Annotated in this window: 48 protein-coding genes and 2 tRNA genes (1 of these 50 cut by a window edge); 31 read left to right on the top strand and 19 right to left on the bottom strand. The window is 65.0% G+C overall.

The features are described 5' to 3' along the window. The first annotated feature begins 173 nt into the window (after positions 1 to 173). The gene (locus tag ASE88_RS12210) at positions 174 to 863 is read left to right on the top strand and encodes an ATP-dependent Clp protease proteolytic subunit (protein ID WP_056411324.1); all 690 of its coding nucleotides are present in this window, start codon (positions 174 to 176) and stop codon (positions 861 to 863) included. Positions 864 to 997: 134 nt separating this feature from the next. After that, a complete protein-coding gene (clpX, locus tag ASE88_RS12215; RefSeq protein ID WP_056048170.1) occupies positions 998 to 2,263 on the top strand; it encodes an ATP-dependent Clp protease ATP-binding subunit ClpX in 1,266 nt (421 codons plus the stop codon). 235 nt (positions 2,264 to 2,498) lie between these two features. Here clpX and ASE88_RS12220 read toward each other — a convergent pair whose 3' ends face one another. Beyond that, the gene (locus ASE88_RS12220) at positions 2,499 to 2,909 is read right to left on the bottom strand and encodes a hypothetical protein (protein WP_056479460.1); all 411 of its coding nucleotides are present in this window, start codon (positions 2,907 to 2,909) and stop codon (positions 2,499 to 2,501) included. A gap of 148 nt (positions 2,910 to 3,057) precedes the next feature. On the opposite strand from ASE88_RS12220, the gene ASE88_RS12225 reads away from it, so the two are divergent. Then, the gene (locus ASE88_RS12225; protein WP_156357013.1) at positions 3,058 to 4,182 is read left to right on the top strand and encodes a calcium:proton antiporter; all 1,125 of its coding nucleotides are present in this window, start codon (positions 3,058 to 3,060) and stop codon (positions 4,180 to 4,182) included. A gap of 4 nt (positions 4,183 to 4,186) precedes the next feature. On the opposite strand, the gene ASE88_RS12230 is transcribed toward ASE88_RS12225, so the two are convergent. The 3 genes from ASE88_RS12230 to ASE88_RS12240 are packed head-to-tail and all read right to left on the bottom strand — an operon-like array spanning position 4,187 to position 6,605. Beyond that, positions 4,187 to 4,555, bottom strand: coding sequence for a c-type cytochrome (locus tag ASE88_RS12230; RefSeq protein ID WP_235527925.1), 369 nt, complete (start codon positions 4,553 to 4,555; stop codon positions 4,187 to 4,189). 17 nt (positions 4,556 to 4,572) lie between these two features. Continuing rightward, a complete protein-coding gene (locus tag ASE88_RS19540) occupies positions 4,573 to 4,887 on the bottom strand; it encodes a hypothetical protein (protein WP_235525507.1) in 315 nt (104 codons plus the stop codon). Next, positions 4,884 to 6,605 (bottom strand): M1 family metallopeptidase, encoded by a 1,722-nt coding sequence (locus tag ASE88_RS12240; protein WP_056478303.1) that lies wholly within the window; start codon positions 6,603 to 6,605, stop codon positions 4,884 to 4,886. Before ASE88_RS12240 ends, ASE88_RS19540 begins: the two co-directional genes overlap by 4 nt. A gap of 253 nt (positions 6,606 to 6,858) precedes the next feature. On the opposite strand from ASE88_RS12240, the gene lon reads away from it, so the two are divergent. The 7 genes from lon (at position 6,859) to ASE88_RS12275 (ending at position 15,067) form a co-directional block, all read left to right on the top strand. Beyond that, the gene (gene lon / locus ASE88_RS12245; protein WP_056479468.1) at positions 6,859 to 9,252 is read left to right on the top strand and encodes an endopeptidase La; all 2,394 of its coding nucleotides are present in this window, start codon (positions 6,859 to 6,861) and stop codon (positions 9,250 to 9,252) included. 129 nt (positions 9,253 to 9,381) lie between these two features. Further along, entirely contained in the window at positions 9,382 to 9,654 is a 273-nt protein-coding gene (locus tag ASE88_RS12250) for an HU family DNA-binding protein (protein ID WP_055872709.1), read from the top strand. Positions 9,655 to 9,835: 181 nt separating this feature from the next. Next, a tRNA-Val gene (locus ASE88_RS12255) sits at positions 9,836 to 9,910 on the top strand. Positions 9,911 to 10,181: 271 nt separating this feature from the next. Continuing rightward, a complete protein-coding gene (locus tag ASE88_RS12260) occupies positions 10,182 to 10,820 on the top strand; it encodes a CerR family C-terminal domain-containing protein (protein ID WP_055872707.1) in 639 nt (212 codons plus the stop codon). After that, positions 10,817 to 11,989: an HlyD family secretion protein gene (locus ASE88_RS12265; RefSeq protein WP_056478304.1), complete on the top strand. Its 1,173-nt coding sequence runs from the start codon at positions 10,817 to 10,819 to the stop codon at positions 11,987 to 11,989. The genes ASE88_RS12260 and ASE88_RS12265 overlap by 4 nt, the downstream gene beginning before the upstream one ends. 1 nt (position 11,990) lies before the next feature. Further along, the gene (locus ASE88_RS12270; protein WP_056478305.1) at positions 11,991 to 13,604 is read left to right on the top strand and encodes a DHA2 family efflux MFS transporter permease subunit; all 1,614 of its coding nucleotides are present in this window, start codon (positions 11,991 to 11,993) and stop codon (positions 13,602 to 13,604) included. Next, a complete protein-coding gene (locus ASE88_RS12275; protein ID WP_056478306.1) occupies positions 13,604 to 15,067 on the top strand; it encodes an efflux transporter outer membrane subunit in 1,464 nt (487 codons plus the stop codon). Before ASE88_RS12270 ends, ASE88_RS12275 begins: the two co-directional genes overlap by 1 nt. 556 nt (positions 15,068 to 15,623) lie before the next feature. On the opposite strand, the gene acnA is transcribed toward ASE88_RS12275, so the two are convergent. After that, positions 15,624 to 18,308: an aconitate hydratase AcnA gene (gene acnA, locus ASE88_RS12280; RefSeq protein ID WP_056478307.1), complete on the bottom strand. Its 2,685-nt coding sequence runs from the start codon at positions 18,306 to 18,308 to the stop codon at positions 15,624 to 15,626. 395 nt (positions 18,309 to 18,703) lie between these two features. On the opposite strand from acnA, the gene ASE88_RS12285 reads away from it, so the two are divergent. The 6 genes from ASE88_RS12285 to ASE88_RS12310 all read left to right on the top strand — a co-directional run bounded on the left by ASE88_RS12285 (position 18,704) and on the right by ASE88_RS12310 (position 28,119). Then, the gene (locus tag ASE88_RS12285) at positions 18,704 to 22,195 is read left to right on the top strand and encodes an autotransporter outer membrane beta-barrel domain-containing protein (protein WP_235527926.1); all 3,492 of its coding nucleotides are present in this window, start codon (positions 18,704 to 18,706) and stop codon (positions 22,193 to 22,195) included. A 143-nt stretch (positions 22,196 to 22,338) separates the two neighbouring features. Beyond that, positions 22,339 to 23,421 (top strand): lactonase family protein, encoded by a 1,083-nt coding sequence (locus tag ASE88_RS12290; RefSeq protein WP_056479472.1) that lies wholly within the window; start codon positions 22,339 to 22,341, stop codon positions 23,419 to 23,421. Between the two features lie 690 nt (positions 23,422 to 24,111). Continuing rightward, a complete protein-coding gene (locus ASE88_RS12295) occupies positions 24,112 to 25,122 on the top strand; it encodes a KpsF/GutQ family sugar-phosphate isomerase (RefSeq protein WP_235525506.1) in 1,011 nt (336 codons plus the stop codon). Next, positions 25,119 to 25,940 carry a 3-deoxy-manno-octulosonate cytidylyltransferase gene (kdsB, locus tag ASE88_RS12300; protein WP_082463138.1) on the top strand — a complete coding sequence of 274 codons (822 nt, stop codon included), beginning with the start codon at positions 25,119 to 25,121 and terminating at the stop codon, positions 25,938 to 25,940. The genes ASE88_RS12295 and kdsB overlap by 4 nt, the downstream gene beginning before the upstream one ends. Before the next feature lie 23 nt (positions 25,941 to 25,963). Further along, positions 25,964 to 26,536, top strand: coding sequence for a histidine phosphatase family protein (locus tag ASE88_RS12305; protein ID WP_055875108.1), 573 nt, complete (start codon positions 25,964 to 25,966; stop codon positions 26,534 to 26,536). Positions 26,537 to 27,045: 509 nt separating this feature from the next. Next, positions 27,046 to 28,119 (top strand): MFS transporter, encoded by a 1,074-nt coding sequence (locus tag ASE88_RS12310; RefSeq protein WP_235527927.1) that lies wholly within the window; start codon positions 27,046 to 27,048, stop codon positions 28,117 to 28,119. A gap of 92 nt (positions 28,120 to 28,211) precedes the next feature. On the opposite strand, the gene kdsA is transcribed toward ASE88_RS12310, so the two are convergent. Beyond that, positions 28,212 to 29,060 carry a 3-deoxy-8-phosphooctulonate synthase gene (kdsA, locus tag ASE88_RS12315; RefSeq protein WP_056478310.1) on the bottom strand — a complete coding sequence of 283 codons (849 nt, stop codon included), beginning with the start codon at positions 29,058 to 29,060 and terminating at the stop codon, positions 28,212 to 28,214. Continuing rightward, positions 29,057 to 29,362, bottom strand: coding sequence for a hypothetical protein (locus ASE88_RS12320; protein WP_056478311.1), 306 nt, complete (start codon positions 29,360 to 29,362; stop codon positions 29,057 to 29,059). Before ASE88_RS12320 ends, kdsA begins: the two co-directional genes overlap by 4 nt. Positions 29,363 to 29,382: 20 nt before the next feature. Between ASE88_RS12320 and ASE88_RS12325 the strand changes: the two genes are divergently transcribed. After that, a complete protein-coding gene (locus ASE88_RS12325; protein ID WP_056478312.1) occupies positions 29,383 to 30,507 on the top strand; it encodes a histidine phosphatase family protein in 1,125 nt (374 codons plus the stop codon). Continuing rightward, on the top strand, positions 30,504 to 31,859 hold the full coding sequence (locus ASE88_RS12330; RefSeq protein ID WP_056478313.1) for a cytochrome P450: 1,356 nt from the start codon (positions 30,504 to 30,506) through the stop codon (positions 31,857 to 31,859). The genes ASE88_RS12325 and ASE88_RS12330 overlap by 4 nt, the downstream gene beginning before the upstream one ends. A 47-nt stretch (positions 31,860 to 31,906) precedes the next feature. Here ASE88_RS12330 and ASE88_RS12335 read toward each other — a convergent pair whose 3' ends face one another. From ASE88_RS12335 to ASE88_RS12350, 4 genes are all read right to left on the bottom strand, one after another. Continuing rightward, the gene (locus ASE88_RS12335; protein WP_056478314.1) at positions 31,907 to 33,457 is read right to left on the bottom strand and encodes a DHA2 family efflux MFS transporter permease subunit; all 1,551 of its coding nucleotides are present in this window, start codon (positions 33,455 to 33,457) and stop codon (positions 31,907 to 31,909) included. Positions 33,458 to 33,638: 181 nt separating this feature from the next. Further along, on the bottom strand, positions 33,639 to 34,811 hold the full coding sequence (locus ASE88_RS12340; protein WP_055872679.1) for an efflux RND transporter periplasmic adaptor subunit: 1,173 nt from the start codon (positions 34,809 to 34,811) through the stop codon (positions 33,639 to 33,641). After that, positions 34,808 to 36,214 carry an efflux transporter outer membrane subunit gene (locus ASE88_RS12345; protein ID WP_056478315.1) on the bottom strand — a complete coding sequence of 469 codons (1,407 nt, stop codon included), beginning with the start codon at positions 36,212 to 36,214 and terminating at the stop codon, positions 34,808 to 34,810. Before ASE88_RS12345 ends, ASE88_RS12340 begins: the two co-directional genes overlap by 4 nt. Next, positions 36,211 to 36,768 carry a MarR family winged helix-turn-helix transcriptional regulator gene (locus tag ASE88_RS12350; protein WP_235527928.1) on the bottom strand — a complete coding sequence of 186 codons (558 nt, stop codon included), beginning with the start codon at positions 36,766 to 36,768 and terminating at the stop codon, positions 36,211 to 36,213. Before ASE88_RS12350 ends, ASE88_RS12345 begins: the two co-directional genes overlap by 4 nt. Positions 36,769 to 36,874: 106 nt before the next feature. Between ASE88_RS12350 and ASE88_RS12355 the strand changes: the two genes are divergently transcribed. Further along, positions 36,875 to 38,602, top strand: a complete 1,728-nt coding sequence (locus tag ASE88_RS12355) for a glycosyltransferase family 2 protein (RefSeq protein ID WP_056478317.1) — start codon at positions 36,875 to 36,877, stop codon at positions 38,600 to 38,602. Between the two features lie 2 nt (positions 38,603 to 38,604). Beyond that, positions 38,605 to 39,867 carry a glycosyltransferase family 4 protein gene (locus tag ASE88_RS12360; protein WP_056478318.1) on the top strand — a complete coding sequence of 421 codons (1,263 nt, stop codon included), beginning with the start codon at positions 38,605 to 38,607 and terminating at the stop codon, positions 39,865 to 39,867. 308 nt (positions 39,868 to 40,175) lie between these two features. On the opposite strand, the gene rplA is transcribed toward ASE88_RS12360, so the two are convergent. Further along, positions 40,176 to 40,868, bottom strand: coding sequence for a 50S ribosomal protein L1 (gene rplA, locus ASE88_RS12365; RefSeq protein ID WP_055872669.1), 693 nt, complete (start codon positions 40,866 to 40,868; stop codon positions 40,176 to 40,178). Between the two features lie 4 nt (positions 40,869 to 40,872). Then, the gene (gene rplK / locus ASE88_RS12370) at positions 40,873 to 41,304 is read right to left on the bottom strand and encodes a 50S ribosomal protein L11 (protein WP_031392847.1); all 432 of its coding nucleotides are present in this window, start codon (positions 41,302 to 41,304) and stop codon (positions 40,873 to 40,875) included. Positions 41,305 to 41,580: 276 nt separating this feature from the next. Between rplK and ASE88_RS12375 the strand changes: the two genes are divergently transcribed. After that, positions 41,581 to 43,986, top strand: coding sequence for a TonB-dependent receptor (locus ASE88_RS12375; RefSeq protein WP_235527929.1), 2,406 nt, complete (start codon positions 41,581 to 41,583; stop codon positions 43,984 to 43,986). Between the two features lie 60 nt (positions 43,987 to 44,046). On the opposite strand, the gene ASE88_RS12380 is transcribed toward ASE88_RS12375, so the two are convergent. The 4 genes from ASE88_RS12380 to ASE88_RS12395 all read right to left on the bottom strand — a co-directional run bounded on the left by ASE88_RS12380 (position 44,047) and on the right by ASE88_RS12395 (position 47,019). After that, entirely contained in the window at positions 44,047 to 45,171 is a 1,125-nt protein-coding gene (locus tag ASE88_RS12380; RefSeq protein ID WP_082466525.1) for a sialidase family protein, read from the bottom strand. 472 nt (positions 45,172 to 45,643) lie between these two features. Beyond that, positions 45,644 to 46,180, bottom strand: a complete 537-nt coding sequence (gene nusG / locus ASE88_RS12385; RefSeq protein ID WP_055872668.1) for a transcription termination/antitermination protein NusG — start codon at positions 46,178 to 46,180, stop codon at positions 45,644 to 45,646. A gap of 13 nt (positions 46,181 to 46,193) precedes the next feature. Further along, positions 46,194 to 46,391 (bottom strand): preprotein translocase subunit SecE, encoded by a 198-nt coding sequence (gene secE, locus ASE88_RS12390; RefSeq protein WP_056047594.1) that lies wholly within the window; start codon positions 46,389 to 46,391, stop codon positions 46,194 to 46,196. A 551-nt stretch (positions 46,392 to 46,942) separates the two neighbouring features. After that, positions 46,943 to 47,019: transfer RNA gene (locus tag ASE88_RS12395), tRNA-Trp, on the bottom strand. A gap of 145 nt (positions 47,020 to 47,164) precedes the next feature. Here ASE88_RS12395 and ASE88_RS12400 point away from each other — a divergent pair. Next, positions 47,165 to 48,178 carry an alpha/beta fold hydrolase gene (locus tag ASE88_RS12400; RefSeq protein WP_055872663.1) on the top strand — a complete coding sequence of 338 codons (1,014 nt, stop codon included), beginning with the start codon at positions 47,165 to 47,167 and terminating at the stop codon, positions 48,176 to 48,178. Between the two features lie 103 nt (positions 48,179 to 48,281). On the opposite strand, the gene ASE88_RS12405 is transcribed toward ASE88_RS12400, so the two are convergent. Then, positions 48,282 to 48,899, bottom strand: a complete 618-nt coding sequence (locus ASE88_RS12405) for a hypothetical protein (RefSeq protein WP_156348120.1) — start codon at positions 48,897 to 48,899, stop codon at positions 48,282 to 48,284. Positions 48,900 to 49,307: 408 nt separating this feature from the next. Between ASE88_RS12405 and rpsL the strand changes: the two genes are divergently transcribed. The 4 genes from rpsL to tuf all read left to right on the top strand — a co-directional run bounded on the left by rpsL (position 49,308) and on the right by tuf (position 53,747). Then, positions 49,308 to 49,679 carry a 30S ribosomal protein S12 gene (rpsL, locus tag ASE88_RS12410; protein ID WP_010164594.1) on the top strand — a complete coding sequence of 124 codons (372 nt, stop codon included), beginning with the start codon at positions 49,308 to 49,310 and terminating at the stop codon, positions 49,677 to 49,679. Positions 49,680 to 49,756: 77 nt separating this feature from the next. Then, the gene (gene rpsG, locus ASE88_RS12415) at positions 49,757 to 50,227 is read left to right on the top strand and encodes a 30S ribosomal protein S7 (RefSeq protein ID WP_055872660.1); all 471 of its coding nucleotides are present in this window, start codon (positions 49,757 to 49,759) and stop codon (positions 50,225 to 50,227) included. Positions 50,228 to 50,350: 123 nt separating this feature from the next. Continuing rightward, the gene (fusA, locus tag ASE88_RS12420) at positions 50,351 to 52,447 is read left to right on the top strand and encodes an elongation factor G (RefSeq protein WP_055872657.1); all 2,097 of its coding nucleotides are present in this window, start codon (positions 50,351 to 50,353) and stop codon (positions 52,445 to 52,447) included. Positions 52,448 to 52,553: 106 nt separating this feature from the next. Beyond that, entirely contained in the window at positions 52,554 to 53,747 is a 1,194-nt protein-coding gene (gene tuf / locus ASE88_RS12425) for an elongation factor Tu (RefSeq protein WP_031393767.1), read from the top strand. 1,005 nt (positions 53,748 to 54,752) lie between these two features. Here tuf and ASE88_RS19890 read toward each other — a convergent pair. After that, positions 54,753 to 54,968, bottom strand: coding sequence for a DUF559 domain-containing protein (locus tag ASE88_RS19890; RefSeq protein WP_156357016.1), 216 nt, complete (start codon positions 54,966 to 54,968; stop codon positions 54,753 to 54,755). 140 nt (positions 54,969 to 55,108) lie between these two features. Between ASE88_RS19890 and rpsJ the strand changes: the two genes are divergently transcribed. The 5 genes from rpsJ to rplB form a co-directional block, all read left to right on the top strand. Beyond that, entirely contained in the window at positions 55,109 to 55,417 is a 309-nt protein-coding gene (gene rpsJ, locus ASE88_RS12430) for a 30S ribosomal protein S10 (protein ID WP_007406109.1), read from the top strand. 288 nt (positions 55,418 to 55,705) lie between these two features. Beyond that, positions 55,706 to 56,452 (top strand): 50S ribosomal protein L3, encoded by a 747-nt coding sequence (rplC, locus tag ASE88_RS12435; RefSeq protein WP_056478319.1) that lies wholly within the window; start codon positions 55,706 to 55,708, stop codon positions 56,450 to 56,452. Positions 56,453 to 56,454: 2 nt separating this feature from the next. After that, positions 56,455 to 57,081, top strand: a complete 627-nt coding sequence (gene rplD, locus ASE88_RS12440; protein ID WP_055872651.1) for a 50S ribosomal protein L4 — start codon at positions 56,455 to 56,457, stop codon at positions 57,079 to 57,081. Then, entirely contained in the window at positions 57,074 to 57,388 is a 315-nt protein-coding gene (locus tag ASE88_RS12445; RefSeq protein WP_031393763.1) for a 50S ribosomal protein L23, read from the top strand. The genes rplD and ASE88_RS12445 overlap by 8 nt, the downstream gene beginning before the upstream one ends. A gap of 4 nt (positions 57,389 to 57,392) precedes the next feature. Continuing rightward, positions 57,393 to 57,671 carry the 5' end (the start) of a 50S ribosomal protein L2 gene (gene rplB, locus ASE88_RS12450; RefSeq protein WP_055872649.1) on the top strand. It continues 561 nt past the right edge of the window, so only the first 279 of its 840 coding nucleotides appear in the window; it begins with the start codon at positions 57,393 to 57,395; the stop codon falls past the right edge of the window.

Consider the following 57,671-nt stretch of genomic DNA (forward strand, 5'->3'; position numbering starts at 1 on the left):
GTTGCGTGTCCTCCGCCTCCGACGCCTTTGGCGCCACCTCCCCCTGGCGGGGGAGGATCGTTTGGCCTCTGCCTGGGACAGCCGATCCGCGCAGGGGCGAGGGCGGGCAGGGCTTGAACTCCCCGTTGCGAGCGCCGATGTTGGCGGTTCACTGGGGCATAAGAGAGATTTCCATGCACAATCCGTTCGAGACCGGCGACTTTGCTAGCCCATTGGCCAGCGCCGGGCTCGGCCTGCAGCAGACGCAAGCAGGCCTGGTTCCCATCGTTATCGAGCAGTCGAACCGCGGCGAGCGCTCGTTCGACATCTTCTCGCGCCTGCTCCGCGAGCGCATCATCTTCGTGACCGGTGGCGTCGAGGACGGCATGGCCTCGCTGATCACCGCACAGCTGCTCTTCCTCGAGTCCGAGAACCCGAAGAAGGACATCTTCATGTACATCAACTCGCCGGGCGGTGTCGTCACGGCGGGCATGGCGATCCACGACACGATGCGGTACATCCGCCCGCGCGTCGGCACGGTGTGCATCGGCCAGGCCGCCTCGATGGGCAGCTTCCTGCTCGCAAGCGGTGAGCCGGGCATGCGAGTCGCGATGACCAACGCGCGCATCATGATCCATCAGCCATCGGGTGGTGCACAGGGCATGGCCAGCGACATCGAGATCCAGGCGCGCGAGATCCTGCGGATCCGCAAGCGCATGAACGAACTGTACGCGCAATATACCGGCCAGCCGATCGAAGAGATCGAGCGCCGGATGGACCGCGATACGTTCCTCGAAGCGAACGAAGCGAAGGATTTTGGCCTGGTCGACGAGGTGTTCGACAAGCGTCCCGCCCCTGCGGACGACACGGCTAAACCTGCGTAAAGCCCGCTCAAGCGGGGCCGGCACGGGGCGAATCGTAAATCCCGCCGGTTTATTTGATTGTAGGAACTCCGGGGTACGTTACGGTAGCGGCCCCGGAAACGGCACGTGCACCGACATGCGCGAGAGGTGATTGAATGACGAAGCTGAGCGGTGGCGACTCGAAGAGCACCCTCTATTGCTCGTTCTGCGGCAAGTCGCAGCACGAGGTCCGCAAGTTGATCGCCGGGCCGACGGTCTTCATCTGCGACGAGTGCGTCGAGCTATGCAACGACATCATCCGTGAGGAGACGAAGTCGGCGCTGGTGTCCAAGAAGGACGGCGGCGTGCCGACTCCGCAGGAGATCTGCGACGTTCTCGACGATTACGTGATCGGCCAGAAGCGCGCCAAGCGCGTCCTGTCGGTGGCGGTGCACAATCACTACAAGCGGCTCAACCACGGCGCGAAGGGTGCCGATGTCGAGTTGTCCAAGTCGAACATCCTGCTCGTCGGGCCGACCGGTTGCGGCAAGACTCTGCTCGCGCAGACGCTCGCCCGCATCCTCGACGTGCCGTTTACGATGGCCGATGCGACGACGCTGACCGAAGCCGGCTATGTCGGCGAGGATGTCGAGAACATCATCCTCAAGCTGCTCCAGGCCTCCGACTACAACGTCGAGCGGGCGCAGCGCGGGATCGTGTATATCGACGAGATCGACAAGATCAGCCGCAAGGCCGAGAACCCGTCCATCACGCGCGACGTGTCGGGCGAGGGCGTGCAGCAGGCACTGCTCAAGCTGATGGAAGGGACGACCGCGAGCGTTCCTCCGCAGGGTGGTCGCAAGCATCCGCAGCAGGAGTTCCTGCAGGTGGACACGACGAACATCCTGTTCATCTGTGGCGGTGCGTTCTCGGGTCTCGAGAAGATCATCGGCGATCGTCTGCAGGGCAAGTCGATCGGCTTCGGCGCCTATGTCGCCGGGCCGGACGAGCGCAAGACGGGCGAGACGTTGAAGTCCGTCGAGCCTGAGGATCTGCTCAAGTTCGGGCTCATCCCCGAGTTCGTCGGTCGTCTGCCGGTCATCGCGACGCTCGAGGATCTCGATGTCGACGCGCTGGTGAAGATCCTGAAGGAGCCGAAGAACGCGCTGGTCAAGCAGTACCAGAAGCTGTTCGAGATGGAGGACGTCGCGCTCGGCTTTACCGACGACGCGCTGGTCTCGGTCGCCAAGAAGGGCATCGAACGCAAGACCGGTGCGCGCGGGCTTCGTTCGATCCTCGAGAGCATCCTGCTCGACACGATGTTCGACCTGCCCGGCATGGACGGCGTCGACGAGGTGATGATCGACAAGGACGTGATCGAGGGCCGCAAGGAACCGATCCGCGTCTATGCCGAGAAGAAGAAGACCGGCGACGCGGCATAAGGCTCGGCTGGTTTGCGATTGGGGAAGGGCGTCGAGCGATCGGCGCCCTTTTTCGTTTGGGGTGTGATCTCGTCCGCAAACTCGCCCTCCGTCATCCTGACGAAAGTCAGGACCCAGGATACCGAACGGGGGTCTTTGTGGCTCTGGATCCTGACTTTCGTCAGGATGACGGACGGGGGGTGTGGCAGAGCGTTGGACCTCCATCGCTTCGGGGAGGGCGGGGTTGGGGTTGCCGCTAGGATTGCGCGGTCAGCAGCCGAACCCGCTCCAGATCCTTCGGACGCCCGAACAGCCTGAGCATCTCGGCCAGTTCGTCACGACGCGGCACATAGACGATGGCCTCTTCCACCCGGATCGGCACGCGGGTCCTCGGAAGCACCTTTGTCCATCCCGACGCGGTCGCGACATGAAACCCCGCCATGATCTCGACCACCAGCGGCGGCGCCGTCCACTGGCCGAACACCGCCGACCGGAACACCGGGCTTGCCGCCGCCTTCGCCGGCGCGACCCTCAGTTGCGCCAGCACACGCAAGGCATCCTCGACGCTCATCAGAACATCGACGTCGGCGACTGTGATCGCCGCCACCCCGTGAAGCGCCACCGCCGCGCTGGAAATCACCCACCAAGGATCGCGCGCGTCGCGCATCGTCTGCGCCACCATGACGAGCGTTTGGCGAAGATCGGGGGGCAGCATCCGGCCAATCTACCCGAACCCGACTCGCACACAATCGGCTCCAATCGGACCCTTATTGGTCGTCACGCATTCGTTGGGTACGTGAAACGAAGGAGCGTGCATGACGATCGAAGCGGCCGACCGACCGAAGGAACACGTAGCGGAAACCATGCCCGACCGTCTGGCGCTCCCGATCTGGACGCTCGTGGCGCCAGGGCTGGGCCTCGTTGCCATCCTCATCGGGCTGGCCAAGATGGGCGTGCTCGGCACGGCGGCGGCGGTGATCGTGCTGATCGGCAGCGTGCTGGCGGCGGTGCATCATGCCGAGGTGATCGCGCACAAGGTGGGCGAACCGTTCGGCACGCTCGTCCTCGCGATCGCGGTCACGGTGATCGAGGTGTCGCTGATCGTCTCGCTGATGCTGTCGAACGCGGGCGATGCCACCACGCTGGCGCGCGACACGGTGTTCGCGGCGATCATGATCATCCTAAACTTCATTATCGGCCTCTGCCTGCTGGCGGGCGCGGTGCGGCATCACGAGCAGCGCTTCACGTTGAAGGGCATGACCGCCGCGCTTGGCGTGCTCGCCGCGATGGCGGTGCTGTCGCTGATCCTGCCGAACTACACCTCGTCGACCGCGGGTCCGACCTATGCGGCGTCTCAGCTGCTGTTCGTCGCGGTCGTCTCGCTGATCCTCTACGGCACGTTCGTGCTGGTGCAGACGGTGCGCCACCGCGACTATTTCCTGCCCTTGACCGACGACAAGGACGATCATGCCGCACCGCCGTCGCGTCGTGCGACGGGAGTCGCGTTCGTCGCGTTACTCGTGGCGCTCGTCTCGGTGGTGCTGCTCGCCAAGACATTGTCGCCGACGATCGAGGCGGCGGTGCTCGGGGCCGGCTTGCCGCTGACCGTGGTCGGCGTAGTGATCGCCGCGCTGGTGCTCGCGCCTGAGAGCCTGGCCGCGTACAAGTCGGCACGGCGCAACCGGTTGCAGACGAGTCTCAACCTCGCGCTCGGCTCGGCGCTGGCGACGATCGGGCTGACGATCCCGAGCGTGGCGATCGTGTCGCTGGTGCTCGACCTGCCGATCGCGCTGGGGATCGACGCCAAGAGCATGACGTTGCTCGCGCTGTCGCTGTTCGTCGCGACGCTGTCGCTCGGCACCGGGCGGACGACGGTGTTGCAGGGCGTCGTCCATCTCGTGATCTTTGCCGCCTATCTGTTCACGACCGTGGTGCCGTGACGCGTCAGGGGCGCTGCGTCTCCAGATAGGCGATGACGTCGGCGCGGTCCTTCGGGTCGGCGAGGCCTGCGAACGCCATCGTCGTGCCCGGGACCATCCGGCGCGGGTTGGCGAGCCATTGGTCCATCCGCGCGGCGTCCCACGTCCCGCCGAGCGCCTTCAGTCCGGCCGTATAGGCAAAGCGCGGGCGGCGCTCGCCGACGGGGCCGCCCAGTACACCGTAGAGATTGGGGCCATCGGTATCGCCTGCATAGCGTCCGATCGTGTGGCATGCGGTGCAGCGGCGGAAGACGCGCTCGCCGCGCGCGATCTGGCTGGTCGATGCCGCGTCTGGCGCCGCGCCGCATCCCACGAGCGCTAACGCCAGCAGCAAGGACCAGCCCGCGACCCTCATGGTCTCTGGCGTGCCGCCAAGGCGAGGCCTGCGGCGATCTGCACCACTGCATACAGGCGTCGACGACCGGGGCGATCGATGAAGGGGGACACCAGCTTTTCCGTGCCGAGCGCGTCGTCTTTCCAAAGATCGACGTGGCGGCGCGGCTGGAGCAGGCCGATCAGGCCGTCGCCGACCATGAAGATCGCGGCCATCTCTGCCGCGCGCGCTGGCCAGATGTTCTCCTGCGCCCGCGAGAGCCCAGGGTTACGCACGGCGGCGTTTGTGATTTGTGGACCCCCGCCTTCGCGGGGGAACGGCGGCGTGATCATTGCGACTTGGCCTTTGCGGCTTGCGCGGCTTTCCAGGCGGCCACGTCTTCGAGCGCGAGACTGCGGCGGAGCACCAGTGCGTCCGGGTCGATCACGACATGCGCCCCCGCCGGGACCGACAGGCTCGCCTTCCCGCCGGTCATCGGCACCGTCCGCGTCTTGCCGTCGACCTGTACCTGGACCGGCAGCGGGAACGCGCCATTGCCGGGCACCTTCCACGTCAACGTCAGCACGTTTCCGGTCCGGGTCTCTACCAGATCGGGGAGGGCTGCCTGGCGGAGATACACGTCGAAGAACCAGCCATAGTCCTTCCCCGTGACCTTGCGGACGAGCGCTTCATACTCCTTGGTCGACCCGAACCGCGGCTTGAAGTTCCCCGGCTTGGGGTCCGCCCGCCCGTACACCGCCAGCCGCGTGACATCGAAGAACGCCTTGTCGCCGATCAGCGACCGCAGCGTGTGGAGCATCCACGAACCCTTATAGTAGATGTCCTGGCCCGCGCCGCCCTTGTCGAGTTCGTACACCTCTTCCTCGGTGCTGATGCGCTGCTGCGTGATGGGCTTCAGATTCATGATCGAGGTCCGCTCGGTCTGCATCATCGCCGCGTAGCGCGCACGCCCCTCGCGCCACTGGCCGTAGAGCGGCTGCATGTAGGTGCCGTATCCCTCGTGCAGCCAGTAATCGTCCCAGTTCGCGGCGGTCAGCTGGTTGCCGAACCATTCATGCGCGAATTCGTGCTGGAACAGCCAGTCGAACCCTTCCGGCGCCTTGGCATAGTCGTTGCCGTACGCGTTGATCGTCTGGTGCTCCATGCCCTTGTGCGGCGTCTCGACCACGCCAAGCTTCTCGTCGCCGAACGGGTAGGGCCCGATCATGCTTTCGAAGAAATCGAGCGTCGGCGCGAACTCTGCGAACAGCTTCTCGGCCTGCGCCTTCTCGCCCGGCAGATACCAGTAGAACATCGGAATGCTGTTGCCGAACCGGCTCTTGTACGTGCCGCTGATCTCCTCATACGGCCCGACGTTCAGCGCTATGCCGTAGGTGTTGGGATGCTTGGCTCGCCAGTTCCACGTCGTCCGACCGTCCGTCAGCGTATCGACGCCGAGCAGCACGCCGTTCGACGGTGCCTTCAAGCCCTTGGGCACGGTGATGTGGAGCGTCACCAGCGCCGGCTCGCCGGTCGGGAAATCGAGGCACGGCCAGAACAGGTCGCAGCCATAGCCTTCCGCGGTGGTCGCAAACCAGGTGCGGCCATCGGGTGTCTTCGACCAGACCATCCCGTCGTCCCACGGCGCTTTCACCGCGACATGCGGCGTGCCGCCATAGGTGATCTTTGCGGTCACGTTGCCGCCGGCCGCGACCGGCTTGGGGAGCGTGATCGTCAACCGCCCCTCCGGATTGCTCCACGCCGTCGGCGCCAGCGGCACGCCGTCGATCGCGATCGCGCTAACCGGCAGATTGCGATCGAGGTCGATCGGCAGGAGGGTGAGGGGGGCCTTCGCGGTAAAGACCAACGTGGCGACGCCGTTGAGGCTTTCCGTCTCGGGTAGCACCTCGAACGCAAGGTCCGCGCTGTCAAGCGTGAGCGCGGTCTGCTCGGGAGTCAGCACGCCGCCGGACCGCTGCGTCTGCGCGGTGATCGCCGGTTCGCCCTTCTTGGGGAGCGGGGCGGCGGCGAGAAGCGCGGTGGCGCCAGCGGCAAGAAGGAGACGGGACATCACGGCCGGTGTTCTCGCGCGGCGGTCGAGGTGAGACAAGCCCCCCTCCGTCATGCCGCGTTCGTTCCGGCGTCCACGGGAAAGACGTGCGTTGCGGCACCCTCAGCCTCAAGACAGGCCCCCGGTGACGGATCGGGTGAGGCAGCGTCCGTCCCTACAAATACCGATCCCACCGCGAACCAATTGATGGACGGTTCATCCTCACCATATAAGACTCAATAATGCCCCCATGCAGGCACCCACCGGAGCGTTCATGACCCAGTACCCCGTCCTTCCCCTTCGCGACATCGTCGTCTTCCCGCACATGATCGTGCCGCTGTTCGTCGGTCGCGATAAGTCCGTTGCCGCGCTCGAGGCGGCAATGGCGGCGGACAAGGAAATCTACCTCGTCGCGCAGGTCGATCCCGCCGAGGATGATCCCGCGCGCGATGACCTGTACTCGATGGGCGTCACCGCGACTGTGCTGCAATTGTTGAAGCTGCCCGACGGCACCGTCCGCGTGCTGGTCGAAGGCAAGCAGCGCGCGACGCTGGAGACGCTGGACGAAAGCGGCGAGTTCCTGACCGCGACGGTCGAGCCGGTCGCCGATGCCGAGGTGGAGGGGCCTGAGCTGATTGCGCTGATGCGCTCCGTGGTCGATCAGTTCGAGAATTACGCCAAGCTCAACCGTAAGCTTTCGTCGGAAACGTCGGTCCAGCTTTCTGAGATCGACGACGCGTCGAAACTGTCCGACGCCGTGATTGCGAACGTCCAGATCAAGGTCGCCGAGAAGCAGGCGATCCTGCTCGAGACCAACCCGTCCAAGCGTCTCGAAATGGCGATGACCGCGATGGAGGGCGAGTTGGGCGTCCTGCAGGTCGAGAAGAAGATCAAGAGCCGCGTCAAGCGCCAGATGGAGAAGACGCAGCGCGAATATTACCTCAACGAGCAGTTGAAGGCGATCCAGCGCGAACTGGGTAACGAGGACGGCGAGGGCGAAGGCGACGAGATCGCCGAGCTGACGCAGAAGATCGCGACGCTCAAGATGAGCAAGGAAGCGCGCGGCAAGGCGACCGCCGAGCTCAAGAAGCTCAAGACGATGGCGCCGATGAGCGCCGAGGCGACCGTCGTGCGCAACTATCTCGACGTGTTGCTTGGCCTCCCTTGGGGCAAGAAGTCGAAGATCAAGAAGGACATCGCCGCCGCGCAGGTGACGCTGGACGAGGATCATTACGCGCTCGAGAAGGTCAAGGACCGGATAGTCGAGTATCTCGCGGTGCAGGCACGCACCAACAAGCTGAAGGGGCCGATCCTGTGCCTCGTCGGCCCTCCCGGTGTCGGCAAGACCTCGCTCGGCAAGTCGATCGCAAAGGCGACGGGGCGCGAGTTCATCCGCCAGTCGCTCGGCGGCGTGCGCGACGAAGCCGAGATCCGTGGCCATCGCCGCACCTATATCGGCTCGCTGCCGGGCAAGATCGTGACCAACCTGAAAAAGGCCGGCACGTCGAACCCGCTGTTCCTGCTCGATGAGATCGACAAGCTCGGCCAGGATTTCCGCGGCGATCCGGCGTCGGCGCTGCTCGAGGTGCTCGATCCGGAGCAGAACGGCAAGTTCCAGGACCATTATCTCGAGGTCGATATCGACCTGTCGGACGTGATGTTCGTGTGCACCGCGAACTCGCTTAACCTGCCCCAGGCGCTGCTCGACCGCATGGAGATCATCCGTCTGGAGGGCTATACCGAGGACGAGAAGGTCGAGATCGCCGAGCGCCATCTGGTGGCCAAGCAGATCGAGGCGCACGGGCTGAAGCCGGGCGAGTTCACGCTGACGCAGGAGGGGCTTCGTACGCTCATCCAGCAATATACGCGTGAGGCCGGTGTCCGCACGCTCGAGCGCGAGATCGCCAAGCTGTGCCGCAAGGCGCTGCGCCAGATCCTCGAGAACAAGACGACCAGCGTCACGATCACGCCCGAGAATGTCGGTGAATATGCGGGCGTGCAGAAATATCGTCACGGCCTCGGCGAGACCGAGAACCAGATCGGTGCGGTCACCGGGCTCGCCTGGACCGAGGTCGGCGGCGAATTGCTGACGATCGAGAGCGTGACGGTTGCGGGCAAGGGCCAGGCCAAGCTCACCGGCAAGCTCGGCGACGTGATGAAGGAGTCGATCGAGACCGCGTTCAGCTTCGTCAAAGCACGTGCGCCCAGCTACGGGATCAAGCCGAGCCTGTTCGCGCGCAAGGATATCCATATCCATCTGCCCGAGGGTGCGGTGCCGAAGGATGGCCCGTCGGCGGGCATCGGCATGGTCACGTCGATCGTCTCGACGCTGACCGGCGTGCCGATCCGGCGCGAGGTGGCGATGACCGGCGAGGTCACCCTGCGCGGCCGCGTTCTGCCGATCGGTGGCCTCAAGGAGAAGCTCCTGGCCGCGCTTCGCGGCGGGATCGAGACGGTGCTGATCCCGGCGGAGAACGAGAAGGACCTCGCGGAGATCCCGGCGAACATCAAGGCGGGACTGAAGATCATCCCCGTAAGCCATGTCGACGAGGTGCTGCGACTGGCACTGACCGAGCCGCTCGAGGCGATCGAGTGGACCGACGCGGACGAACTGGCAGCATTGCCGCCAGCGCCGATCGCGCCGGTCGGAGGTGCGATGCACCACTGATCTGGATTAGTTTTAAAAGACTATGACGCGGCGGTTTCGTTTGACACCCAGCGAAGCCGCCGCATTATTGCGCGCTGACGCGGCCTCGAGTCCATTGCGGCCGATTCGAGTTTTTTCCGGGGGATACACATGAACAAGCAGGAGCTGATCGCGACGGTCGCGGACACGTCGGGACTCGTCAAGGCCGACGCGATCAAGGCGGTCGAGGCGGTCTTCGAAGCGATTGAAGCGTCGCTGAAGAAGGGCGACGAGGTTCGCCTGGTCGGCTTCGGCACGTTCTCGATCTCCAAGCGCAAGGCATCGACGGGTCGCAACCCGCGCACCGGCGAGCCGATGACGATCAAGGCTTCGACGCAGCCGAAGTTCAAGGCCGGCAAGGGCCTCAAGGACGCGGTCAACTAAATCCCTCGATGATCCTCCTCCGCAGGGGGAGGTGGCTGGCGATCGCCAGACGGAAGCGACGGTGAGCGATATCCTCTGCTCCATGTCCTCCCTTTGTCGGGGGAGGATCGGAGGGATCGGTATCGAAAGGGCTGGACAGGCGGATACAGTCTGCCTAAAGGCCCGCTTCCGAACGAGTTTCGGGCGCGTAGCTCAGCGGTAGAGCACACCCTTCACACGGGTGGGGTCACAGGTTCAATCCCTGTCGCGCCCACCAGATTTACGCCGGTTTCTTCGCTGAAGAGGCCGGCGTTTCTGTATCTGGCATCCATCGGGCATCCTGATGATCATGGGCGCATTATGCCAAATACCTCGTCATCCTGACGACAGTCAGGACCCAGAGCCATGCAGGAATGCCCGCGATCACTCTGGGTCCTGACTTATATCCTAATGACGGATAACTGTGTCGCGACGGCCCAGACACGTGTCACTTATCATGACACTTTGTTCATTAGGCTCGTTCGTTCGATCGAACTAAACGCCGCCGCGTGGTTCAGTCCCGACTCCTCGACATCGCGATCAGCGAATTCGGTGCAAAGGGCCTCGAAGGGGCCAGCACGCGCGGGATTGCCGCGGCGGCAGGCACCGCGATGTCGTCGATCACGTATCATTACGGCGGCAAGGAGGGGCTGTACCTCGCCGCTGCCGACCGGATCGCCGAGCGGATGTCGGCGGTGATGGGCGATCCGCTCGAACTCGCGCCTGAGATCGCCATCGATGATCCCGACGGCGCACGCGCGCAGATCCACCGCATCCTCGGCCGGCTCGCGGACAAGATGGCGAGCGCGGAGAGCGCCGACTGGACGCTGTTCGTCCTGCGCGAACAGATGAACCCGGGCGAGGCGTTCGAGCGGATCTACAGCGGCGTGATGGGCCAGATGGTGCGCAAGCTCGGCGACCTGGTCTGCATCGCGACCGGACACGCCGAGGTCCGCGCGGCACGGATCGCGACGATTACCTTGATGGGGCAAGTCATCACGTTGCGTGCGAACCGCGCGACCTGTCTCAAACTGCTCGAGCGCGACACGCTCGAGGCTTCCGACATTCTCGATATCAAGGCGCGGATCGACGCCAATATCGACGCCATTCTCGATTCGATGCGTGCTGAAGAACAGGGCCAGGCATGACCGACCAGACGAACCACTCCGACACCGACCATGACGACGAGGACCGCAAGCGCGATCCGAATGGCGAGAACCATCAGTCCGACACCGATCGGCAGGATGAGTCCGAGGAGTCCGACGAGAATAAGAAACCGTCGGTGTTCAAGAAGCCGCTGTTCTGGATCATCCTGGTCATCGTCGTCGGGGGGCTGATCATCGGCGGCGTGCTGTACTGGCTCCACGCGCGGCAGTTCGAATCGACCGACGACGCGTTCGTCGACACGCATATCGTCCGCCTCGCGCCACAGGTCGCGGGCACGCTGGTGCAGGTCGCCGATATCGACAATCGGCATGTCGAGGCCGGCCGGCTGCTCGCGGTGATCAAGGCGTCGGGTCGCGACGCACAGGTCGCCGAAGCGCAGGCCAACGAGCAGCAATCGCGCGCGCAGTTTGCGCAGGCGCAGGCGCAGGTCACCGCCGCCGAAGCGCAGCGTCAGCAGGCTGCGGCACAAGCCCGCGTGCCGATGGCGGCCGCCGTGAAGGCGCAGCAGGACCTCGCGCGGTACGAGGCGTTGCTGCGGCTCGATCCGAGCGCGGTCGCCGGGCAACAGCTCGACCAGGCGCGGGCCACCGCTCGCCAGACGGCCGCGGACGCCGCGGCGGCACGCGAACAGATCGATACCGCCACGGCGCAGATCACGGTTGCGCGCAGGCAAGTCGGTGCCGCCAGGTCGGTGATCGACGCCCGGCGTGCGCAGGTCGATCAGGCGAACGTGGCGATCGGCGACCTTCGCCTGACCGCGCCGGTTGCGGGCCAGGTGGTCAACCGCTCGGTCAATATCGGCTCCTATGTCGCGCCCGGCACCCAGCTGATGGCGATCGTCCCCGACACGATGTGGGTGACCGCGAACTTCAAGGAAACGCAGCTGACGCTCATGAAGATCGGCCAGCCCGTCGACATTCATGTCGACGCGTATCCCGGTGTCGAGTTCAAGGGTCATGTCGATTCGATCCAGCGCGGCGCGGGCCAGGCGTTCGCCTTGCTGCCGCCGCAGAATGCGACGGGCAATTACGTCAAAGTCGTCCAGCGCGTGCCCGTGCGGATCGTCTTCGATGCAAAGAACGGCCCCGATCCGAAGCGCTATCCGATCGGCCCCGGCATGTCGGTGGTGCCGACCGTCAAGGTCCGCTGAGGTGGCGAAGGCCGCAAAGGCCGATGCGGGCGGCGGCCACACCTGGTCGCCGAACCGATCGGCGGCGGGCAAGTACAGCCCGTGGCTGATCGTCGCGATCATCTCGATCCCGACCTTCATGGAGGTGCTCGACACCTCGATCGCCAACGTCGCGCTCGATCATATCTCGGGCGGGCTGTCGATCACCACCGATCAGGCGACATGGGTGCTGACCAGCTACCTCGTCGCCAACGCGATCGTCATCCCGATCTCGGGCTGGCTGTCCGACGCGATCGGCCGGAAGCGCTATTTCCTGATGTCGATCGCGTTGTTCACGCTCGCCTCGCTGCTGTGCGGGCTGGCGCCGAACATCGGCACGCTCGTCGTCGCGCGCGTGCTGCAGGGCATCGGCGGCGGTGGACTCGCGCCGGTCGAGCAGTCGATCCTCGCCGATACCTTCCCGCCCAAGCAACGCGGCATGGCGTTCGCTGCGTTCGCGATCGTGGTCGTCGTCGGCCCCGTGCTCGGGCCGACGCTGGGCGGGTACATCGTCGAATATTCGAGCTGGCACTGGGTGTTCCTGATCAATGTGCCCGTCGGTATCCTCGCCTGGTTCCTGGTCGAGACGTTCGTCGACGAGCCTGAGCAGGTGAAGAAGGATCGCGACGAGCGGTTCAAGAACGGCCTGATGATCGACTATGTCGGCGTCGCGCTGGTCGCACTGGGCCTGGGCTTTCTCGAGCTCACCTTCGACCGAGGCGAGCGCGAGGACTGGTTCGCGAGCGGCTTCATCGTCATGTCGGCGATTATTGCCGCGGTGTCGTTGGTCGCGCTCGTCGTCTGGGAACTGAACCACAAGGACCCGGTGATCGACCTCAAGCTGATGAAGAATCGCAACTTCGCGCTGACGATCGGCGTGATGGGCGTCACCGGCATGATCCTGTTCGGGACGACGCAGCTGATCCCGCAGATGCTGCAACAGGTGCTGGGCTACAGTTCGCTCGACGCGGGCCTCGCGCTGACCGCCGGCGGTCTGGCGACGCTCGTGATGGTGCCGTTCGCGGGGCGGCTGAGCGGGTTGGTCGATGTCCGCTTCCTGCTGTTCCCGGCGCTGCTGGTGCAGGCGTTCGCGCTGTGGAACATGAGCCATCTTAGCGCGGACATCGCGTTTTCGGATGCGGCGTTCGCGCGGCTGTTCCAGGCGATGGCGCTGCCGTTCCTGTTCGTGCCGATCAACGCGATCGCCTATGTCGGGCTCAAGCAGACGCAGACCGCGCAGGCATCGAGCTTGCTCAACGTCTCGCGCAATCTCGGCGGCACGATCGGCATCTGCTTTGCGCAGACCCAGCTCGCCGGCGGGTTGCAGCGGCACCAGTCGGAGCTGACGCAGACGCTCAATCCACTCGATCCGAACTACAACGACTGGATGGAGAAGGCGGCGAGCGTGTTCGGCGGGCAGGGCGATGCGACGACGCCTCTGGCGGTTCTCTACAGCCAGATGCAGCGACAGGCGACGATGCTCGCCTTTCTCGACGTGTTCCGCGCGATGATGGTGGTCGTGCTGGTCGTCGCGCCACTGGTATTGTTCATGCGCTCCGGCAAGACCGGCGGCGCCCCCTCGGGAGGGATGCATTGATGCGTGCGCGGTTCATCATGGTTGCGGTTGCAGCCCTGCTCGCGGGGTGCACCGTCGGCCCGAATTACGTCGCGCCCGAGATCGCGGTGCCGTCGGCGTTCGTGGGTCCGCAAGCCACGGTCGGTGCGACCGTCGAATCGGCGCGCTGGTGGTCGGCATTCGGCGATCGTCAACTCGATGGCTTTGTCGAGCGCGCGCTGAAGGGCAATCCCGACATCGCGATCGCCGCCTCGCGCGTGCGCCAGGCGCGGTTGCAGGAGCTTGTCGCGCGCTCGCAAGGACTGCCGAGCGTCAATGCCAGCGCCAGCCCAAGCCACATCGAGTTCAGCAAGAACGCCGGCCTCTCATCGATCGCGCGCGCGTTCAGCGGCGGCACGGGGGCCGGCGGGACCGGCTCGACCGGGGGCATCGCGCTGCCCGGGAGCGGGATCACAACCTATTCGGTCGGATTCGACGCCAGCTGGGAGCTTGACCTGTTCGGCGGCGTCCGGCGCAGCACCGAAGGCGCGCGGGCGCGGACCGAGGCCGCGGTCTGGTCGAAACGCGACGCCGCGGTGACGCTGGCGGCCGAAGTCGCACAGGCCTATTTCGCGCTGCGGCTCGACCAGGTGCAGATTGCGACGATCGAGAGCGAGATCGCCAACCAGCGCCGCGCGCTGACGATCGCGGGCAACATCGCCAAGGTCGGTCTGGTCCCGTCGATCGACGTCACGCGCCAGCGCGCCTCGATCACCTCGACCGAGGCGCGTGCCGAACCGGTCCGCGCGGACGTCGACGTGCGGATGCACGCGCTGGCAATCCTGCTCGGCGAGCCGCCCGCGACGCTGATGAGCGAACTCGCCGCGCCGTCGGTTGCGCCGCTGGGCGTGCCGGCGATCCCCGCCGGGTTGCCATCGGAGCTGTTGCGTCGCCGTCCTGACGTCCGCGCGGCGGAGCGCGAGCTCGCGGCCGCGACCGCGGATATCGGCGTCGCGGCGGCGGACATGTATCCCAGGTTCAGCCTGACCGGCATGACCCAGCTGATCTCGACCGCGCTCGGCAATCTGTTCTCGGGCGACAGCCTGCAACTGACGGCGAGCGGTGCGGCGCAGTTCCCGCTGCTTGACTGGGGCCGCCGCAAGGCAACCGTGAAATCGCGCGAGGAAGACCGCGAGCAGGCGTATCTGCGCTATCGCTCGACCGTGTTGCAGGCGCTGCGCGATGTTGAGGATCCGCTCGCGCAGATCGCCGCCGAGCGCCGCCGGAACGCGGCGTTGCAGCGCGCGGTCGTCGATGCGCAGAGCAGCGCGAACGCCGCGCAATCCCAGTACCAAACCGGGTTCGTGGCGCAGGATACCGTGCTGAACACGCAGACCGACGTGCTGGCGGCGCGCGAGCAGCTGGTGGCGAGTGATGCGCAGTTGCGGCAGCTGACGGTGGCGTTGTTCAAGGCGCTTGGCGGTGGCTGGGATCGGACGGAGTGACGGCGGCGGAGTGCGGTGCCGCGTCCTCCTGACGCGGCGCGCGGCCTCGCATTAAATTATCGTCACGTCGGCCTCGACATATTCCTGCAACATATGCACGCGAAAGAGAGTGCGTCGCCGCCCCTCTCCCCCTGTGGTCGGCGACCTGACCGGGTCTCCCCCGTCCCGGTCCTCTCCCTGAACTACGGGGCGACCATCACGGTCGCCCCGCCTTTTGGGCCAGGGATAGCGCGGCACGCGTCGCGCGGGGACCGGTCTCAAATATCACTGTCTAACCGATCCTCCCCCGCCAGGGGGAGGTGGCAGGCACTTGCCTGACGGAGGGGGAGGTAAGGGAAACCGCGGTTCCGTGTCCGCCCCCTCCGACGCCTCCGGCGCCACCTCCCCTTGGCGGGGGAGGATCCAATACACGTCATCCCAGCGAACGCTGGGATATCCCTCGTGGTGGGCGACATGAGCCTCACAGGGATATCCCAGCTTTCGCTGGGATGACGGTAACTCGGGTAGCTTAAAACAGCGTCGTCGTCCCGGATCGCTCCGGGACGACGCCAGTCGCTTACGCGGCCAGCTTGCGCAGGACGTACTGGAGGATGCCGCCGTTGAGGAAATATTCCAGCTCGTTGACGGTATCGATCCGGCACTTGGTCTCGAACGTCTCGCTCGTGCCGTCGGCGCGGGTCATCTTGACCGTCACGTCCTGGCGAGGGCGGATGCTCGCCACGTCGAGGATCGTGAACGTCTCCGACCCGTCGAGGCCGAGCGTCTTGCGATCGGTGCCTTCGGCGAACTGCAACGGCAGCACGCCCATGCCGACCAGGTTCGAACGGTGGATACGCTCGAAGCTCTCGGTGATGACCGCACGGACGCCGAGCAGGTTGGTGCCCTTGGCCGCCCAGTCGCGCGACGAGCCGGTGCCATATTCCTTGCCCGCGACGATCACGAGCGGCGTGCCGTCCTGCTTGAAGCGCATCGCGGCGTCGTAGATCGCCATGACCTCGCCGTCATATTTCGACATGCCGCCTTCGACGCCGGGGACCATCTCGTTCTTGATGCGGATGTTGGCGAAGGTGCCGCGCATCATCACGTCATGGTTGCCGCGGCGTGCGCCATAGCTGTTGAAGTCGGCCTTGCTGACCTGATGCTCCTGGAGGAAGCGGCCGGCGGGGCTGTCCGCCTTGATCGAGCCTGCGGGCGAGATGTGATCGGTGGTGATCGAATCGCCGAGGATCGCGAGCGGCTTGGCGTCGATGATGTCCTGCACGGGGGCGGGGGTCATCGACAGGCCGTCGAAATAGGGCGGGTTGGCGACATAGGTCGAGCCCGCACGCCACTGGTACGTGTCCGAGCCGGTGACGTCGATCCCGCGCCACTTCGAATCGCCCGCATAGACGTCGCCGTAGCGCGCGCCGAACATCGACGCGTCGATATTGGCGTCCATCGTGCTGCGGACTTCCTCGTTGGTCGGCCAGATGTCGCGCAGATACACGTCCTGGCCGTCCGCCCCCTGACCCAGCGGCGTCTCGATCATGTCGGTCGTGACGGTGCCCTTGATCGCATAGGCGACGACGAGCGGCGGCGAGGCGAGGAAGTTGGCGCGCACGTCGGGCGAGACGCGGCCCTCGAAGTTGCGGTTGCCCGAGAGGACCGACGCCGCGACGAGGTCGTTCTCGTTGATCGCCGACGAGATCGCCGGCGCCAGCGGGCCCGAATTGCCGATGCAGGTCGTGCAGCCATAGCCGACGAGGTTGAAGCCGAGCGCGTTCAGGTCGGCGGTGAGGCCGGCCTTGTCGAGATAGTCGGTGACGACCTGCGAACCAGGGGCGAGCGACGTCTTCACCCACGGCTTCGACTTCAGGCCGAGCGCGTTGGCCTTGCGGGCGACGAGACCGGCGGCGACCAGCACCGACGGGTTCGACGTGTTGGTGCAGCTGGTGATCGCGGCGATCACGACGTCGCCGTCGCCGATGTCATGCTCACGACCCTCGACCGCGACGCGGGCGGGCTGTTCCTTGTGGTACAGCTTGTGGAGGTCGCTGTTGAACACCTCGTCGACCTTGTTGAGGCTGACGCGGTCCTGCGGGCGCTTCGGGCCGGCGAGCGAGGCGACGACCGACCCCATGTCGAGCTCGAGCGTGTCGGTGAAGACGGGGTCCTCGGCATTCTCGTCGCGCCAGAAGCCGTTGGCCTTGGCGTACGCCTCGACCAGCTCGACATTCTCATCGGAACGTGCCGTGAGGCGCATGTAATCGAGCGTCTTGTCGTCGATCGGGAAGAAGCCGCAGGTCGCGCCATATTCCGGCGCCATGTTGGCGATCGTCGCACGGTCAGCGAGCGTCATCGACGACAGGCCTGGGCCGAAGAACTCGACGAAGCGGCCGACCACGCCCTTGGCGCGCAGCATCTGCGTGACGGTGAGCACGAGATCGGTGGCGGTGATGCCTTCGTTGAGCTTGCCGAGCAGCTTGAAGCCGACGACTTCGGGGATCAGCATCGACACGGGCTGACCGAGCATCGCGGCCTCGGCCTCGATCCCGCCGACGCCCCAGCCGAGCACGCCGAGACCGTTGATCATCGTCGTGTGGCTGTCGGTGCCGACCAGCGTGTCGGGATAGGCGATCATCGTGCCGTCGCCGTGATCACCCGACGAGGCCGACGACCAGACGGCCTGACCGATATATTCGAGGTTCACCTGGTGGCAGATGCCGGTGCCGGGGGGGACGACCTGGAAATTGTCGAGCGCCTTGCTGCCCCACTTCAGGAACTCGTAGCGCTCGATGTTGCGCTCGTACTCGAGGTCGACGTTATCCTCGAACGCCTTGGGCGTGCCGAACTCGTCGACCATCACCGAGTGATCGATGACGAGGTGGACGGGGACCTGCGGGTTGATCTTCTCCGGGTTGCCGCCGAGCTTGGTCATCGCATCGCGCATCGCGGCGAGATCGACGACGCAGGGCACGCCGGTGAAATCCTGCATCAGTACGCGGGCAGGACGGTATTGGATCTCGCGGTCGCTGCGACGCTCCTTCTGCCAATCGACGATCGCCTGGATGTCGTCGCGCGTGACCGTCACGCCGTCCTCGAAGCGAAGCAGGTTCTCGAGCAGCACCTTCATCGAGAAGGGCAGGCGGCTGATGTCGCCGAGCTGCTCGGAGGCCTTGGCAAGGCTGTAATAGTCATACGACTTGCCGCCGGTGGAGAGGCTCGTGCGGGTCTTTAGGGTGTCCTGGCCGATGGCAGTCATAGGGGTCCTTCCCGTGGGCGTCGGGCCGCCGGGCGCCGAGGGGAAAGCGGCCATATAGGCCACGCGGGCGCGTCGGGGACCGAGCGAAAAATGCTGTTACCGCGGGGGCCTTAGCAAGGGGGGCGGGATCGGGGAAGGGTGCGGGTGCAAGATGATCGCGCCAATGCCGGGGGTGGACACGCGGCAGGGTCGGCTCACGTTCGTCGCGGATCGATCAAGCGTGACAAATTTGCCGCGAATGTCGCGTTTTGTCACTATTCAGTCAAAACGGGTCGGTCGGCGATTGCGCACCCGAAATGGCGTGCATAGCATCCGATTTGAGGCACGTTCCAAAAGGGCGGCCCATATCGGGGGAAGTAAGCATGGCTGTTTCTGCGCGTTCCACATCGGGTTTCTTGTCGCGTCACGTCCGTACCGGTCTGCTCACCTCCAGCGCGATGCTCATCGCGGCCTCGGTACCGACATTCGCCTCCGCTCAGGGCCGGCCGACGAGCGCCGACGTGACGGCGTATGGCAGCACGCTCAATCCCGCCGATCTGGTGACGCAGCCGAGCATCGTCATCAGCGGGCCCGGCACGCCGACCAGTGCCCAGGACGTCGCGGGCGGCGTCAATGGCGTCGGGCAGATGACGATAGACTCGGGCGGCGGCGGTCTGGGGATCTGCACCGGCACGCTGATCAACCCGCGCACGGTCATCTTCGCCGCGCACTGCGTCAACGCGAATGGCGCCGGCACGGGGGCACAGAATCCGTGGGAATACGGGTCTAAGGGCGGTGGTATCCCGATCGCATTCGGCTTCGCGACGAACAACCGCCCCGCGGTGATCGACTGGTTCCTGCCGACCACCGCGAGCGGTGCGGTCAATACGCAGCAGTACAAGACCAATGCTGCCAACTTCCTCTACAACGTCAACCAGGTCGTCTATAACGCCGACTCGCTGAAGCTTGGGCTTGGGCTGAACTTCATCCAGGGCGATGTCGCGATCGCGACGCTCGATACGCCGGCCGCCAACGTGCCGACCTGGGCGTTGCTGCTGTCGGCACTGCCGGCGCCCGCCGCGATCGGCGCGACGACCGGAACCGGCTATCATGTGACGATCACCGGCTATGGCCGCAGCGGGCAGGGCGGGACGCTGGTCGGCGACACCAACGGTATCGATTTCCGCCGTCGCATCGCCGAGAACACGATCGGGATCCTTGGCTCGTTCGACGACCGTGACGCGTTCCTGTTTGGATCGGCCAGCGGCCTGCCGCAGAATCTCTACCAGCTCGACTTCGACGATCCCCGGCGCGGCACCGCGGCGGCCAGCCCGTACGACTTTAACCTGTTCAAGGACGATGCGCTGCCAAAGGAAGGCACGACTGCCGGCGGTGATTCGGGCGGTCCGCTGATTCTCGACCGGACATTCGCCAAGCAGGTCGTCATCGGCGTCCTGTCGGGCGGCAGCCGCTTCTTCGGCGCGACCCCGTTCGGCGCCTATGGCACCGAGAGCTTCTACCAGCCGCTGTATCTGTTCTCCGATTATATCGCGGCGAACAACCCGTATCGATACGCGCAGACCAAGGCGGGCGACGGAGCCTGGACCGATGCGTCGCATTGGGTGACCGCGCTCGACCCGAACTATCAGATCATCGTCGACGGAAAACTGGTGAATGGCGTGCCGACCACCACCGGCGCGGGAATCGCGGGTGATGGTAACAAATTCGGCCAGGTCTGTTTCCAGACCGATTGCGTCGATGTGAAGACGGGTGTCGAGACAATCGACGGCGTCCCGGTGACGACGACCGGCGCGACGCCAGCCGTGGTTACCAAGATTGCGACAGGCGGTGTCGCTGGCCGTGGCATGATGCTGGAAACCGCGGCGCAGGGCGGCAAAGCCGACGCGTCGCTGCTGGCCGGCGCGGAGAGTGTGGCGCAAGCGGGTACCGACGCGGTGGCGCTGGCGGTGCTGTCGCCGACGCTTGCCAACGGCCTGCCGGGCGCGACGAACTTCATCCCGAACAACATCGACCCGGATCGCACGATCCAGCGCAGCGCCCGCTATTACGACGTCAGCCTCACCGCGGCAGGCACCACCACGCTGGGTTCGGCGGTGACGGTCGACAAGTTCACCGTCGCGGGTGGCACGGCCAAGCTCGCGGTCACGGCGGCGGGGTCGCTGACCAGCCTGATGACGATCAACCAGATGACCGGCACCGTCCAGAACGACGGCATGATCACGACGCCGGGCGATTACTTCATGATGACGGGGCTGCTGACCGGCTCGGGCCGGATCACCACGCCGTTCTTTACGAGCGTTTCGGGAATGATCGCGCCCGGCACGATGGGGACGACCGGCACGCTCACGATCGCCGGCAACGGCATCCTCGCGTCAGGTACCAACCTGCTCGTCGATCTCGGACCCAATGGTACGTCGGACAGGCTCGCGTTCGCGGCCACGACGTTCAACGCGAGCGGTGCGGCGACCAACGGGATCGTCAATCTTGGCGGCAGTGTCGGTTTCGCTCCCGTCACCGGGCAGACGATCCGGTATAACGATCTTTACACGATCGTGACCGCGCAGGGCGGGATCAGCGGTGCGTTCAATGCCGCCACCCCGCTCAGCGCGATCCTGACACCGAGCTACGTCTACAGCACCAATGCGGTGCAGGTGCGGATTCTCGCGGGGCAGTATCGCAGCGTCGTCGCGGCGACTCCGGTGCAGGGTGCCTATGCCCAGCTCCTCGATCAGAACCGGTCCAATTATACGAGCCTGAGTGGGCTGTATGGCACGCTCGATCTGCAGAATGCGGCGACGATCCGCTCGACGCTGGAGGGGCTCGCCCCGCGGGCGGAAACGCTCAAGACCAGCCTGGGCATCGCCTCGATCGACACGATGTCGCGTTTCTACCGTGATCACCTCGCGCAGATGGACACGCGCGGCGGGCTCGGCGGCACGCTTGCGCTGATCGGCAAGCCCGTCCAGCTTGCCTCACTGATGGCGACCGACCGTCCCGGCGGGCAGGACATGATGAGCGATTCGAGCGGCACCATGGTGCAGCAGGGCCGTCTTCCCGACGACATGAGCGGCTTCCTCGCCGGCGGCTATATCGACGGCAAGAGCCGCTCGATGCCGGGCGCCAATCCGTTTGGCGGGCATGACAGGTTCGATGGGTATTTCATCGCCGGCGGGCTTGAGAAGCAGGCTGGTGAAGCCGCGGTGATCGGCTTCTCGTTTGCCTATACCAACACCGATGGCACCACCGGCGGGGTGGCCCAGCGCGCCGAGGGCGAATTGTACCAGGGGACGCTGTACGGCAAGCTGGAGACCGCGTCGGGGATCGTCCTCGATTCGCAGTTCAGCGCGGGTGCGTTCGTCACGCGAACCGATCGTACCGTCGGTGTGGTCGGTACCAACGCTCGTCTGCGCAGCAGCGACAGTGCGCTGACTGTGATCAGCGAGGTCGGTCTCGGCAAGGCCTTCGACCTGTCGTCGCTCAAGGTCGGGCCGCGTGTCTCGCTCCGCGCGAGCCATATCGGCTTCGAAAAATCGCTTGAACGCGGTGAGGCTCCGGCGCTGTTCTTCGACCGCGACAGCTTCGACAGCGTCCAGGGGCGCGCCGGGCTGACGCTCAGCGGCGGCGGATCGGTCCGACCCTATGCGGCGGCGAACTACGTCCACGACTTCCAGTCGACGCCGGGCTATTTCGGCGCGAACTTTGTCGGCGGGATCGGCCCGAACGCGCTGTTCGCGCTCGCCCGGCAGGACAAGAACTGGGGCGAGGTCAGCGCCGGGCTGACGCTAGTCGGCGACCGTGTCGACCTCTCGATCGGTGCCGACACCACGGTCGAGCGCAAGGACGTCTCGAACCAGTCGTACAAGGGATCGGTCAAGATCCGCTTCTGAGCGGTGGGACAAAGATCGTCGGACCATGGCGTGTCCGGCGATCTCGCCCTACGATGCGCGCGTGACGCCGTATCGTCCCGACCGATCTCGATCACGTGGGGCGGATGCGGCGCCCTATCCGCGAACCGCGTAAGGCGCCGACCATGACAACCGACGATCCCGCGTCGCGTACGCCACCACCTGCCGCATCGTTGTGGATCGGCACCTATGCCGGCGGCGGTGGCGAGGGGCTTTATCCGCTCCGGCGCGGTGACGACCGGTGGCATGCAGGCGCGCCCGACCCTGCCGCGTGCAACGCATCGTTCGACACGTATTCGCCGCGGTTCGACCTTCATTATATCGTCGACGAACATGCCGATACGATCGGCGTCTTTCGGTCGATGGGTACGCAGTGGGATTGTCTGGCGCGCGTCTCGGCAGGCGGGGCCGCGCCGTGCCACATCGCGCTCGATCGCCGCCAGTCATGCATCGCAGTCGCCAATTACGCGGACGGGAGCGTGGCGTTGTACAGACTCGATCCGACCAGCGGCCTGCCGATCGGAGCACCGATTATTTATACCGCCCGTGGATCGGGGCCGAACCCTGAACGCCAGCAATCGCCGCATGCGCATTGGGTGGGGTTCTCGCTCGATAATCGCTGGCTCTACGCGACCGATCTCGGCGCCGATCTGGTTCGCGCGTTCGCATTCGATGCTGACCGCGGCACGCTCGGCGCGCCGAGCACCGCGTTGGTCGCGCCGCCCGGTTCGGGGCCGCGGCACCTGCTCGTCCATCCGCGGCAGCCGGGATCGGCCTATCTGGCCTGCGAACTGAGCAACACGCTGATTGCGCTCGATGTCGACGGCGCGGTGGTTCGGCCGCGCAAGACCGTGTCGACGTTACCCGCGGCTGCGACCGGCGATTCGATCGTCGCGCATATCGCGGTCAATGCGGCGGGCGACCGGCTCTATGTCTCCAACCGTGGCGACAACAGCATTGCGGTCTTTGCATTGGCGGCGGGCGGCGACCCGGTCCTGCTCCAGCACGCCCCCAGCGGCGGCGCATCGCCGCGGTTTTTCCGGTTGGTTGAGAATGAACGACGGGTCGTCGTCGCGCACGAACGCGATCACCGCGTGACGGAACTCGCGATCCTCGAGGACGGCACACTTGCCCCCACGGGCACGGGCATCACCGTGCCGGGCGCTGCCTATGTTCTCGAGGCTTACTCGAGCGCGCAAACCCGATAGGCCGCTGCGATCCGTCCATCCTCCCCCCCGGTGGGGGAGGAGCGGTTCTGTCGGCGATCTCGGCGCTCTGAGCCGGCTCAGCTTACGCGGGCGATCAATAGTGTCAATTCGTCGCGCACCGGGCTGATTTCGCTCCGACTTGGCCGCATCGCCCGGCGTTTGGCGGGATAGGATGCATGGACGGCATCGCACAGATCCTTGTACGGTACGCGGATGCACGCGCCTTCATCGCAGACCAGGCGTGGCCTGCTCGCGGCGGCGCCGCATGTCGACTGTTCCGCGGCGAACGCCGGCGCTGCGATGACGGCTAGGCATGCGGCTGCGATCCGCAAAACGGGTTTCGTGATAATCATGTGTCTGGCCCCCCACAGGCGTTTAGTTGGTAACCGTATCGTTAGGGCCAAGATGTTTCGAGAACGTTTCGATTGTCTGCCCGCGACAGAATTTACGCCGGATCGGTCTCAGTGGGCGCTGCGGCACATGGCGAACGCCGGTTTTGCCGGTCCGCGTTGTAAGCTTCCGATATTGCCAGCGCAGACCCGATCTGGTTAAACTTATATTAGAAATACTTACGTTTCTTACAATGATTGCGCAGGCATCTCTGGAAGGGCCCGCTGATCCGATACTGCCGAACCGGCGGATCGGACTATTTGTGGAGAGAGCGCTGAATCGCTTGGGAGGTTCGCGGACATGGCAACACATATGGTCGGGGCGGCGCACGCACATCCTGTGTCGCGTACCGCAGCATCTGCGCTTCGGACGCTGGCGATAACGTCCGAAGGCCTTGAGGCACTGTTCGACCGGTTTGCCGACAAGCCGTTTGCCGATGAATTCGAGCGCCTCGTGCAGCGGATCTATACGTTGCGGGGCCGCGTGATCGTGACGGGCATGGGCAAGAGCGGGATCATTGCCCGCAAGATTACCGCGACGCTGACCTCGACCGGTACGCCGGCGATGTTCCTGCATCCCGCCGAGGCCGGGCATGGCGATCTCGGGATGATCACCGACAAGGACCTTGTGCTGATGATCACGCGCTCGGGCGAGAGCGCCGAGCTTGCGCCGATCATCGCCTATTGCAAGCGCTTCGGGATCGTGATGGCCACGATCACGTCGCGCGCGCGCAGCACGGCGGCACGCGCCGCGGATGTGCTGCTCAATCTCCCCGCGGTGCGCGAGGCGTGTCCGATCGAGCTCACGCCCACCACGTCGACGACGCTGCAGCTGGTGCTCGGCGATGCGCTGGCGATGGCGCTCGTCGATCTGCGTGGTTTTTCGGCGGATGATTTCTACAAGTTCCATCCCAATGGCCGGCTGGGTGCGCAGTTGCTGAAAGTCCAGGATCTGATGTCGACCGGCGCGGACGTGCCGAAGGTCCACAGGAATGCCAGCCTGCTCGATGCGACCACCGAGATGACGCGGGCGCGGTTCGGCGGCACCGCGGTCGTCGATGACGAGGATGGGCTGGTCGGCGCGTTTACCGATGGCGACCTGCGCCGTACGATCACCGGCGGCGGGAGCATGGCGGCGTGCGTCGATGCCTGGATGACTCGCGATCCGCTCAAGATCGCGCCCGGCGAACTGGCCTCGGAAGCGCTGCGGCGGATGCAATCGAATAGCGTGACGATGATGTTCGTCGTCGAGGCGGGGCATCTGCTCGGCGTCATCCATATGCACGACACGTTGCGCGCAGGCATCGCCTGACCGCGCTCGTCGTTATCCCGGCGCGCGGTGGGTCGTCGCGCCTGCCGATGAAGCCGTTGCGGACGATCGCCGGGCATAGCCTGCTGCATCGGACGATCGGGCTCGGCCGTCGGGCGATCACGCATCTCGATGACGCCACGCTGGTAGTCGCCACCGATACGCCGGAGATCGCCGCGCACGCGCGATCGATCGGCTGCGCGGTCGTGATGACCGACGGCGCGATCACGTCGGGATCGGCGCGGACGCTGGCAGCGGCGATGGCCGCGCAAACGCCCGGCGGCCGGCCGCGGATCGTCGTCAATCTCCAGGGCGACGCACCCTTCCAGTCGCCGGCCTCGATTGCCGCGGTGGTCGCGGCGCTGGGCGACGGGGACGCCGATATCGCGACGCCGGTGGTCCGGCTCGACTGGCCCGCGCTCGACGCACTGCGGGCGCACAAGCGGCATGCGCCGTTCAGCGGCACCACCTGCGTCCGCACCATGACGGGCCGCGCGATGTGGTTCTCGAAAACAATTCTCCCGGCGATGCGCGACGAGGCCGTCTTGCGCGCGTCGTTTTCGCTATCGCCGGTCTGGCGGCATGTCGGGCTGTATGTGTACCGTCTCGCGGCACTGCAGGCGTTCGAGGCAGCGGCGCAGAGCGATCTCGAACGTCATGAAGGGCTCGAACAACTCCGCATGCTCGAACTCGGGCTGACCATCGATGCGATCGAGATCGCGCCCGCCCGCTTCGACATATCGGGTATCGACACGGAGGCGGACATCACCCGCGCGGAGGCGTTGATCGCAACGCACGGCGATCCGCTGCACGACGCGTGACGCTATCCGCAACGTCGCGCGCGATCGCCCGGGTCTTCATCGTGCGCCACGGCAATACGTTCGCACCCGGTGAAGCGCCGCGGCGGATCGGTGGCCGCACCGACCTTGCGTTGGTCGACGCGGGTCGCGACCAGGCACGCGCGCTCGGTCGCTATTTCGCGGACTGCGGGCTTGTCTTCGATAGCGCACGCTGCGGCCCCTTGCTGCGGACGCGCGAGACCGCCCGGCTGCTGCTGAGCGCGGCAGGTCATGACGGCCCCGCCACGATCGTCGAATGGCTCCGCGAGATCGATCACGGTCCCGACGAGGATCGCCCGGAGGCCGAAGTGCTGGCCCGCATCGGCCAGCCCGCCCTCGACGCCTGGGACCGCGATGGCATCCCGCCCGAAGATTGGCAGGTCGACGCCGCCGCGCGGCGTGCCGCGTGGCGCGATCTGTTCGCCAGCGCGACCGGCACGATGCTGATCGTTACCAGCAACGGCGCTGCGCGATTCGCATTCCCCGGTGCGGCGAAACTGCGCACCGGCGCGTACGGCGAGGTGGTGACGGATGCGCAGGGGCGGCCAATGGCAAAGGCCTGGGACGTCCGGCCCTAGCGGGAAATCGACCGGATGCCGCTGCGTCCACCACACAATCGGAACGTACAGCCGGTGCAACCCACCGTGCGACATCCGCCATCCTGGACTCACGGTCACGCCGGCCCGCTCTTCGCGCGTGAGTTGCCGATCGCGCAGTCATTCCATCGCCATTGCCGCCCGGTGCGCCGGACACCGTGGGAGATTCGTACGCATCCGACCGCCGTGTCCCCTGTCCTATGCGCGAAGTGGGAGCCACCGAATCGTGACGGGAGAAACGAGCGATCTCCGCAGCCTATGTCCGACGTCTCACGGCCACTGCCGGCAATAGCCGTCGGTGCGATTGTCTCGTCGCGCGATTGCCGGCAAACTCCCCGACGGGGGTTGATGACATGCGCGCGGTCGGGATCAGGCGGGGATGGGGGTGGGTCTTCCTGGCCACGCTGTCCCTTTCTTCGATCGGCGACGAGATTTCGCTGATAACGCTGATGTTCCGAAGCGGGGGAGATCATACGCCTTTCGCCGTCTCGATGCTGCTCGTCGCGCAATTGCTGCCCGGCCTTCTCGCGACGCCGTTGATCGGCCGACTGGTCGACGCGCACGATGCGGGCAGATTGCTGGTCGCGACCGCGCTTGCCGATGCCGTCATCATCGCGTGGATGGCGTGGCACCCCGATCTGCTTTCGACCCTCGCCGGTGCTGCTATCCTCAGCGTGTCGTTTGCGCTCGGCGGGACGGCCAGCTTCGCGCTCATTCCGATCCTGGCTGCCGGGTTGGGCATGACGTTGCCGCGGGCTAACGCGGTGCTGGAATTCGTGCGGAGCGCGGGCATGCTTGCCGGGCCGGTCATGGGGGGCGCGCTGGTGGCATGGGGCGGGACGCGGAACGCGCTGTTGATCGATGCGGCCAGCTTCGCGCTGCTCGCCGCCGTCGTTCTGGCAAGTGGCCTGCGCCGCCCTCCGGAAGTGGAAGAGAGCGAGCCGGACGGCGGCGAGGCGCGGACACTCCTGTCCGAATACCGACCCGTGTTGAGGGACCGCCGGATCACGATCTTGATCGGTGCGCTGACGCTGGCGGTTTATGCGACCGCCATCGCCGATGTGGCATTCGTCTTTCTGGTGACGGTTTCGCTGGCGGCGGGGCCCGCCGCGTTTGGAGTGCTGACCGCGTGCTGGGCGGGCGGGATGATGGCGGGAGCCGCGGCATCGGGCACGATGCCGATGCGACATCCGGCGCCGCTCGCATTTGCCGCTGCGATGGTCATGGGCGGCACCATGCTCGCGATCGGGATCGCCGGCATCATGATGACGGGCGGTCTGGTCTTCGTGGGGCTCGCGTTCGTGATCGGCGGTGCCGCCAACAGCGCCCACAACGTCGCGGTCCGGACGGTGCTGCAACGGGAGTCACCGGCCGGTGCGCACGGCAAGGTCGCCGCGATCTACAGCGCCGCGACAAGCGGTGCGGGTATTTTCGGGTACATGACTGGCGGGCTGTTTGCGCCGAATCGCGCCATCGACGCCTATGTCCTGGGTGGTACGCTCGGTATCCTTGCCGGCTTCGGCGGGTGGCTGCTCTTCAGATCGGTGCGTTCGCACGGTGGGTGACCTCAGCCATGCTGGCCGCCGATCGCGGCCCCCGATGTGGCCGCCAATCGCGGCCGCCGATCGTGGAAGGGCGTGAGGCTCCGCTGCGGCCGTTACGCCTTTACCACCGCGTCGATCGCCACCAGTGTCGACAGTAGCGGGCCGATCCAGTCGAGCGGCAGCATGATCGCGCCGTCTGACGGGGCGTTGGCGGGATCGTCATGCGCTTCGGCGAAGATCGCGGCGACGCCGGCGGCGACCGCGGCGCGCGCCAGCACCGGCGCGAAGTCACGGTCGCCGCCCGACGAATCGCCGTGGCCGCCGGGTGCCTGTACCGAATGCGTCGCGTCGAACATCACCGGGTAGCCGGTCCGCGCCATGATCGGCAGCGCGCGCATGTCCGACACCAATGTGTTGTAGCCGAAGCTCGCGCCGCGATCGCACAGGATGATGCGGTTGTTGCCGGTCGAGGCGATCTTCGCCGCCACCGCCGCCATGTCCCATGGTGCGAGGAACTGCCCCTTCTTGACGTTGACCACGCGCCCCGACGCACCCGCGGCAATCAGCAGGTCGGTCTGGCGGCTCAAGAAGGCGGGGATCTGGAGGATATCGACGGCGTCCGCGACCGCGGCGACCTGGTCGACCGCGTGGACGTCGGTCAGCACCGGGCAGCCGAAACGATCGCGGACGTCGGCGAGAATGCGCAGGCCGTCGTCGATGCCGATCCCGCGCTGGCCGGTGCCCGATGTCCGGTTCGCCTTGTCGTACGACGCCTTGAAGACGAACGGGACGCCCGCGGTTCGCGCCGCCCCGACGAGAAAGTCGGCGATCCGCAGCGTGTGGTCGCGGCTCTCGATCTGGCAAGGTCCGCCGACGAAGACGAACGGCATGTCCGCGCCGAACGTCACATCGGTGCCCGACCTGATGGCGACCTTCACGTGCCGCCCAGGCGCATGCGTCATAATTTTGCCTTCACGAACCGCCTGAGCAGCTGCCCCCGCCATAGCCATCGTCCCGGATGATAGTTGAAGAAAAACCAGCCATACAGGAGGCACGCGACCAGCGTTGGCAGCGCCATCGGATCGCCTTCGCCGCGCATCCGACGATATAGCGCAATGTCCGCCCGCCAGCGCGCGCGCTCGCCGCCACCGCCGGCAATGCCATACGCATTGTCGTGCAATTGACAGCCGCGATTGCGATTATATTTCCGGTGGTCCAGAAAGTAACAATAGTCGCGTACGGGCTGCGTCTCGTCGGTCGGCATCGGGGAAGTAGGCGGCGATCGTGACGACATTCAAGCGTAAAGTCTTCTACTTGGGCGGGTTCGATCCGCGTGGCGTGCGTTTTTATTACAATCTCGCCAAGGAACAGCTTGTCCGCTACGCCGACAAGACTGGCCAAAGCGTCACCGTCTTGCGCCGCCGCAAGGCCTCACCGATCCGCAGCGACTGGACGGTACGCAACGACACCGCCGACGTCACCACCGACTATAGTTTCCTGCGCTGGGAGGACATTGTCCAGCAGGCGTGGATCCGCAACCCGGTCCAGCTCGGCCTGCGCGCCGCTCGCGTCTACGCCGATCATTTTCGCCTGTTCGATTTCGCGACTGTCAGGAAGATCGCCACCGGTCCGCTGGTGACGATGCTCTATCCGCCTATCCTCAGCGTGCTGTTGCCGCTGCTGATCGCACTGCCGGTGTTCCTCGTCGCGCTGCTCTGGCTGCCGTGGTGGCTTGCGCTCGTCATTGGCCTGATCGTCGGCGCCGGCGGCGCGATTCCACTGCTCAACGCCATCCGCGCACCGTGGCTCCTGCGGTTTTTCGTGTTCAACGGCGAGTTCGGCGACGGCGAGGGATCGCTGGCGCTCCAGGCGCGTCTCGACGCGTTCGTGGATGAGATTGCGAAGGACCTGCACGGCGATCATGACGAGGTGCTGCTGGTCAGTCACAGCAACGGCTCGATCCTCGCGATGCTGCTGATGGCGCGACTGCTCGAACGGTATGAGGGCACGCTGCCGGCGAATTTCGTGCTGGTCACCTATGGTCACTGCATCCCGCTGGTGGCCTGTCGCCGCGATGCGGTACGCTTTCATGCGCGGCTTCGGTATCTGTCAGCGCAGGAATTTCGCTGGATCGACATCGGCTCGCCGCCTGATGGTGCGGCGTTCTTTGGCGCGAACCCGCTGCTGCTGGTCGACCCGTCGCCGCGCCCGCGGATCGAACTGCTCAGCCCGCGCTTCCACCGGTTCTACGAACCCGAAACCTATCACAAGGGCTGGCGTAACAAATACGAGATCCATTTCGATTATCTGCGCGTCGGCGACCGCGTCAGCCCGCTCGACCTGCCGAGTCTCACGGCATCGGCACGCGGCATAGAGGCATCGGTCGCGGCGTTCCGGACGATCGCATGACGGTTCGCTTTACGCCGCCTTATCCGCAGCCGCACGCCACCCGGTCGTCGCTGTTCAAGCGGTTCCTGCGCGGCTGGAACTCGTGGATCCATGTCCTGTTCGACAAGAGCTACACGATGAAGATGGGCGAGATCCACACGCCCGCTCTGTCGTTCTACATCGCCAACGAACTTCCGCTGGTGCGCCGTATCCTCGAGACCGACGCGGAGATATTTCCAAAGCACGCCTTCCTCCAGGATCTGCTCGATCCGCTGATCGGCAATTCGGTGTTCTCGTCGAACGGGCAGGACTGGCGCGATCAGCGCGCGATGGTGAACCCCGCGTTCAGCCATACCGCGCTGAAGCGCGTCTTCCCGATGATGGCCGCCGCCGTCGACGACCTGCTGGCGACGATGCGCGGACTCGACCTCGCAAAGCCCGTCGCGATCGATCCGCTGGCGACGCACATCGCCGCCGACGTGATCTTCCGCACGATGTTCTCGCGACCGCTCGATGCCCGCGGCGCCCGCGAGATCTTCGAGGCGTTCCATGATTATCAGAAACAGGCGCAGCGCAGTTCGATGCTGCGGCTCTATCGCCTCCCGGGGTTCGGCTATCTGGGTCGCGCGCGCCGCGCCGCCGCACGGATCCACGCAGTATTCGCGGGGATCGTCGCGGAGCGGTACGCGGCTACGCACGTACGCCATGAGCGGGGGGAGGACATTCTCCAGTCGCTGATCGATGCGCGCCACCCGCACACGGGCGCGGCGTTTACCGAGCAGGAGGTGATGGAGCAGATCTCGACGATCTTCCTGGCCGGGCACGAGACCGCGGCGAGCGCGATTACCTGGGCGCTGTACCTGCTAGCGCGCGACCCCGCCTTGCAGGCTGCGATCCGCGCCGAGACAGGAGCGGTGCCGCTCACCTACGAATCGCTGAAAGCCCTCGGCGTGACGCGCAACGTCTTTCGCGAGACACTGCGGCTCTACCCCCCGCTGAGCTTCCTCGTGCGTAGCGTCACCTGCCCGGTCGACATGCGCGACAAGCATCTTGATCCCGGTGCGATGCTGGTGGTGTCGCCGTGGCTGGTGCAGCGCAACCGCGACAATTTTCCCGAACCGCACGGGTTCGATCCCGATCGCTTCGACGATCCCGATCAGGCTGACGCGTGTCGCCATGCGTATCTGCCGTTCGGCAAGGGGCCGCGCGTCTGCATCGGCGCGGGGTTTGCACAACAGGAGGCGTTGCTGACGCTGGCGGGGATCGTCCGGACGTTCGATCTCGCGACCATCCCCGGCGACGATCCCGAACCGATCAGCCGTCTGACATTACGCGCGGGCAACGGCGTCCGGCTGCTGCTGACGCTGCGCTAAATCTCCCCTTCAGCGAGAGCGGGCGGGCTCTTGCCGACGCAGGAACCTCAGTCGGCGGCGATCGGGCCCTTGGGTGGATCGGGGCGCCGGGTGAACCACACCAGCACGATCAGCGCGATGCACAGCCAGGCCGAAAGCCGAAACAGATCGGTCGAGGCGAGCAGATAGGCTTGCCCGACCAGCTGGCGCGTGACGACCGCGGCGGACTGCACGTCGGTCAGCCCCATCCGCGCCAGCCCCTCGCGCGCCATCTGATACGGTGAGCCCGCGCCGACGGCCTCCGACAGCCGGCTCTGGTGCAGCGTCTCGCGCCTGTCCCAGGCGGTGGTGATCAGCGACGCGGCGAAGCTGCCCGCGGTGATCCGGACGAAATTCGAGATGCCGGTCGCCGATGGGAGCCGCTCGGCCGGGATGCGATCGAACGAGATCGTCAGCATCGACAGGAAGAACGTACTCATCGCGATCCCCTGCACCAGCATCGGTAGCATCAGATCGTAGAAGCTTGCATAGGTCGTGTAGCCCGAGCGCAGGTAGTAGGAGTAGCCGAACGCCGCGAACGCCACGCTGGCGAGGATCCGTGCGTCGAACCTGCCCGCCAGCTTGGCGACGAACGGCGTCAGGAGCACCGCGACAGCGCCGCTGGGCGCCGCGACCAGCCCGGCCCAGGTCGCGGTATAGCCCATCTGCGTCTGCAGCCAGAGTGGTAACAGCAGCGTGTTGGCGAAGAACACCGCATAGCCGAGGCAAAAGGCGGTGGTGCCGATCGCGAAGTTGCGGTTCTTGAACAGCGACAGGTTTACCGCCGGGTTGGCATCGGTCAGCTCCCAGATCAGCCAGCCGACAAAGCCGATCGCGGCGACGATCGTCGCGATGACGATCCGGTCGGCGGCGAACCAGTCGTCGTTCTTGCCGAGATCGAGCACGATCTGGAGCGCGCCGACCCACACCACCAGCAGGATCAGCCCGACCTGGTCGATCGGCAGCTTCCGCGTCGGCGTGTCGCGCGTGCCGAGCTTGTTCCAGCAGATGAATGCGGTGAAGATCCCGAAGGGTACGTTGATCAGGAAGATCCAGCTCCAGTGATAATTGTCGGAGATGTAGCCGCCGAGGATCGGCCCCATGATCGGCGCTACTAGGGTCGTCATCGACCAGATTGCGAGCGCGGTACCACGTTTATGCGCGGGAAAAATCGCGATCAGCAGCGCTTGGCTGCCGGGGATCATCGGTCCCGAAACAGCGCCTTGTAGCACCCGGAAGCCGATCAGCGACGGCAGGTTCCACGCGATCCCGCACAGGAACGACGCGATCGTGAAGAGGAAGACCGAGACGCAGAACGTCCGGACCACGCCGAACCGGCCCATCAGCCACCCGGTGAGCGGCACCGCGACGCCGTTGGCCACCGCAAACGCGGTCACGATCCAGGTCGAATTGTCGCTGGAGACGCCGAGATTGCCCGCGATCGTCGGCAGGGAGACGTTGGCGATCGTGGTGTCGAGCACCTGCATGAAGGTGCCGAGCGCCAGCGCGAACGCGGTGAGGGCGAGCGATCCGCCGACGAGCGGGGCGGGGCCAGTGGTGGAAGGGGCGGGGGCAGCCATTAGCAGGCGGTCCGGTGCGCGTAACCACCCCGGCGAAGGCCGGGGCCCAATTGGGAAACGCCGCTAACGAAAGACGGCGCGCCGTTACGACCACTTCTCCAATTGGGCTCCGGCCTCCGCCGGGCTGGTGCTAGGCAATCACCCCGGCGCTCCCCCTTGGCGCTCCCTGACCCCGCGGACATCACCGGTTCGCCGCAATGATCTGGCGGATTTTCGCCTCGACCGCGGCATTGCCTGTGCCGGTCGCCAGCCCCTTATACGCCGCCACCGCCGGCCGCCCGACCATCGTCCCCGACGTGTCCGCGGTTTCGACCGTCGCAGTCACCGACAGCCCGACCCGCAGCGGATTGCGCCGCAATTCGCCCTTGTCGAGTGCGATCCGCACCGGCACGCGCTGCGTGATCTTGATCCAGTTGCCGCTCGCATTCTGCGGCGGCAGCAGTGCGAACGCGTTGCCGCTGCCCGCGCCCAGGCCGACGACATGCCCGTGATAGACCAGGTCGTCGCCATACATGTCCGCCGTAACCGTCGCCGCCTGTCCGATCCGCAGGTCGCGCAACTGCGTCTCGCGGAAGTTCGCATCGACCCACACCCGATCGAGCGGCACCACCGCCATCAGCGGCATGCCCGCCGATACCTGTTGCCCCAGCTGCACAGTTCGCTGCGCCACCACGCCGTCGATCGGCGCGACCACATGCATGTGACTGCGCGTGATCGCCGCGCGCCGATACGCCGCGATCGCCGCCATGACCGCCGGGTTGTTCGCCACGGTCGTCCCCGCAACGCCGCTGCGCGACTGCGCCTGCTGACTGCGCGCGAGCTGCAGCGTCGCCGCCGCCACCTTCACCTGATCCGCCGCATGGCTCAGTTCCTCGCCGGAAATCGCGCCTTCGGCCGCGGCACCCCGCCGCCGCGCGAGGTCGTTGCGCGCGCGCGCGAGCTCGGCGTCGGCCTGCGCGACGGCGGCACCCGCTTCGTTCACCTTCGAGAAGTCCGACCGGGTCGAGCGTACCGCCCGCGCCAGTTCGGCCTCGGCCGACGCGACGCCGACATCCGCGGTCGCCGCGTCCAGATCGATCAGCGGCTGTCCCGCCTTCACCACCTGCGTATTGTCGGCATGGATCGCGGTCACCTGACCTGGATCGCGCGCCGTGATCGCCACGACGTCACCGGCGACATACGCGTCGTCGGTCTCCTGTTCCGGCACCGCCAGCAGGAAATGAAACACGGCCCACACGACTGCGCCGATCAGCACGACGATACCGAGGATCGTCAGCGCGCGCTTGCGGCCCTGCGGATTGCCGGCGGGCGCGACAGGCTCGGCAGCCGGTGAAGGTGTCTGCGTATCGGTCATCGTGTCACATCCTGAAAATCGACACCGCCACCCAGCGCCAGCACGAGCTGGACGCGCTGTTGCGCGGCATTGGCGGCGAGATCGGCATCGGCCTGCTCGGCGGCGAGCAGCCGGACGTCGTTGTCGACCAGATCGAGCCGGCTATCGAGCCCACTCGACACGCGGATCGCGTTCAGCCGCCCGGTCTCGGTATAGCCGCGCACCACCTCGCGTTGCCGCGCGCGGTCTGCGTCCAGCGCGCCGATCCGCGCCACCGCATCCGCCGCCTCACGCACCGCGCCGATCACGCGCTGATTATACTCCGCGGTGGCCAGATCGAGCGCGGCCGTTGCGCCCGCCAGATCCGCCTTCATCCGGCCGCTATCGAAGATCGGTAGATGGACCGCCGGCCCGACGCCCACCGTCCCGGCATCGAGCGACAGCAGATTGCCAAGTCCGATCGCCTGAAACCCCGCCAGCGCCGCCAGATTGACGTTCGGATAGAATGCGCGCCGTGCCACCTGGCGCCCTGCCGCCGCTGCCACGATCCGAGCCTGCGCCGCCGCGATATCGGCCCGCCGCGCGAGCAGATCGGCGGGGATCATCGTCGGCGTTGGCAATACCGCATCGAGTTTCAACGCGGTCGGGCCGATTGTCGCCTGATAGTCCGCCCCACGCCCGGCCAGGGCTGCCAGCGCGTTCTTCGCCAACACCTGCGACGCCTGCGCGCGTACCAGCGCCTGCCGCGCCTGGGCCAGCAACGTGGTTGCTGCCTGCGCATCGAGCTTGCTGCCGAGCTTGTTGCGGATCCGCACATTGACCAATCGCAGCGTATTCTGACGCGTTGCGATCGTCCGGCCTGCGATCCGCGCCTGCGCTTCGGCACGTTTGAGATCGATATAGGTTTGCACCACCGCCCCCGACAGCGCGAGCCGCGCCGCCGCCAGGTCGAGCGCCGCCGCGCGCAGCGACTCCCGTGCGCCCGCGATCGCCGCCTTCTGCCGACCGAACAGATCGAGGTTCCACGACAGGTTCGCCGCTACCGTCCCGATGAACCGCGTCGTGCCCGCATAAGGTGGCGGAATCGTGTAGCGCCCGCTCAGCCGCGCATATTGCCCCTGCGCGTCGAGCGTCACGTCAGGGCCGTCGTTCGCGCGGTTGGTCGCCAGCACCGCCTGCGCCTGTGCGACGCGCGCGAGCGCGGCATCGAGCGACGGACTGCCTGCCACCGCTTCGCCGACCAGCCGGTCGAGCTGTGGGTCGCCAAACCCCCGCCACCAGTCTGCCGCGATCACCGGGGCAGGGTCGGCTGACAGCCCCAGCGCCGTCCCGGCTATCGGTGCGACTCCGGTCTGCGCGGCAGGAATGGCGCAGCCAGTCAGCAGCGCCGCCGTCGTCCCGATCAGGATCGCTGCCCGTGTCATGCGCCGCGTGCCGTGTTTGACGGGGATTCCAGCGTCACGCGCAGCTTTTGCATCATCAGGATCAGCGTCTCCACCTCGCTCCGATCCCAGTCGACCAGCGCGCCGTTCCAATAGTCGACCGCCAGGTCGCGACAGCGCTCCGTCACCGCGCTTCCTTCCGCGGTCAGCATCAGGTTCACCACCCGCCGATCGTCGGTCGCGCGCGTTCGCGTGACCCAGCCCTGCTGTTCCAGCGTATCGACGAGCCGGGTCGTCGCGCCCTTGTCGTGCGCAAGATCACGCGAGAGATCCGCACAGGTGCTCGCGCGCCCGAACCAGATCGACACCAGCGCCGACCACTGCGTGACGCTCAACCCTTCTTTGGCGAACAGCGAGTCGAGCCCCGCCTGCACGCTCTGATGAATGCGCCGAGCCTGGAATCCCAGCGAGCAGTCCGGTCCGAAATCAGCCTTGGTATAAAAGTCCATATCGATGCATTGGCAACCATTGCCCAGGCAGTCAATGGGTCGCACGAGGCGGTGCGGTAAGGATCGAACCCTTGCGTGACCTTGCACCGGAGCTATGGTGCCACCTGTCGCCCCGCATTCTCGCCGATTACGAGCCGTTCAGCTCGCTCCCTCGCACCATGAAGAGGCCTTCCGATAGATGATCGTGGATAGCATGTTCGTCGATTTCGGTGTCGTTGCGGCGGGCAAACTCATCCTCGTCGGCTGGACGGTGGCCGATGGCGACCCGGTGAAGATCCGCATTGAAAGTGCCCGGGGCGGGCAGATCGGCGAGGCTGAGGTCGAGCGTTGCATCCGGTTCGATCGCGCTGACGTCGCCGAGATGTATGGTCGTGAGGCGATCGACGTGGGCTATGTCATCGGTGTCGCGATCGCGCCGTTCGCCGGGCTCGCGCTGTTCGACTCCACCGTGACGCTGACCGTATTGGGCGCCGACGATGCGGTCGTTCATACGCAGCCCTTCACGCTCGACAGGCTCGCGGTAGGACCCGGTGGTGTCGCAAATGGCCAACGTTGGCCGATCGATCTCATGATCGCCGGCGGGCTGTTCGCCGCAGACGTCGCGCGCGCGCTGCAATGGGCGCTGGGGGGCGGCGTCGCGATCGAATCCGACCATGTGTTTCTCGATTCGTGGGCGCACGTCGGCGAAGGCATGATCGTCAGCGGCTGGATCGAGAATGCGGCGGTGGCGTCGCTCGTCCTCCTGACCGACACGCTCGAGGCCGCTTGTACCGGCGCGGACCTGGCGACCTTCGATCGACCCGACGTCTCCGATGCGATGCGCCGCAAGGGCACCGCGGCGCATACCGCGAACCACGGCTTTCTCACCACCATGCCGCTGGTCGATCGAGCGACGCGGCGCGTGGCCGTGCTCGTCGACGGCGGCAACGTGGTGACGTCGCTCGGCACGCTGGTGCTGACCGACGAGCGGCTCGATAGCGTCGAGAATGCGCTCAACAATTTTTCCGCGCATTTCGGCGGCGGCGCGCTGCCGTCGCCGGCGGTCATGCTGCGGCACGCCAGGCCGTTACTCACCGCGCAACCGATACGCGCGATGACGCACGAGGTCGTTCGCGTCGTCGCCCGCGACGCGCCGCCCCGTCTGTCGGTGGTCGTCCCGCTTTACGGGCGGCCGTTCCTGTTGCGCGCGATCCTCGCGAACCAGGCCGCGTATCCCGACGGGACCGAGTTCATCTATGTCAGCGACGATCCGCGGCATCATCTGTTTATCCGGAATTATCTGGCCGATCGCCGCGCGCTGATTGATCGCCCGACGACTTTGGTCGTCAACGGCGGCAATTATGGGTTTTCGGCGGCGAACACGATCGGCGTCGGCGTCGCGCGCGCGCCGTTGCTGCTGTTCCAGAATTCGGATGTCTGGGTCGATGATGGCGGCGCGTTCGGTATTGCTGCCTTGGAGATTGCCGCGGGGCGGTTCGGGATCGTCGGATTCCGTCTGCTGTACGAGGACGGTACGCTCCAGCACGACGGGATGATCCTGCAGCGCGGCCGGCACGTCCATGACCTGTATGCCGCCGAGCATCCGGGGAAGGGGCTTCCCCCGCTGCCGATCGCCCCGGGCGAACCCGTCGCGAACGCCGTGCCCGCGGTCACCGGCGCGGCGATGATGATGACACGTGACTGGTACGACGCGCTGGGCGGGTTCGATCCGGGCTATGTCCGCGGCGATTTCGAGGATGCGGATCTGTGCATGCGATCGGTCGCCAAGGGCCGGCCGGTCGGTCTGGTCCGGACCGCGGGGCTGCGTCACCTCGAGCGGCAATCGCTCGTTCTCAGCGGCGGCGAGGCGTTGCGCAGCGCGATCACCTATCTAAACTGCATCCGCTTCAACGCGCGCTGGCAGCAGGATTTGGCGGCGTGAAGATGCGGGTCCTTATTCTCGCACATGGCCACCCGGCATTCTCGACCGGTGGCGGCGAGCAGGCGGCGCATGCGCTGTATGCGCGGTTGCTCGGTCGCGACGACATCGCCCCGGTTCTGGTCGCGCGCGCGCCGCGCGCCGCGATCGGTCACGATGCGTCGTTCGGCGCGTTCGGCGCGAGCCCGACCGAGATCGTCGCGGATCCGCCGGGGCAGGAGCATTTCTCGCTCGAGAGCACGCATCTCGCCGTGCTCGAGACGATGGTCGGACAGCTGCTCGAGCGGTTTCGGCCCGACATCGTCCATATCGAACATCTGGCCCATTGGAGCCTCGACGTCGTCGAACTTCTCGCGCGCGCCGACGTGCCTGTCGTTCTGACGCTGCACGAATTCCTGCTGATCTGTCACAATGACGGCCAGATGATCAAGACCGATGGCCGGCTCTGTCGCGACGAGTCGCCCGCCGCCTGTTCGGCATGTTTTCCGCATCACAGCGCCGGCGAATTCTACCTCCGCAAGGCGATGATCCTGCAGCGACTTGCGCCCGTCGCGCGGTTCGTCTCGCCGAGCAGGTTTCTCGCCGACCGGTTCGTCGACTGGGGGCTCGATCGTGCGCGGATCACGGTGATCGACAATCCGCTGTCACCCGATCTGATCGCACAAAGCGGAGCGGTCGATCGGGCTACGTCGCACGACGGCATGACGAGGATCGGATTCTTCGGGCAGATCAATCCCTATAAGGGTCTCGACGTCCTGCTCGATGCGGTGTCGCAGATCCCGAAGCCGCTCCGCAAATCGCTTTCGGTCGGCATCCACGGTGCCAATCTCGATATTCAGCGTGGCGATTTTCGGACGAAGATCGCCGCGCTGCTCGACGCCAACGCCGATGTGGTCGCGAATCGAGGACGCTACGCCAACACCGACGTCGTGGCACTGATGCGCCAATATGATTGGATCGTCGTCCCCTCGATCTGGTGGGAGAACTCTCCCGTCGTCATCCAGGAGGCGCTGGTCGCCCACCGGCCGATCCTGTGCAGCGCGATCGGCGGCATGGCGGAGAAGGTCGCGGGCGACAGCGTCGGCGTCACGTTCCAGCCCGGCAGCGCAATCGATCTTGCGCGCACGCTCGTCGACATCGTCGAAGGCCGGATCGTCGCGCCGGACATGACGGCCGCCTATGCGCCCGACGCCGAGCGCGCGCGCGTGACGCAGTATGTTTCGGTGTTCAGGACGACGCTCGACGCAAAGCTCGCGCTGGCAGGGTAGGCGGCGAGCGCGCCCGCGTTCCATGCCCAAACCGACGTCCAGACGTGAAATCTCCCCGGCAAGTTGCGGCGGCTCACCGTCACCAGAGGGAGAGGCGATCTGCACCCTCGACAGTCGGGTGCCCTCTCCTCCGGTCACGTTCGCCGACGTCACCCCCTCGGACGGAAGGATCGGCATTCTTCGGAGCCGACATGCAAAAAGGGCTGGGATCGCTCCCGGCCCTTTCTGATTTTAGCGGCAGGACGTGATGAAGCCACGCCGGCCGGCCTGTCGCCCTCTCGTGGCTAGCGTGCGCTAGCCACCAGCGGTCAGGCGCCAGCCACCTCGGCCGTATCGACCTTGATGCCTGCGCCCATCGTCGACGAGATCGCGACCTTCTGGACATACTTGCCCTTGGCCCCGGTCGGCTTGGCCTTGACCACCGCGTCGACCAGTGCGTCGAAGTTCGCGCGCAGGTCTTCTGCCGGGAACGACGCCTTGCCGATGCCCGAATGGATGATACCGGCCTTCTCGACGCGGTATTCGATCTGGCCGCCCTTGGCAGCTTCGACCGCGGCGGCGACGTTCATCGTCACCGTACCGAGCTTCGGATTCGGCATCAGGCCCTTGGGACCCAGCACCTTACCGAGGCGACCGACGATGCCCATCATGTCCGGGGTCGCGATGCAGCGATCGAAATCGATCGTGCCACCCTGGATGATCTCCATCAGGTCTTCGGCGCCGACGACGTCTGCGCCTGCTGCGAGGGCTTCTTCAGCCTTCGCGCCGCGGGCGAACACGCCGACGCGGACGGTCTTGCCGGTGCCCTTGGGCAGCGTGACGACGCCGCGGACCATCTGGTCGGCGTGACGCGGATCGACGCCCAGGTTCAGCGCGACTTCAATTGTCTCGTCGAACTTCGACGTGGCGCCCGACCGTGCGAGACCGATGGCCTCGTCGATGCCGTGCAGCTTGACGAGGTCGACCGTGACGGCCTTCTGCTTCTTGCTCAGCTTAGCCATGATCTCAGCCCTCCACCACTTCGAGGCCCATTGCGCGGGCGCTGCCTTCGATGATCTTCGTCGCAGCGTCGATATCGTTGGCGTTGAGGTCCTTCATCTTCGTCGTGGCGATCTCGCTCAGCTGGCTGCGCTTGATCTTGCCAGCGACGACCTTGCCCGGCTCCTTCGAACCCGACTTGAGACCAGCGGCCTCCTTAATCAGGTACGAGGCCGGCGGCGTCTTGGTCTCGAACGAGAACGAGCGATCCGCATAGACCGTGATGACGGTCGGGATCGGCATGCCCTTCTTCAGTTCGCTCGTGCCGGCGTTGAACGCCTTGCAGAACTCCATGATGTTCACGCCGCGCTGACCCAGCGCAGGCCCGATCGGCGGCGCGGGCTTTGCCTCGCCTGCAGGAACCTGCAGCTTGATGTATCCGGTAATCTTTTTAGCCATGTCACTCTCTTTATGTGAGCCTAGCGGTGATGGCGGCTACCTCCCGGCAACCTCCCGCAAATTTCCATCAGTGAAGGTGGAAGCCGGCGCGCATAGCGCAAAACCCGCAAAGCGGCAACACCCGCGTGCGCCCCTCTCCCGGGGGGTGATACCCGATCGTCACACGTTGTCTTACAAATTAAAACTGTAGCGAAACGGTCACCCGACTGTCGCGAGGCGGCCATAGGTGCCGCCCCGGGAGTGACGATCGATTGATCTCGCTAGGGGTTTTCCAGAATGACCATGTTTTCTCGTACCGCCGCGCGGTTGTTGTGCGGTGCTGTCGGCGTCGCCGTCCTTGGCGTATCGCCCGTATCTTCGCAGTCGCTGGTCGCCAAGGATGCCGAACCGGGCTCGCCCGCGCCGGTCGCCGCGCCCGATCCCGTACCGGCCGCGGGTCAGGACGACACGATCGTCGTCACTGGTACCGCCACCCGCTCGGTCGCGCAGATTAGCGGCGTCGACATGCAGAAGATCCTTCCCGGCGTCAGTCCGCTCAAGGCATTGCAGACGCTGCCGGGCGTGACGTTCCTGACCGCCGATCCATGGGGCAACAACGAACAGAACATCTCGCTGTTCGTCCACGGCTTCAACGCGCAGCAGCTCGGTTACACGCTCGACGGCCTGCCGCTGGGCGACCAGAATTACGGCAATTACAACGGCCTGTCGCCGCAACGTGCGATCATCTCGGAGAATGTCTCGCGCGTGACGCTAGCCAGCGGCGCGGGCGATCTGGGCACCGCATCGACCAGCAATCTCGGCGGCACGATCGACACCTTCTCGAGCGATCCGCGCAAGGAAATGGTCGTGCAGATCGACCAGACGCTCGGCAGCCATTCGACCTCGCGGCTGTTCGCGCGGATCGACAGCGGCACCTTCGGAAACGGCAACAGCTTCTACATTTCGGGCTCGCGCCAGAAGGCGAAGGCGTGGGATTTCAACGGCATCCAGGGCGGCTATCAGGCCAATGCGAAGTTCGTCCATGACGATTCCACCGGCAAGCTGACGGTCTACGCGGCCTATTCGGACAAGACCGAGCCGAACGAGGATTCGACCGTCATCACCACCGCGACGCAAGCCACTGCGCCATATGTCCGTCCGTTCAAGTTCCCCGATTTCCAGGGGATGCTCAACTATCTGAACTCGGGCGCGTACAAGGCCGACGGATCGAACTACAGCAACTATTACGGCGTCGCCGCGCGGACCGATTATCTCGGCTATGTCAAATATGACTGGAACGTCAGCGACCGCGTGACCTTCTCGAACCAGGCCTATTACCATCACAATGACGGTGTCGGCATCATCGGCGGGCCGATCGACGTGGCCGGTCTGCCCAAGCTGTTCTCGTTCTATTACCCCGGCCAGAACCTGACGACGGTGTTCGGCGGATCGGGGCTGGCGACGCGCACGACCGAATATCGCATCGCGCGCGGTGGCCTGGTGTCGACGGTCGGCATCGATCTCGGCGCGCATCACATCGAGTTCGGCGCGTGGTACGAGCATCAGAGCTCGTCGGCCTATCGCCGCTGGTATCCGTTCCCGGTCAACGACCCCACGACGCCGTATCAGCGTCCGCGCGACTCGCTGACGCCCCTGATCACGCAATATCACAGCGAAGTGCGCGTCGACGAATATCAGGCGCACATCCAGGACAGCTGGAAGCTGTTGCCGACCCTCACGCTTCAGGGCGGCGTCAAGAGCACGTTCCAGAACGCGTCGCAGCGCGTACCGACGCAGCCGATCCCGGGCTCGTTCACCGGTTCGGTCGCGCTGCCGGTCGGCAAGATCGACACGCACAAATACTTCCTGCCACAGCTCGGCGCGCTGTGGGACGCGTCCGACAACGAGCAGGTGTTCGTCAACGTCCAGAAGAACATCCGTCAGTTCCAGACCAGCGCCGCCGCCGGCCTGTCGCCATTCGCGCTCGGCAGCCAGGCCGCGTTCGATCTGTTCAAGGACAATGTCGAGCCCGAGACGAGCTGGACGTACGAGGCGGGCCTGCGCTCGCATCACGCGCTCAACCTCGGCCCGATCACCGGGTTCGAGGGCCAGATCAGCGTGTATCACGTCGATTTCAGCAACCGCCTGCTCGGCATCAGCCCGACGCCGGTGGTCACCGCGGTCGTCAGCGGCGCGGCGATCCTCCAGAATGTCGGCGCAGTGAAGACCGATGGCGTCGATATCGCCGGCACGATCCGGTTCGGCCCGCATTTCTCGTTCTACGATGCGCTGTCGTACAACAACTCGCGCTACGAACAGGACTATGTCAGCGGGACGACCACGGTCGGCACCGCGGGCAAGAAGGTGCCGGGCAGCCCGGATTGGCTCAACAAGTTCACCGCGTCGGCCAATTACGACATCTTCGACGCGCAGCTCATTGGCGATTATATCGGCAAGCGGTACGCGACCTACACCAACGACCTGGCTGTTAAGTCCTACTTCACGCTGTCGGGCCGCATCGCCGCGCGCGTGCCCTTGTCCGAAGGGCAGATCGTCAAGACCGCGACGGTCAGCCTGAACGTGACCAACATCACCAACAAGCGCGCCGCCTCGACGCTCAGCATCGGCGCAGCGAGTGGGACGTTCAACCAGTTCCCGGTTGCCCCGCGCCAGGTGTTCGGCACGATCAGCGTCGGCTTCTGATCGTATCCGAGGCGGGTGACGCCTGCCACCTTCCCCAGGGGAGGTGGCAGGCGAACCGGCTCAGCGCAGCCGCGCCGGATCGATCACGACGTGGCGGATGCGAGTCCGGTTGTAGGTGTAGGTGACGTGCACCAGCCCGTCGCGAGTCTGGATCACGGCGGGATAGGCATAGCCGTCGGGCAGCGGCTTGCTCTCCAGCGTCAGCGCGTTGCGCCATCGCACGCCGTCGTCCGACAGACCGATATTGAGCGGCCAGCGCGGGCCGTCGCCAGGCCGATCCGGGGCATGCGCGCTGTGATTGTAGACGATCAGCTGCCGTCCATCGCGCAGCGTCACCGCATCGGTACCCGCATTGGGATTGGGCAGGTCGATGGCCGCCAGGGGCGACCAGCTGCGCCCGGAATCGCGTGACCAGCTCATCGCCAGCGCACCCTGTCGTGTCCGCGCGACCAGTTCCAGCACGCCGCCGGGATGGGACAGGATGCTCGGCTGGATCGCCTCGATATGCATCGGCGAGGCGATCGCATCGCCAACCTGCCACGTTGCCCCGCGATCGGTGCTGCGCTCGATCCGGATCGACCAAATATTGGCCTCCGCGCTACCCTCCTCGCGGCTGGACGGCGATAGCCAGCTTCCGTCGGGCGCCACCACGGGCTTGTTCTTGATCGGTCCCAGCACGCCGTCCGGCAGGCGCTGCGGCCGGCGCCAGTGTCGCCCGCCATCGGGCGAGCGCATGACCATGCCCCACCAGCTGCGCGGATTGGGTCCGACCTTGTAGAAAAGCTGGAGCTCGCCCCCGGCGGGCTGGAACAGCACCGGGTTCCAGGTCGGGAACCGTTGACCGTCCGCGGTCACGCCATCGGCGACGGCAACGGGCGTTTCCCATCCGCTCGCCCCCCGTCGCGCGAACCAGATTTGGACGTCCGGTCGGCTCTCGCCCGATCCGCCGAACCACGCCGCGGCGAGCGTGCCGTCGGGCAGCTCGACGATCGTCGAGGCATGCGCCTGCGGGTAGGGAGCGTGGGTGTAGATGAATTCGGACAGCAGGATCGGCGACCGGGCCGGTGCTGGCGTCGGCGCTGTTCGTATTGCCTTGGCAGGAGGGTGGGCGCTGATCGGCAGTGTTATTGTACCGAGGATCGCGCAGATACCGCACCGTCGGCACGCCGATGCGCCAAAGTTCATAGCCTGGTCTCTCAAAGCCTCTCGATCTGCTGCTTCTACACCGCGCGATACCGATGCCTAAGCGGCATGTTGGGATCGACCGATAAGCCGGTCTATGCCGAGAATATCACGGGTACGAAGCCAACACCGCGCAGATCGTGCCGATGTGGTCGTCGATCCTGCGCAGCGCGGGTTCGACCGAAGTAGGTCCGTTGCGCGATTTGGAGCGCCGGACACAGGACGGGGGCGACCCGAACGACCCCACTTTCCGGTGACGTCATCGACGCCCGCCGGCCTTTGTGTCGCGAGACCGGAAAGATGCATCAGACCCAGCCGAGGCTTTTCGAATATGCATCAGGTATAGACGTGGGGAGCATATACGGAGAGCCGTTGGGCTCTCAAAACGCGACGCAAGGTGACGCCCGCGTCGCTGGGCCGGCCATCAGCCGGCCGCGATCCCTCGCGCAGGCTGGCTATGCCAGCCGCGCAGGAATTATTTACTGCGCTCGACCTGCTCGAATTCGAGCTCGACCGGGGTGGCGCGACCGAAGATCGACACCGAAACCTTGACGCGGCTGCGGTCGAAGTCGAGTTCCTCGACCAGGCCGTTGAAGGTCGCGAACGGACCGTCGAGAACCTTGACCTGATCGCCGATCTCGTAGTCGACCTTGACCTTCTGCTTGGGGGCCGCGGCGGCCTCCTCCTTGCTGTTTAGCATCCGCGTGGCTTCCGCCTCGCTGATCGCCTGCGGCTTGCCCATGCTGCCAAGGAAGCCGGTGACCTTGGGCGTGTTCTTGACGAGGTGATACACGTCGTCGTTCATGTTCAGCTTGGCGAGGACGTAGCCCGGCATGAACTTGCGCTCGACCGCGATCTTCTTGCCGCGACGGGCTTCGGTGGTGGTTTCGGTCGGGACTTCGATCTGCTCGACGAGCTGCTCGAGACCCATCCGGGTCGCCTCGGCCATGATCGAGTCGCGGACCTTGCCCTCGAAGCCCGAATAGGCGTGAATGATGTACCAGCGCGCCATGACGGAACCTTGCTTACTGAGCGAGTTTGAGGAGGGCGGAGACGATCGCTTGCAGGATCGAGTCGACGCCCAGGAAGAACAGCGCGAGGATCGTCGTCATGATCACCACCATCACGCCGGTCATGACCGTCTCGCGACGCGTCGGCCACGTGACCTTCGCGGTCTCGTTGCGGACCTGCTGGATGAATTCGAGGGGGGACGTCTTCGCCACGATGTTCTTCGAACCCGCTGATTGAGAAACTGAGATGCGAGACATAGACCCACTAGCCGCTCCCTGTGAAGGGCCGCGGCGGCAAGTCCGTCCTCGCTGTCGGAAGCGCGGCAGATAGCTTTGGTGGCCGGGTAAAGCAAGGGCGGGGCGGGAGAGCGCTCCGGCGCGTGCCGGGGACGATGGACCGAGCGTGTCAGGCGGCGGCCAAGGAAATCGCGGGGGAGAGCGCTTGGGTCACTCGATCCCCCGCACGATCGTCTTGCCGGTGCCGGTTTCACCGGCGGCTCCGCTCCCACGGTTTCTTGTTATCGTTCGGCCTGACGACAGCGTCCAAGGTGTACGCGCAACGCGGGCAAAAAAAAAGGCCGGTACGAGACCGGCCATGAAAGTTTTTAGGAGAGGATGCCTGAAAGGCCTGATCGTTGTGCATCGCAGCACCGGATAGAGCAATTGCGAAAATTGCATTATCAAATGCAAGTTCTGCAATCGGGATACGCGTGCGACAGCGCCGTTTGAAACGGTGCAATCCAAAATCAGGTTATCAAAGGGGGTGGCAGGAGTGCTCGGATTCGAACCGAGGGCCTTCGGTTTTGGAGACCGACGCTCTAACCAACTGAGCTACACTCCTACGCGGTCGCGCCCCATACCCAGCGTTTTCGCGAAGGGCAAGCGCTTCGCGTGCAATTCGTCATCATAAGGATGATGCGTTGCACTCGGCGCGGTTTGCTCGGTAACCTTACACAGGCTTGATGTGTGCAGGAAAGCGTAATCGTATGAAGGCGGGATCGATGTTGCTGGCGGGGCCAATCGCCGCGCTCCTGATGGGGGCTGCGGCGGTCCCGGCGGTCCCGGATCTCGGGCCACAGCTCGAACGCTTCACCTATCCATGGCCGGTGCAGACGATGGAGGTCGATATCATCGGCAGCCCGGCACAGATGGCATTCATGGATATCGCGGCGCAACGCCCCAATGGTCGCACCATCGTCCTGCTGCACGGCAAGAACTTCTGCGGTGCGACTTGGGGCAGTACCGTGCGCGCGCTGAGCGCGGTTGGCTACCGCGTGATCGTGCCCGACCAAATCGGCTTCTGCAAATCGTCCAAGCCGCGTGCGGCGCAGTATAGTTTCGAGATGCTGGCATCCTTTACCCGGCGCCTGCTTGAGTCGCGCGGGATCTCGCAGGCGACGATCGTCGGGCACTCGATGGGCGGCATGCTGGCGATGCGGTATGCGATCATGTACCCAGCGTCGGTCGAGAAACTGGTGCTGGTGAATCCGCTCGGATTGAAGGACCGCTCCGAAGAGGGCGTCCCCTATGCCGACGTCGACACGCTCTGGGCGAACGAGAAGAAGACGAGCTACGCGTCGATCAAGGCGTACCAGCTCGAGAACTACTATCACGGCGTCTGGAAGCCGTCCTATGATCGCTGGGTCTGGATGCAGGCCGGTATGTACCAGGGCGCTGGTCGCGATACGGTCGCGCTGGCGCAGGCGAAAACCAGCGAGATGATCAAGGCGCAGCCGGTCGCGCACGAACTCTACCGGATCACGCCGCCGACGACGTTGATCGTCGGGACGCTCGATAAAACGGCATTCGGTCGCGCGCAGGCGCCGGTAAGCCTGCGCAAGTTTCTCGAGCCGATCCCGATGGTCGCCCCGCGCGCGGTGAAGCAGATGCCGAATGCCAAGCTAGTCATGCTCGAGGGGCTGGGGCACTCGCCGCAGGTCGAGGATCCGACGCGATTCGAGAAGACGTTGTTGGCGGCGTTGGAACTGCCGCGCCGATAGCGGTGGTCGGTCGTTTCCAGCCACCGCAGAACATCATCGCCAATCCGCTCGATGAAGGCGCTTGCGGGCGGGGGTAAAGAAGTCGGCGGCGCGTGCCGAAGCCTCATACCAGAGTGACGAATCGGAGTTTGCGCGCGAATACCCGATTGTCGTTCGCGGCGGGCGTGCGAAGGGATCTCGCCGCCAGTGTCAGCGCGACCGTCAACGCGAGCGTCGCTGGGATCGGTACCGCGAAAGCGGCCAGCAGCGCCGCAAGTGCCGTCAACAGCGATACCCGGCGATCCTTGCAGCGGCAGGCCAGCGCAAGCGGCACGGCCATCGACGCGCCGGGCAGGACCAAGGCACAGCCGAGGGCGCAGCTCAGGGCCGCGGTCGGCACCATGTCGTGCATCAGGGGGCGGGCGGATAGCGTCGCCGTTAGCCACGCCAGGCTTCCCAGCGCAAACGCTGCCATCAAGCCCGTCAAGTCCGGCTGGCGTGCGACCGACCACATGCCGATCAGGCTGGAGGGGAGCCAGGGCCTGCCCAGTGCGATGATGGCGAAGCATGCTAAGAGCGGAACGAGCAGGAGTGCGCGGCGTGCGGCTCGTCGGCTGCTCGCCAGCCCGATCGCAAGCGGAAGGAGCATGGCGCCATACAGGGCCAGCCCACATGCCAAGCCAGCGGCCGCCAGCATCGCCTTGTAGCGACGCTCGATCGCCGCAACGAAGACGGCGATCAAGGCAAGGTCGCATAACAGGTTAGACGGAAACGACTCCGTTCCGTATGTCAGCGCCAATTCCGCCGCGACCGTCGATCCGAGAAGCGAGACGATCGGAGCGACGGGCCATCGCCGGGCAGGGTGGACGGATATCATCTCCCGCTTTTGCGCCGGCTGACGTTTCCACCATGTTAAACGCGTCGCAAGGCAGGCGCGCCGCAAACCGATTCCGGCCCGTTGACCCGAGCCGCGTCCTGACATATAGGCGCGCCCTGTTCTTCGGGAGTCTTTCCCGCCGGGCATGCTTGAACATTGCTGGATGCATTCCAGGACCTGAGGGGCGCCGTGTGCGCCTCGAATGGTCCTTTTTGTATTCTCAGGCGCCTCAATGGCTCCAGCAAAGTAACCACTTGAAAGGTGAAGGCTTCAATGCCGACGATCAACCAGCTGGTCCGCAAGGGCCGCGATCCGCAGAAGGCCAAATCGAAGGTCCCTGCGATGGAAGCAAATCCGCAGAAGCGTGGCGTTTGCACGCGCGTCTACACGACGACCCCGAAGAAGCCGAACTCGGCTCTGCGCAAGGTGGCCAAGGTTCGCCTGACCAACCAGCGCGAAGTCATCAGCTACATCCCGGGCGAGGGCCACAATCTTCAGGAGCATTCGGTTGTCCTGATCCGTGGCGGTCGTGTCCGCGATCTTCCCGGTGTTCGCTATCACGTCCTGCGCGGCGTGCTCGATACACAGGGTGTGAAGGACCGGCGTCAGTCGCGTTCCAAGTACGGCGCCAAGCGTCCGAAGTAAGCCGGGCAGGCCAGCCGGCGTAAGCCGGTCGCAATGGTATCTGACCCATCAAGGCTGAAGTTTAGAAGGAATATAAAATGGCACGTCGTCGTCGTCCCGAAAAGCGGGTCATCCTGCCTGATCCCAAGTTCGGGGATGAGGTTCTGTCGAAGTTCATGAACAGCGTCATGCTGGACGGCAAGAAGTCCGTCGCAGAGCTGATCGTGTACGGTGCATTCGAAACCGTCGAGCAGCGCGCCAAGCGCGACCCGATCGGCGTTTTCCATGATGCGCTGAACAACGTGAAGCCGGGCATCGAAGTCCGTTCGCGTCGCGTCGGTGGTGCAACCTACCAGGTTCCCGTCGAAGTGCGTCCCGAGCGTGCCCAGGCGCTGGCGATCCGCTGGCTGATCGGTGCGGCACGTTCGCGCAGCGAGAACACGATGGCCGCACGGCTGTCGGGCGAGCTGATGGATGCTGCCAACAACCGCGGCAACGCGGTCAAGAAGCGCGAAGACACGCACCGGATGGCCGAAGCCAACCGTGCATTCTCGCACTACCGCTGGTAAAAGCGGGCTTCGAAGCCTAGCATTGGTAACCGTGTTACGGGCGGTCTTTCGCCTGTAACGCAAACACCTATATATTGGGGAGCCGGCACGTTCGGCTCCCCATATCCTTAAGGAAGCACGATCATGGCCCGCAGCCATCCGCTCGACCGTTACCGCAACATCGGCATCATGGCGCACATCGACGCCGGCAAGACGACGACGACCGAGCGCATCCTCTATTACACCGGCAAGTCCTACAAGATCGGCGAAGTGCACGAAGGCACCGCGACGATGGATTGGATGGAGCAGGAGCAGGAGCGCGGGATCACGATCACGTCGGCTGCAACCACCTGCAAGTGGCGCGCCGAAGAAGGTAAGGGCGAAGAGCACCTTATCAACATCATCGACACCCCGGGCCACGTCGATTTCACGATCGAAGTCGAGCGTTCGCTGCGCGTCCTCGATGGCGCTGTCGCGTGCTTCGACGGCGTTGCCGGCGTCGAGCCGCAGTCCGAGACCGTGTGGCGTCAGGCCGACAAGTACGGCGTGCCGCGCATGTGCTTCGTCAACAAGCTCGATCGCACCGGCGCCGATTTCTACTTCTGCGTCAACTCGATCATCGATCGTCTCGGTGCGCGCCCGGCGGTCCTGTACCTGCCGATCGGCATGGAAGGCGGCTTCAAGGGCCTCGTCGACCTCGTCGAGAACCGCGCGATCATCTGGCTCGAAGAGAGCCTCGGCGCGAAGTTCGAATATGCCGAGATCCCCGAGGACATGGCCGAGAAGGCTGCGAAGTATCGCAGCGAACTGATCGAGATGGCCGTCGAGCAGGACGATGCTCTGATGGAAGCCTATCTCGAGGGTAACGAGCCGAGCGTCGCCGACCTCAAGAAGCTGATCCGCAAGGGTACGCTCAGCATGGCATTCGTGCCGGTGGTCTGCGGTTCGGCGTTCAAGAACAAGGGCGTTCAGCCCCTGCTCGACGCCGTGGTCGACTATCTGCCTTCGCCGCTCGACGTTCCCGCGATTCAGGGTCTGAAGCTCGACGGCGTGACGCCGGACGAGCGTCCTTCGTCGGACGACGTGCCGTTCTCGGCGCTGGCGTTCAAGATCATGAACGATCCGTTCGTCGGCACGCTGACCTTCGCGCGCATCTATTCGGGCAAGCTGGAGACCGCATCGCAGGTCACCAACTCGGTCAAGGACAAGAAGGAAAAGGTCGGCCGCATGCTGCTTATGCATGCGAACAGCCGTGAGGACATCCAGGAAGCCTTTGCTGGCGACATCGTCGCGCTCGCAGGCCTCAAGGATACCACGACGGGCGACACGCTCTGCGCGATGAACGCACCGATCATCCTCGAGCGGATGGAATTCCCCGAGCCCGTGATCGAGCTGTCGGTGGAGCCGAAGACGAAGGCCGATCAGGAGAAGATGGGCGTCGCGCTCAATCGTCTCGCACGCGAGGATCCCTCGTTCCGCGTGTCGTCGGACCCCGAGTCGGGCCAGACCATCATCAAGGGCATGGGCGAGCTCCATCTCGAGATCCTGGTCGACCGCATGAAGCGTGAGTTCAAGGTCGAGGCCAATGTCGGCGCTCCTCAGGTTGCGTATCGCGAATATCTGAAGAAGCCGGTCGACGTCGACTACACGCACAAGAAGCAGTCGGGCGGCACCGGCCAGTTCGGTCGCGTGAAGGTCAAGGTCACGCCGGGCGAGCGCGGTTCGGGCATCACGTTCAAGGACGAGATCAAGGGCGGCAACATTCCGAAGGAATATCTGCCTGCGATCGAGAAGGGCTTCCGCGAAACCGCCGCTTCGGGTTCGCTGGTCGGCTTCCCGATCATCGATTTCGAGATCGTGCTGTATGACGGCGCGTATCACGACGTCGACTCGTCGGCACTGGCGTTCGAAATCTGTGCACGCGGCGCAATGCGCGAAGTGGCACAGAAGTCGGGCATCACGCTGCTCGAGCCGGTCATGAAGGTTGAGGTTGTTACCCCGGAGGATTATCTGGGTGACGTCATCGGCGACATGAACAGCCGTCGTGGCCAAATCCAGGGCACCGACAGCCGCGGCAACGCGCAGACGGTCGAGGCGATGGTCCCACTGGCCAACATGTTCGGCTATGTGAATTCGCTCCGCTCGTTCACGCAGGGCCGTGCACAATACTCGATGCAGTTCTCGCATTACGACGAAGTGCCGCAGAACGTCGCCGACGAGGTGAAGGCGAAGTTGGCCTAACCCTTTAAGGGGGTAGGGCTAGCGTCAGGCTTTAACAGCCGCTATGGGGCCGCGTTCGCGCGGTTCCCGGTGTGGCACCGGAATACGAATCAGAAGGTAGGAAACAATGGCCAAGGCAAAATTTGAGCGGAACAAGCCGCATCTCAACATCGGCACCATCGGTCACGTCGATCATGGGAAGACGTCGCTCACCGCTGCGATCACGAAGGTTCTGGCAGAGACGACCGGCGGTACCGCTGTCGACTTCGCTAACATCGACAAGGCTCCCGAGGAGCGCGAGCGCGGCATCACGATCTCGACCGCACACGTCGAGTACGAGACGGCCAACCGTCACTACGCACACGTCGATTGCCCGGGCCACGCCGATTATGTGAAGAACATGATCACCGGTGCAGCCCAGATGGACGGCGCGATCCTCGTCGTTTCGGCGACCGATGGCCCGATGCCACAGACCCGTGAGCACATCCTGCTCGCACGCCAGGTTGGCGTGCCTGCCATGGTCGTGTTCATGAACAAGGTCGATCTGGTCGACGACGAGGAAATCCTCGAGCTGGTCGAGATGGAAATCCGCGAGCTGCTCAGCTCGTACGACTTCCCGGGCGACGACATCCCCGTCATCAAGGGTTCGGCAACCTGCGCGCTGTCGGGTTCGAACCAGAAGCTCGGCGCCGACGCCGTCACCGAGCTGATGCAGGCTGTCGACGACTACATCCCGCAGCCCGAGCGTCCGCTCGACAAGCCGTTCATGATGCCGATCGAGGACGTGTTCTCGATCTCGGGTCGTGGTACGGTTGTCACCGGCCGCGTCGAGACCGGCATCGTCAAGGTTGGCGAGGAAGTCGAGATCGTCGGCATCCACCCGACCGTTCGCAAGACCACGGTCACGGGCGTCGAGATGTTCCGCAAGCTGCTCGACCAGGGCCAGGCTGGCGATAACGTCGGCGCGCTGATCCGCGGCGTTGCACGCGACGAAGTCGAGCGTGGCCAGGTGCTCTGCAAGCCGGGCACGATCAAGCCGCACACCGACTTCAACTCGGAAGTGTACGTGCTGTCGAAGGAAGAGGGTGGCCGTCACACGCCGTTCTTCGCCAACTACCGCCCGCAGTTCTACTTCCGTACGACGGACGTGACCGGCACTGTCGAGCTGCCTGAGGGCACCGAGATGGTCATGCCAGGCGACAACGTGTCGCTCGGCATCAAGCTGATCGCCCCGATCGCCATGGACGTGGGCCAGCGCTTCACGATCCGCGAAGGCGGCCGTACCGTCGGTGCAGGCGTTGTGAGCCAGATCGACAAGTAAGCATCTTCCCCTTCGGGAGATGATTGAAAAGAGCCCGGCTTCTCGCGAGAGAGGCCGGGCTTTTTCGTGTTTGTTGGAATACGGGGCGGCCTGGCGACAAGCTGGATGAGTGCGGTCCGTTATTGCCCATTTGCGGACATTGCGCATCCGAGTACGGTCCGCTTTCGGAGGCGATTCACATGAGCCGGTTTTTGATGATAGCGGTGGGAACGGCGCTGACTGCCCTGCCGCCGTGGCCGCTCCGTGCACAAAGCAAGTCTAGCCTTTTTGATGTCCTCAGCATCCGTGCGACCACTGGAGGCTACTACCTCCGTACGGTCTCTCCCAAAGGAGATCGGATCACAGCCGCATGCCAGTTAATTCGAAAAGGTGCATGGGACTTCACCGTAGCGGTGTATCCCGCCGGTCATGCGACTGTGAAAACTGGGACATCACCGGTCCTGAAGTTATCCGGAACTTGGGCGTACCCACTCCAGGCCCAAGGTCACAGCTTCTTTTGGACTGCCCCCAACGCCGCGGCGTTTACGCTATTCCTACGGAGAGTGAGCGGTATGGGGTGGGGTCAGAACTTCGTGTCGCGTGAGCTTAACGTCGACTTTCAAAGCCACGGATCAGACGATGCCGGAACGATAGGCGCTTTCGCTCAGCTCTGCCGCCTACCGGGCGTCTTGCCCAGCGCCTATTAGGAAAGCCGCCTGCACTCAAACGTCCGTTTTCCACCCAATCCTCCCGCTAGGGGGAGGTGGGGCCGGAGGCGCCGGAGGGGGGGAGGGGGCGATTAGCCCTCGAGCGTGGCTCGCCGCTGGACCGCTATGGCGGTGATCTGGGGGACTAGGTCGTCGAGGTTTGGCAGCATTTCGCGAGCTGGGTAGCGGAGGACGCGGATGTTTGGGCTACCGGCGACACGTCGCCCTTTGCTTCTCGTTCGGGGCTGTCGCCGCGATTGTGGGCTTCGCCTTCTACTTCGATCGCGAGACGGGCGGGGGCGCGTAGAAGTTCCCCCACCTACCGCCCTGCGGCGTGCTGTCGTCTGAAGCGGAAGCCTGCCTCGTTGCCTCGCAGCGCGAGCCACAATGCTATCTCCGGAAGCGTCATCCGTTTGCGCAGCCGCTTGGCGTTTTGCGGCTGGTCAGGGATCCATCGAGTCGCATCGCGTTCCTCCCCCTCCGTCACACGTCGCAGACCACCTCCCCTTGGCGGGGGAGGATCGATGGGTAGCATGGTGTTCGACAGATCGAGCCGGAAAACCCTCAACCGCCGGTTGCATTTCACCCGACTCTCCCGTAATGGCCCGCCTTCGGTTTAAACATCAACCAGCAAGAGCCCGGAAACGGGCCCGCTCTTTCGCATCGGTAGGGATTATGGACAGCAATATCCGCATTCGTCTGAAGGCGTTCGATCACCGTGTGCTCGATCAGGCCACTGGCGACATCGCCGACACCGCACGCCGCACCGGCGCGCTCATCCGCGGTCCGATTCCCCTTCCGACGCGCATCGAAAAATTCACCGTGAACCGCGGCCCGCACATCGATAAGAAGTCGCGCGAGCAGTTCGAGGTGCGCACGTACAAGCGTATGCTGGATATCGTCCAGCCGACGCCGCAGACGGTCGATGCGCTGATGAAGCTGGACCTCGCCGCTGGCGTTGACGTCGAGATCAAGCTCGCCTAAGGGCTGGCGCGGCGCGGTCGACCGGTAACGGTCCCGCGCCGTTCGACATTGGGATACCGCCGTCGGTGCAAACCGACGGGGCAGCGTCCCCCGTCACGTTTCTGCGTTTGCAGAAACACCAGCCCGGGACGGGGCGCGTTTCGTATTTACCGGGTTGATCCGACTCCATTCAGGGCTTTGGCCGGGAATGGGGTCAGGTGGATGCATCATGGAGCTTCGCTCCGGACATGGTCCGCAAGCCCCCGAGGAATAGTCCGACGGGGCCTCTGTCTAGGAAGGGACAAGATCATGCGTACTGGCGTGATCGCGAAGAAGATGGGGATGACCCGCCTGTTCCAGGAAGATGGTCGGCACGTGCCGGTCACCGTTCTGGCACTCGAAGGCAATCAGGTCGTTTCCGTTCGCGAGATGGATCGTGACGGCTACACTGCCGTCCAGCTTGGTGCAGGCGTTGCCAAGTCGAAGAATGTTGCAAAGCCGCAGCGCGGCCATTTCGGCAAGGCCGAAGTGGAGCTCAAGGCTGTCGTCCATGAGTTCCGTGTGAACGCAGACGGCCTGCTCGACGTTGGCGCCGAGATCTCGGCCGACCACTACGTCGCAGGCCAGATCGTCGATATCCAGGGTAAGACCCAGGGTAAGGGTTTCCAAGGCGGCATGAAGCGTTGGGGCTTCGGCGGTCTGCGGGCAACCCACGGCGTGTCGGTCTCGCACCGTTCGCTCGGTTCGACCGGTCAGCGCCAGGATCCGGGCAAGGTCTTCAAGAACAAGAAGATGGCCGGCCACATGGGCGACAAGTATCGCACCCAGCAGAACCTCGAGATCGTATCGACGGACGTCGAGCGTGGTCTCCTGTTCGTCAAGGGTTCGGTTCCTGGCTCCAAGGGCGGCTGGCTCTTCGTCAAGGACTCGGTGAAGGTCGCGCGCCACGCCGACGCACCGTTCCCCGCCGGTCTCAAGACCACCAACAGCAACACTGCAGCAGACACGCCGGCCGAAACGACCGACGCACCTGCAGCCGACGGCCAGGAGGGCTGAGCGTGAAGATCAAGGTTTCATCTTTCGCCGGTACCGACGCTGCGGACATCGAGCTCAACGACGAGGTCTTCGGCCTTGATCCGCGCGCCGACATCCTGCACCGTGTCGTCACCTGGCAGCTCGAGAAGCGTCGCGAGACGGCTCGCGGCACCCGTGAGCGCGCAGACGTCGCCCGCACCGGCAAGAAGTTCGGTCGCCAGAAAGGCGGCGGTACGGCGCGTCACGGCGATCGTCGCGCACCTGTGTTCATCGGTGGTGGTAAGGCACACGGCGCCCGCGTCCGTGACTTCAACCCGTCGCTGAACAAGAAGGTTCGCGCACTCGGTCTGCGCATGGCGCTCAGCAGCCACGCCAAGGCGGGTTCGCTGGTCATCATGGACAGCCTGGCTGTCGAGGGTGGCAAGACCAAGACGCTGCTCGGCGATCTCGCCAAGCTCGGCTTCGGCAAGCGTGCGCTCGTCATCGACGGCGACATGGTCGACACCAGCTTCGCATTCGCTGCGGGCAACCTGTACGAAGTGAACGTGATGCCGGCAGCCGGCGCGAACGTTTACGACATCCTGAAGCATGACACGCTGGTGCTGACGCGCGCCGCTGTCGAAAAGCTGGAGGCGCGCTTCCATGGCTAAGAAGCAGAAGGCGGGCATCGATAATCGTCATTACGACGTTATCCTGGCCCCGCACATCACCGAGAAGACGACGACTCTGTCGGAGCACAACGCGGTGGTGTTCAAGGTGTCCAACGACGCCACGAAGCCCGAGATCAAGGCGGCCGTTGAGGCGCTGTTCGACGTGAACGTCGTCGGCGTGAACACGCTCGTCCAGAAGGGCAAGACCAAGAAGTGGAAGGGCACGAACTACTCGCGCTCGGACATGAAAAAGGCAATCGTGACGTTGAAGGACGGTCAGTCCATCGACGTGACGACGGGGATCTGAGGCCATGGCACTCAAGCATTATAATCCGACATCGCCGGCACGCCGCGGTCTCATCCTGGTCGACAAGTCGTCGCTCTGGAAGGGTCGCCCCGTCAAGGCGCTGACCGAAGGTAAGCACAAGACCGGCGGTCGTAACAACAAGGGCCATGTGACCTCGCGCGGCATCGCCGGCGGTCACAAGCAGAAGTACCGCTACATCGACTTCAAGCGTCGCAAGTGGGACGTCGAAGGCACCGTCGAGCGGATCGAGTATGATCCCAACCGCACCGCGTTCATCGCCCTG

The sequence above is a fragment of the Sphingomonas sp. Leaf38 genome (genome assembly GCF_001421825.1).
Taxonomy (GTDB): Bacteria; Pseudomonadota; Alphaproteobacteria; order Sphingomonadales; family Sphingomonadaceae; genus Sphingomonas.

Excerpts from the sequence above, each read along its gene's own strand:
- ASE88_RS12340 (WP_055872679.1), bottom strand. The coding sequence starts at position 34,811 with ATGACCGATACGCAGACACCTTCACCGGCTGCCGAGCCTGTCGCGCCC.
- ASE88_RS12265 (WP_056478304.1), top strand. The coding sequence starts at position 10,817 with ATGACCGACCAGACGAACCACTCCGACACCGACCATGACGACGAGGAC.
- acnA (WP_056478307.1), bottom strand. The coding sequence starts at position 18,308 with ATGACTGCCATCGGCCAGGACACCCTAAAGACCCGCACGAGCCTCTCC.
- ASE88_RS12335 (WP_056478314.1), bottom strand. The coding sequence starts at position 33,457 with ATGGCTGCCCCCGCCCCTTCCACCACTGGCCCCGCCCCGCTCGTCGGC.
- fusA (WP_055872657.1), top strand. The coding sequence starts at position 50,351 with ATGGCCCGCAGCCATCCGCTCGACCGTTACCGCAACATCGGCATCATG.
- ASE88_RS12250 (WP_055872709.1), top strand. The coding sequence starts at position 9,382 with ATGAACAAGCAGGAGCTGATCGCGACGGTCGCGGACACGTCGGGACTC.
- ASE88_RS12360 (WP_056478318.1), top strand. The coding sequence starts at position 38,605 with ATGCGGGTCCTTATTCTCGCACATGGCCACCCGGCATTCTCGACCGGT.
- clpX (WP_056048170.1), top strand. The coding sequence starts at position 998 with ATGACGAAGCTGAGCGGTGGCGACTCGAAGAGCACCCTCTATTGCTCG.
- ASE88_RS19890 (WP_156357016.1), bottom strand. The coding sequence starts at position 54,968 with ATGCTACCCATCGATCCTCCCCCGCCAAGGGGAGGTGGTCTGCGACGT.
- ASE88_RS12345 (WP_056478315.1), bottom strand. The coding sequence starts at position 36,214 with ATGACACGGGCAGCGATCCTGATCGGGACGACGGCGGCGCTGCTGACT.
- ASE88_RS12225 (WP_156357013.1), top strand. The coding sequence starts at position 3,058 with ATGACGATCGAAGCGGCCGACCGACCGAAGGAACACGTAGCGGAAACC.
- ASE88_RS19540 (WP_235525507.1), bottom strand. The coding sequence starts at position 4,887 with ATGATCACGCCGCCGTTCCCCCGCGAAGGCGGGGGTCCACAAATCACA.
- rplK (WP_031392847.1), bottom strand. The coding sequence starts at position 41,304 with ATGGCTAAAAAGATTACCGGATACATCAAGCTGCAGGTTCCTGCAGGC.
- nusG (WP_055872668.1), bottom strand. The coding sequence starts at position 46,180 with ATGGCGCGCTGGTACATCATTCACGCCTATTCGGGCTTCGAGGGCAAG.
- lon (WP_056479468.1), top strand. The coding sequence starts at position 6,859 with ATGACCCAGTACCCCGTCCTTCCCCTTCGCGACATCGTCGTCTTCCCG.
- kdsA (WP_056478310.1), bottom strand. The coding sequence starts at position 29,060 with ATGACGCATGCGCCTGGGCGGCACGTGAAGGTCGCCATCAGGTCGGGC.
- ASE88_RS12295 (WP_235525506.1), top strand. The coding sequence starts at position 24,112 with ATGGCAACACATATGGTCGGGGCGGCGCACGCACATCCTGTGTCGCGT.
- ASE88_RS12220 (WP_056479460.1), bottom strand. The coding sequence starts at position 2,909 with ATGCGCGACGCGCGCGATCCTTGGTGGGTGATTTCCAGCGCGGCGGTG.
- rpsJ (WP_007406109.1), top strand. The coding sequence starts at position 55,109 with ATGGACAGCAATATCCGCATTCGTCTGAAGGCGTTCGATCACCGTGTG.
- rplC (WP_056478319.1), top strand. The coding sequence starts at position 55,706 with ATGCGTACTGGCGTGATCGCGAAGAAGATGGGGATGACCCGCCTGTTC.
- ASE88_RS12400 (WP_055872663.1), top strand. The coding sequence starts at position 47,165 with ATGAAGGCGGGATCGATGTTGCTGGCGGGGCCAATCGCCGCGCTCCTG.
- ASE88_RS12380 (WP_082466525.1), bottom strand. The coding sequence starts at position 45,171 with ATGAACTTTGGCGCATCGGCGTGCCGACGGTGCGGTATCTGCGCGATC.
- rpsL (WP_010164594.1), top strand. The coding sequence starts at position 49,308 with ATGCCGACGATCAACCAGCTGGTCCGCAAGGGCCGCGATCCGCAGAAG.
- rpsG (WP_055872660.1), top strand. The coding sequence starts at position 49,757 with ATGGCACGTCGTCGTCGTCCCGAAAAGCGGGTCATCCTGCCTGATCCC.
- ASE88_RS12375 (WP_235527929.1), top strand. The coding sequence starts at position 41,581 with ATGACCATGTTTTCTCGTACCGCCGCGCGGTTGTTGTGCGGTGCTGTC.
- ASE88_RS12355 (WP_056478317.1), top strand. The coding sequence starts at position 36,875 with ATGTTCGTCGATTTCGGTGTCGTTGCGGCGGGCAAACTCATCCTCGTC.
- ASE88_RS12445 (WP_031393763.1), top strand. The coding sequence starts at position 57,074 with ATGGCTAAGAAGCAGAAGGCGGGCATCGATAATCGTCATTACGACGTT.
- rplA (WP_055872669.1), bottom strand. The coding sequence starts at position 40,868 with ATGGCTAAGCTGAGCAAGAAGCAGAAGGCCGTCACGGTCGACCTCGTC.
- ASE88_RS12320 (WP_056478311.1), bottom strand. The coding sequence starts at position 29,362 with ATGCCGACCGACGAGACGCAGCCCGTACGCGACTATTGTTACTTTCTG.
- ASE88_RS12330 (WP_056478313.1), top strand. The coding sequence starts at position 30,504 with ATGACGGTTCGCTTTACGCCGCCTTATCCGCAGCCGCACGCCACCCGG.
- ASE88_RS12275 (WP_056478306.1), top strand. The coding sequence starts at position 13,604 with ATGCGTGCGCGGTTCATCATGGTTGCGGTTGCAGCCCTGCTCGCGGGG.
- ASE88_RS12210 (WP_056411324.1), top strand. The coding sequence starts at position 174 with ATGCACAATCCGTTCGAGACCGGCGACTTTGCTAGCCCATTGGCCAGC.
- tuf (WP_031393767.1), top strand. The coding sequence starts at position 52,554 with ATGGCCAAGGCAAAATTTGAGCGGAACAAGCCGCATCTCAACATCGGC.
- ASE88_RS12310 (WP_235527927.1), top strand. The coding sequence starts at position 27,046 with ATGCTGCTCGTCGCGCAATTGCTGCCCGGCCTTCTCGCGACGCCGTTG.
- ASE88_RS12290 (WP_056479472.1), top strand. The coding sequence starts at position 22,339 with ATGACAACCGACGATCCCGCGTCGCGTACGCCACCACCTGCCGCATCG.
- ASE88_RS12240 (WP_056478303.1), bottom strand. The coding sequence starts at position 6,605 with ATGTCCCGTCTCCTTCTTGCCGCTGGCGCCACCGCGCTTCTCGCCGCC.